This window comes from Streptomyces pimonensis (genome assembly GCF_041380215.1).
Classification (GTDB): domain Bacteria; phylum Actinomycetota; class Actinomycetes; order Streptomycetales; family Streptomycetaceae; genus Streptomyces; species Streptomyces pimonensis.
In genome coordinates, this window is sequence record NZ_JAHWZY010000004.1 from 1 (window position 1) to 57,671 (window position 57,671).

Sequence of the window (57,671 nt, forward strand, 5' to 3'; positions counted from 1 at the left end):
CAAGTGCGTAACTGGCTGACGGTGCGTCGTGACGTGGGAAAGGGCGCCTCGACCGGTCCTTCGGGCGTCAGGACTCCGCCTCCTTGACGGTGATGACGATGGCGTTGCCGCACTCGACCGCTCCCCCGCCGGAGCAGGTCTGCGACTGCACGCAGCGAATCGTGTCGCCGTCGTCGACGCACGCGCCGGCACCGTCGTCGGCGACGGCCTGCGCGGCACCGGAACCGAACAGAACGAAACCGCCCAGGAACGCGGCGGCCACTGCCGACGCGATCTTCCTCGAATTGAGCATCTACCCGTTCCTCCTGAGGATCCACCCCCGCACCACCGGACGGCGGAGTCGCCCGGAACGACCGGACCGACCGGACCGACCTGCAACCCGAAAGGCCTCGGGGCCCGAACAACCGGTTCGGGCCCCGAGACCTGCACGGATCACTGAGTCAGTGATCCTCAGCCGAGCGAAACGCTGGAGGGGCAGGTCACGGCCGTGTTGCCCGCGGCCGGGTTGCCGACGGCCAGCAGGAGGTTGGCGGCGACGTTGGTGTCCTGCAGGCCGACCAGCGCCTGCTGGAAGTTGGACTCGCCCGTGCACTCCTGGCTCTGCTCGGTGGCGACCGCGACACCCGGCTTGTCACCGGCGTGGCTGACACCGGCACCGAGGAAACCGGCGCTGCCGAGCATCGCCAGGACAACCGCAGCCTTCTGGTACTTGCGCATTACCTCTCCGTTCTCGAATGGTCACAACCCATAGCGGGTTGATCGCTTGCAGTAGTTAACTTAAGGGACGTTTGTGTTCATAGGTAGTCAAAACGCCCAAATGTGTGCGCTTCCCGTGAAGAGCCGTGTCGGGCTGCCGATCGGGCATGCCGGGCCGCCATGTTCCCGGGTGCGCGAGGACGTTGGCCGTCCGACAATCCCCTGCCTAACGGGTGACCTCGGGGCAAACACCGTGACCGGGGAGAGACCGTCACGTTGAGCGGGGAGTGCGGCCGCTCGTGACGCTGCCGCGTTTACCAGACCAGTAAGGAGAACGTGATGTCTCGCATCGCGAAGGCGGCCACCGTGGCCCTCGGTACGGGTGCCGTGGTGTTCAGCGGCGCCGGAATGGCCTCGGCGCACTCCGGCGCCGAGGGTACGGCGCTCCACTCGCCCGGTGTCGCGTCCGGCAATGTGATCCAGGCCCCCATCCACGTGCCGGTCAATGTGTGCGGCAACACCGTGAACGTCGTCGGCCTCCTCAACCCCGCCGCCGGCAACGTCTGCGTCAACAAGTAGCACCGGCAGGTCTACGGCCACGGACGTCCGTCGTAGCACCCGAGAGCCCCGGCGCCCCGCGCGCCGGGGCTCTCCCACGCCCGCACAGGACTCTCCTCGTCCCCGCGCAGGCTCCCCTCGTCCCCGCGCAGAACTTCCCCCGCCCCCACGCAGTGGTGTTGGCGCGCGTTGGCGGCGGGGAGCGCGGTCGCGTGCAGGACGGGAACACGATGCGGCCCCCGGTGGAAACCGGGGGCCGCAGGGCGCAGGGCGCGGGATCTCAGGCGTGCAGCCCCACGTCGCCGCGGACCGGCTTGACCTCGTTCACCGTGGCCGCCGCTTCCTTCGTCGTGCCGAGCAGCGATGCGTCATTGGTGTCGACGAGCGTCTCCGACTCCTGCGCCGGCATCAGCTCGAAGGGGACCGCGGTGCGCAGGCCGGTGTCGACGCCGGTCCGCGCCAGGTCAAGGGACTCCTGAGCGTACGCGGGCGCGGCGGCACCGGCCGCGATCAGGGTTCCGGCGAGGACAGCGGCAGCCTTCAGGGACTTCATCGTGTTCCTTTCTTCGGCAACGCGGGGAGCGGTCGCCGGAGGGGAATTCTGTCGCCGTGCCTAACGACCCCCGACCGGAGCGGAAACCGCGGAGCCAAAGATTGGCGAGTCCTCATATGAGAGCTTTTCGAGGACGGCGGGGTCTCACGAGGATGCCGGGGGCGGCAGCAGCACCGAGGTGAGCGCGGGGAACGTGACGCCCGGGAGCAACGGCGTCCGCGCCGGATCGGCCGGCGCGGGCAGGGTCGACGCCTGGGGGTCGGTGCCGAGCAGTGCGGCCACGAGGTCGCGCACCCCGGCCAGCAACTCGTCGACCAGCGAGGTCTCCTGAGCGGTGCCCGGTTCCGCGGCGGTGCTCCCGTCCGCCTCGGTGTCCGCGTCCGTGGTGGCGCCGGTGTCTGACCGGAGCAGGTCGAGGAGGTTGTCGAGGGCCTCCCGCAGGGCGGTCAGCTCCTCGTTCGTGAGGTCGCCCCCGGAGACGGTCAGCGCCACGTCGTCCGCCGCCGTGACCGACGGCGACGGCTCGGTCGTGGTGGTGGTCCCGGTGGTGGTGGACTCGGTCATGGCCACCGGGTCCTCGTCGGCCGCCTTCGCCAGGGCGTCCCTCGCCGCCTCACCCAGCTTCCTGGCCTCATCGGAGGGCACGTGGCCCTCGTCCGCCATGAGCAGGGTCTTCAGCAGGCCGACGACCGGGGTGAGTCCGTTCTCGTCCCCGTCGACGGTCCTGACCTGCGCGAGCAACGCCGCGCGGTCGCGCTCGGCGTCGGTGTCGGCCGCCACGGCGGCCGGGCCGGTGAGGCCGGTGAGAAGGGCGGCGCACAGTGCGCCGAGTGCGATGCGCCGGGCAGGCAGAGCGCGCATGGAGGTTCCTTTCGCGGACTTCGGATCTTGGAACCCACCGTGGGAGCGCCGGGGGACCCCCGCAACCGGACGTGCGCCATTCGGTTCCCGGCCCTCCCCCGCCGTGCGGTCAGCCCGACGGATCCCCGAACGGGGCAGTACGTCGGACCGCCCCCCTCGCGGAGCATTTCGGGGTTTCAACACACTCGCCACTCTTCATCGAATTTCGGCTACTTTGCCCGTTTGGTGACTAGAGTTGCGAACCTCCGAAGCACCCTTCACGGGCGGTCGCATCGCACTCGTCCCCGCTGCCTGCCACCGCCGCCTGTTCCGAAAGGCTCCGACGGTCATGCGTCAATCCCTGGGTCAGATGCTTCGCCATGCGGCAGTGGGCGTCTTCTCCCTCGCAGTAATGTGGGCATCCTGCGGCTCCGCGGCCGCCGCGCCGGTCGCGCCCTCCCCGGAGGCCGACGGCCTCGCCTTCTCCCAGCGGTACCGCGCGGTCCAGCACGGCGGCATCGTGCGGGCCGCCAACGTCTCCGCCACCTGCCGCGCCCAGGCGTCCTCGTGCCGGAACGTGCAGGCCGGCGCGCAGGGGGTGAACGGCGACTTCGACATGTTCTACGTCGACGTCGACAGCGACCCGAAGACGTACAACTCCTCCCGCGCGGAGATCCGGCTGCCCGCCGGCTCCCGGGTGACGTACGCCCGCCTGTACTGGGGCGGCAATCTGCTCGCCGGCGAGCAGAAGCCGTGGCAGGACAACGGGCGGGTGCTGATCGCCGAGCCCGGCGGAAAGTACAAGGAGCTGCTCGCCGACACGGTGGTGGGACACCGGGTGGCGGACGGCGCGGACGCCTTCCAGGCCTCGGCGGACGTGACGGAACTGGTACGGGACAGCGCGCCGGGCCTGTACACGGTGGCGCAGGTCAACGTGGCCATGGGCAGATCGGCGGCCGGGACCTGGGGCGGCTGGACTCTGGTGGTGGCGTACGAGAACCCGGCGGAACCGCTGCGGCACCTCGCGCTCTGGGACGGCTTCGCCCCGTTGGGCGGCCGCTCGGGGGCTGAGATGCCGCTGCGCGACCTGCCGTTCCCGGCGGGTGCCGGGGGCCGGGCGGGACTGGTGGCGTACAACGGCGACCGCCGCACCACCGGCGACTCGCTCGTCCTCACCTCCGGCCCCGCCCCCACCGCGTTCACCGACCGGGCCAACCCCTTCGACGACGTCCTGAACTCCACCATCGCCGACCCCGGCGGCGCGTCCCCCGCACGGGTACCGGCGTACGCCAACACCCTCGGCTACGACTCCGACGTGTTCGACCTCGAGGGGGGACTGCCGCGCGCCGGTGACCGGGCGGCCTTCCGGCTCACGTCCCAGCGGGACGCGGCATGGGCGGGCGTGCTCTTCGCCGCCGTCGACGCCCGGCGGTGAACGCGTCCGCGCCGAACTCTTTCAGGAACGAGGAGACCGTGCCCGCGGGCCCGGCGGCCGGCGGCCGCCGGCCGCGGGTCCTGCACCTCACCCAGCCGGTGGACGGCGGGGTGGCGCGTGTCGTGACGGACCTGGTCCGGGCCCAGCTCGCGGACGGCCTGGACGTCACTGCGGTCTGCCCCGACAGCGCGCTCACCGGCCGGCTCCGGTCGCTCGGCGCGCACGTACGGCACTGGAGGGCGACGCGTTCGCCGGGCGCCTCGCTGGCGCGGGAGGTGCGGCAGCTGGCCCGGCTGATCGATGAGGTGCGCCCCGATCTGGTGCACGCGCACAGCGCGAAGGCCGGGCTCGCCGGGCGGCTCGCGGTGCGCGGGCGCATTCCCACGGTGTTCCAGCCCCACGCCTGGTCGTTCGAGGCGGTGGGCGGGGGCACGGCGGCCCTCGCGCTGCGCTGGGAGCGGTGGGCGGCGCGCTGGGCCGCCCGGGTGGTGTGCGTGAGCGAGGCGGAACGCGCCACCGGCGTGCACGCCGGGATCACCGGTCGCTGGACCGTCGTGCCCAACGGCATCGACCCCGACCGTTTCCGTCCGGCGCCCGCCGGTCCCGTACGGGCCGGGCTCGCGCCGCTGGCAGGGCTGCACGAGGGGGTGCCGCTCGTCGTGTGCGTGGGCCGGCTGTGCCGGCAGAAGGGGCAGGACGTCCTGCTGCGGGCCTGGGACGCCGTACTGCGCCGGGTGCCCGACGCCCGTCTGGTCCTGGTCGGCGACGGGCCGGACCGTGACCGGCTGCGCGCGGCCGCCCCCGGCTCCGTGCTGTTCGCGGGGGACGTCGCGGACGCCTCCCCCTGGTACCAGGCCGCCGACCTCGTCGTCCTGCCGTCCCGCTGGGAGGGCATGGCACTCGCCCCGCTGGAGGCGATGGCCTGCGGGCGACCCGTGGTCGTCACGGACGTCGACGGCGCCCGCGAGAGCCTGCCGCCCTCCTTCGCCGCCGCGTGCATGGTGCCGCCGGAGGACCCCCGGGCCCTGGCGGGGGCGGTCGGCGAACTGCTGCTCGACCCGGTGCTGCGCGCGTCCCTCGGCGACCGGGGGCGCCGGCACGTGCTGTCCCTCCACGACGTGCGGCACACCGCGCGGGCGGTCACCGACGTCTACCACGACCTGCTCGGCACCCGGCCCGCCACGACGAGGACAGGCCCCGGTCGGGCGGCCGGGGGCGCCGAGGCCGACCGGACGACACCGCGCGTCGAGCACTCTGAGCACAGGGAGTCCATCCACTCGTGACCGTCGAACACACCATGGCCTCCCCCGGCGTACCGCCACGGGACCATGGATTCTTCTCTCCCCTCCCCGTCCCCGTCATGCCGTCGCGCGGCGCCGGCACCGGCCTCCGGCTGCCCGTCGCACCGCCCCGGACGGCCTCGCCGCTGCCGCTGCTCCTCTCGGACGGGGCCGCCGTCCTGCCGGCCGTGCTGGTGCTGCCCGGGGCCCAGCGCCATCCGCTGCTCGCCGCCCTGCTGATCGCGGTGACGCTGCTGCTGCGCCCGCGCGACACCCGGGCGCCGGTGCCGGGGCTGCTGGCGGAACTGCCCGCCGTGTGCGGCCGTGTCGCGGTGGCGTGGCCGGTCGGCGCGGCGCTGTGGGCCGCGTACCGGCCGGAGCAGTCGCTGTCCGCCGGCGCCGTGCTGACCGGGCCGGCCGTGCAGGCGGCGGCGGCCTGTGCGCTGCGCGCGGTCGTGCACGGGCGGCGGCGGACAGCGCTGCTGCGCCGCCCGCACGCCGCGCTCGTGGTCGGGCCGGCCGCGACCGCGCAGCGTGTGGCCGCCGCCGTGCTGCGCGATCCGCGGTGCGGGGTGCGGCCGGTGGGGATCGTCGCCGGGCAGCCGGACGGCGCCGAGGGCGTGCCGGTGCTGCGCACGGACGAGGAGGTCGAGCGGGCGGTCATCCAGAACGGGGTGCGGGCGGTGCTCACCGTCCATCCCTCGGTACGGGCCGAACAGGGCTCGCTGCTGCGTTCGCTGGCCGCGTCGGGCTGCGTGGTCTGGGAGGTGGACGCCGCTCCCGCGCCGTGCCCGGCGCGGGAGCGGCTGGCCGGGTTCCCCTGCCGGCGGCTGGACCTCGCCCCGGCGCGCGGCGGCGGCCTCGGCAAGCGGATGCTCGACGTCCTGGTCTCGGGGACGCTGTTGCTGCTGGTCAGTCCGCTGTTGCTGGTGTGCGCGGTGACGCTGCGGCTGGCCGACGGGCCGGGTGTGGTGTTCCGCCAGGAGCGCATCGGCCGGAACGGGGAGCCGTTCACGCTGCTGAAGTTCCGCACCCACCGCCCGGTCGACGAGCGCGAGTCGGCGACCCGGTGGAGCGTGGCCAACGAGCACGAGATGCGCTGGTTCTGCCGCATGCTGCGGCGTACCTCGCTGGATGAGCTGCTCCAGCTGTGGAACGTGCTGCGCGGCGACATGAGCCTGGTCGGTCCCCGGCCCGAACGGCCTTACTTCGTGGCGCAGTTCAGCCGGATGTACCCCGGATACGCGGCCCGGCACCGGATGCGCGCCGGCATCACCGGTCTGGCGCAGGTCCACGGGCTGCGCGGCGACACCTCGATCGAGGACCGCTGCCGGTTCGACAACGCCTACATCGACGACTGGTCGCTGTGGCGGGACGTCTGCATCCTGCTGCGCACCGCGACCACGCTGATCCGCCCGACGGGGAGCTGACGCCACGTGAGCCACGCCCTCGTCCCGCCGGGCCGGGCCGTCGCCGTCCTGATGCCGGTCCTGCCGCTGGTGGCGGTGGTCGCCCTGGCGGGCCTGCCGCCGACGGGGGACGGCGCGGGACCCGCCGACGTGGTGTCCGCGCTGGCGGTCGGGTACTGCGTGATCCGGCTGCTGCGGGAGCGGCGGCGTCCGCTGTCGCCCCGCGCGGCCGTGGTGCTGGGGCTGCCGGTCGTGGGGCTGGCGCTCGCCGCCATGGGGGCGGCCTCGCCCCAGGCGGCCTTCGGCGGCCTGGGGCGCTATCTGCAGATCTTCGTGCTCGTCCCGGCCACCGTCCTGGTGCTGCTCCGCGGCCGGTCCTGCTTCCGGGCGCTGGCCTGGTCGTTCGTGGGGCTCGCCCTGTGGCAGGGGTCCGTCGGGGTGTACCAGTACGTCACCGGGACCGGCGCCTCGTACCAGGGCGAGACCGTCCGGGCGGTCGGCACCTTCGGGGCCACGGACGTGATGGGCATGGCGACGGCGGTGTCGCTGGGCGTGGTGTGCGCGACGGGGATCGCGCTGGGGCGGGGTCCGGTGCGGCAGCGGACGGCCGCCGCCGGGTGCGTCCTGGTCCTGGTGCTGCCGCTGGCGCTGTCCTTCAGCCGGGGCGCCTGGATCGCGACCGCGCTGGCGTGCGCGGTGCAGCTGGCGCTGACGGGGCTGCGGCGCGCGTTGAAGGTGGCGGCGGCCGTGGTCGCTGCGGGCGCCGTCCTGGTGGGCGGGTTCGGGGTCGGCACGGCGATGCTGCAGGAGCGGTTCGACAGCATCGCGGAGGTCGCCGACACGCCCGACCAGTCCGTCGTCGACCGGTACACCCTGTGGGCTGCGGCGGCCGGCATGTGGCGCGAACACCCGCTGACCGGTGTGGGCCTGAAGGGCTTCCCCGAGTACCGCGACGGGCACGCCACCCTGGCGCTGTCCTCGGGCAGTGACGTCGGGGGCGCGGGCGAGGAGTACCACAAGCAGGCGCTGCTGTCGCCGCACAGCATGTACCTGCTGGTGCTGAGCGAGCAGGGCCTGATCGGGCTGACGACGCTCGCCGGGGGCTGGCTGGCGCTGCTGGTGTGCGCGCTGCGGCGCCTGCCGCGGGCCCGCCGCCGCGGCCCCGGTCTCGACTGCGCGCTCGTCGCCGTCGGTCTCCTGCTCTGGCTGCTCACCGACTTCTTCTACGGCGACATCGGCGGTCCCTCGACCGTCCTGACCGGCGTGGCCCTGGGCCTGACGGCGTGGTGGGCCCTGTCCCGCGGCGACCGGGCGGACGCCGCCCCGCGGGGCGGAGCGCCCACACGCCTCGAGGGGGCCGCGGCCCGATGACGGTGCTGCCTTCGCAGACTCCCGGTTCCGGCACCGGCGGGCCCGGACCCGCCGGGCTCAGGACCGGCGGCCCGCGGGTGGGCGGATCCCGGACCGACGGTCCCGCCCCCGACCGGCCCGCGCCGGGTGTCCCTGTGACGGGCGGGCCCCGGCCCGCGGGACCTCCGACCGGCACACGCACGACGACCGGCGCCCCCGGGACCGGGGGATCCGGGACCGGGGGATCCGGGACCGGGGGATCCGGGACCGGTGACGGTGCGGGCGTGCCGCCCGCGGCGCGGGCCGGCGGGACAGGCGGTGACGGCGGCGAGTCGGGCACGGCGTCCCGGAGGTTCCTCGCCCGGGCCGCGCTGGGGACGGCGCTGCTGTCCATCGCCGGGTCGCTGCTCGGGCTGGTACGGGACCAGTCGCTGGCGCGGCTGTTCGGGGCCGGGAGCGACACGGACGCCTTCCTGGTGGCGTGGACCGTGCCGGAGATCGCCGCGACGCTGCTGATCGAGGACGGGCTGGCGATCGCGCTGATCCCGGCGTTCAGCATGGCGCTGGCGCGACGGGCCCGGGGCGTGCCCGGCGACCCGGTGCGCGATCTGGTCAGGGCCACCCTGCCCCGGCTGTGCCTGGCCTTCGCCGCGGTGGCGGCGCTGGTCGCCGCCGGGGCCCCGTACCTGGTCCGCGTGCTGGCGCCCGGTCTGCCCGACCCCCGCCTCGCCGTCGACTGCACCCGGCTCACCGCGCTCAGCCTGCTGGCCTTCGGGCTCGCCGGGTACTGCAGCGCCGCGCTGCGGGCGCACTGCCGTTTCTTCGCGCCGGCGGCGATCTACGTCGCGTACAACGCCGGCATCGTGGCGACGATGTTCCTGCTCGGCGGGGAGTGGGGGGTCCGCTCGGCGGCCGTCGGGGTCGCGGTGGGCGGCTGTCTGATGGTGGCGGTGCAACTGCCGTCCCTGTGGCGGCGGCTCGCGTCGCCCGCGCCCGCGCCCGTCGCGACCGGGCCGGCGGACGGGGAGCGGCCGGTGCGCCTCGCCCTGATCACCGCCGTGCTGCTGTTCGCGCTGTGCCGCCAGTCGCAGGTCCTCGTCGAACGGTTCCTGGCGTCCTCCCTGCCCGCCGGGTCCATCTCGCACCTCAACTACGCGCAGAAGGTCGCCCAGATCCCGATGACGCTGTCGCTGATGGTGTGCACCGTCACCTTCCCCGTGGTGGCGCGGGCGCTCGCCGACGGCGACACCCGCCGGGCCCGCGCCCGGGTGGAGCGGGACCTGGTGCTGGCGTCCTGTGCGGTGCTGGCCGGCATGTGCGCGGTGATCGCCTGCGCCCCGCAGATGATCGAGCTGCTTTTCCAGCGGGGCGCGTTCACCGCGTCCGACACCGCCTCGACGGCGAACGTCATGCGCGTGTACGCCCTCGGTCTGCTCGGCCAGACCCTCGTGGGCGCCCTCGTCCGCTGCTACTTCTCGGCGGGCCGCCCCAGCTGGTACCCCCTCGGCGTGATGGCGGCCGGCGTGGTCGCCACGTCCCTGATCGGCGTAGCGACCGTGGGCCGCTGGGGGGTGGCGGGGATCGCCGCCGCCAACGCCTTCGGCATCACCGTCACGGCCGTGCTGCTGCTGACCGGCCTGCGCACGGCCCGCCCCGGCGAGACGGCCGGCGTCACGGTCGGCGTCCGCGGGGTCCTGGGCCGGCTGGGCCGGCCCGTGCTCGCCTCGGTCCTCGCCGTCGCCGCCGGGATGTTCGCCGCGAGCCTCTTCGATTCCCCGGTGGCCGCTCTCGCAGCCGGCTGTCCGGTCGTGGCCGCCGTCTTCGCGCCGCTCGCCCCGTCCGTCCTGGGCGCCCGGCGCTCCGCATCCGCACTGCGCTCCGTACGCACCGTCACACGAAGGCTCGCACATGGCCGCTCCCGCTGATTCCGTCGCCGTCGGCAGACCCTCCGCGCCCCGTCCGGGCCCCGTTCCCTGGGTGGCGATGTACCACTCGGTGGGCGACCGCTCGGACGATCCGTACCGCATCACCGTCACCCCCGAGCGGCTGGAGCGGCAGCTGGCCTGGCTGCGCCGGCGCGGGCTGCGCGGCGTGTCCGTCGCCGAACTCCTCGCCGCGCGCGCCCGCGGCGGGGGCCGGGACCTGGTCGGCCTCACCTTCGACGACGGCTACACCGACTTCCTCAGCGGTGCCCTGCCGCTGCTGCAGCGCTTCCACTGCGGTGCCACCCTCTTCGTCCTGCCCGGACGGCTCGGCGGCGACAACGCCTGGGACCCGCTCGGCCCGCGCAAGCCGCTGCTGACCGCGGACGGCATCCGGCGCGCCGCCGACGGGGGCGTGGAGATCGGCTCGCACGGCCTCACCCACATCGACCTGACCCGCGCGGACGACGTCACGCTCACCGCCGAGGTCGCCGAGAGCCGCGCCCGTGTCGAGGAGTTGGCCGGCGTCCCGGTCGCCGGGTTCTGCTACCCGTACGGCACGGTCGACGCGCGCGCCGTCGAGGCCGTGCGGAAGGCGGGCTACACCTACGCCTGCGCCATCGCCCCCGGCCCGCTGACCGGCCCGCACGCCCTGCCGCGCGCACACGTCGGGCAGAACGACACGGCGTGGCGCCTGCACCTCAAGCTCCGGCTGCACCGGCTGCGCCGGCGCCCGATGGAGGGGTTGTGATGCGGGCGCTGCACATCATCACCGGGCTCGGGGTCGGCGGCGCCGAGCAGCAGTTGCGGCTGCTGCTGCGTCACCTGCCGGTCGACTGCGACGTGGTGACGCTCACCAACCCCGGCGCGGTCGCCGACGGGCTCGGCGCCGACGGCGTGCGGGTCGTGCACCTGGGCATGGGCGGCAACCGCGACCTGGCCGCGCTGCCCCGTCTGGTCCGGGTGATCCGGGCCGGCGGCTACGACCTCGTGCACACGCACCTGTACCGGGCCTGCGTCTACGGCCGGCTCGCCGCCCGGGTCGCCGGGGTCCGCGCGGTCGTGGCGACCGAGCACTCCCTGGGCGACACCCAGATGGAGGGCCGCAGGCTGACGGCCGGCGTGCGCACGCTGTACCTGGCGAGCGAGCGGCTCGGGTCGGCGACGGTCGCCGTCTCCCCGACGGTGGCCGACCGGCTGAAGCGCTGGGGCGTACCCGCCCCCCGCATCGAGGTCGTCCCCAACGGCATCGACCTGGACCGCTTCCGCTTCGCCCCGGAGCGGCGGGAGCACACCCGTCGGCGCCTCGGTCTGCCGGAGGGGGCGTTCGTCGTCGGCGGCGTCGGCCGGCTCGCCCGGGGCAAGCGGTTCGACGTCCTCGTCCGCGCGCTCGCCCTGCTGCCGGAGGACCACTGGCTGCTGCTGGTGGGCGGCGGCCCCGAGGAGCACGTGCTGCGCCGCACCGCCCGCGAGGCCGGGGTGGCGGGGCGGGTGCTGTTCACCGGCGAGCGTCCCGTCGCCCCCGACGGCACCCCCGGCCCCGACCTGCCCTCGCTGGCCTCGGCGATGGACCTGTTCGCCTCCCCGTCCGCGGAGGAGGCCTTCGGCCTGGCGGCCGTGGAGGCGCTGGCGTCCGGCCTGCCCGTGCTCTACGCCTCCTGCCCGGCGATCGAGGACCTGCCGCCCGAGACCCGCGCCGGCGCCCGGCGGGTGCGCGGCGGCCCCGCCGCGTACGCCCGCGCGATCACCGAGGTCCGCAGGGCGGGCCCCGGACCGCGCACGGCCGGCCGGGCCGCACACCACTACAGCATCACCCGCAGCACAGCCCGTCTGATGGACGTGTACACGGCGGCCGTCGCCGGCTCATCGCCGTCCGCCGCACCGTGAGCCGTCCGCCGCACCTTCGAGGGAGCAAGCCCGTCATGACCGACACCCCGACCCGTCGGCGCCGTCCGTCCCTGGACCGTGTCAGAAAGCCGCCGGCCTGGTCCGCGCTGGTGGCAGGCACGTTCCTCGGCGGTCTGCTGGGCGGCGCGTACGGCCTGTTCACGCCCCCGGTGTACACGGCCACCAGTTACGTCGTCGCCGTGCCCACCGACGAGGCGACCCCGGACGCGGCCCGCGGTTTCGCGCAGGCGTACGGCCGGGTCGCCACCCAGCTCGCGGTACTCGGTGACGCGCAGGTGTGGGCCGGGGTGCCGGTGCGGACGCTGCGGGACAGCGTCCGCACGGCGACCTCGCCGGACGCGCCGATGGTCGCCGTCACGGCCACCTCCGCACGGCCCGGAGTGGCCGTCGACATGGCCAACGCGGTCTCGCGCGCGCTGACCCGGCACGCCGAGGACACCAAGGGCAGCACGCGGGTCCGGCTCGTGCAGTTCTCGCGCGCGGTGCAGCCGGGCAGGCCGTCGTCCGCGTCATCAAAGGTGACCGCGCTGGTGGGGGCGAGCGCGGGCGGCCTGCTGGGCGGCCTGGTGCTGCTCGTCCGGCCGAGGCGGACCGGCCGGGGCACCGACCCGGCCCCCGCCGCCTCGGTGCCCGGCCCGGCCGCCGCCGCCGATGCGCAGCGGTGACGCGGCCGGGCCGGCCCCGGGGCCTGTGGGGGAAGTCCCGTCCGCCGGGCGACACCCTGCACGCTCCCCCGGTCCCGGCCCCGCTCGAGCGGGAGGTGCCCCCGACGCCGCACCGGGCACCGGGCCTCGTACCGGACGTACTCGGCCCGGTGCCCGGCACGCCGGGAGCACGCACCTGACGCCGCCCGGCCCGCCCTTCGGGCGGGCGACGGGGCTGCCGCCACAGGCCCTAGCGGGTGCGCGACCACCAGTCGAAGCGGAAGCAGAGTTTCCCGCCGAGCCAGTACTCCACCCACCCGCCCAGGTCCAGCGGCGAGCAGTTCCCCGGCGGCAGCGGCACGTCGGGCACGGTCGGTACGGGAGTGGGCGCCGGGGTCTGCGGCGTGGTGCCCGGTTCCTCCTCGTGGGTGCGTCCGTGCAGCACGGACTTGTAGACGCGGGACGATTCCGGGTTGTCGTCGCACTGCCACACGCCGTGCGGGCAGTAGTCGGTCAGCGTGTTGTAGAGCGGCTTGTGCCGGTCGATCCACGCGAGCATGCGGTGCATGTACTCGGGATTGTCGCCGTTGCGGAACAGCCCCCATTCGGGATAGGAGATCGGTTTTCCGTGGGCCTTCGCGAAATCGACGTGGTCCTGGAGCCCGTACGGCTCCTCCACCTGTTCTCCGAAGGACTGCCCGGCCGGCTGGTCGTAGGAATCCATGCCGACGATGTCGACCGTGTCGTCGCCGGGGTAGCACTGCGTCCAGGGGACGGCGTCCCGGCCACGGCTCGGTGCGAAGTCGAAGCGGAATTCCTGGCCCGGCACCGCGCGCATGGTTCGCACGATCCGGTTCCAGTACTTCTTCCAGGATTCCGGATCGGGACCGCAGCGGTGGGTGTAGGTGACGCCGTTCATCTCCCAGCCGAGCACCAGGACCGTGTCCGGCACCTTCAGCTCGACCAGCCGCTCGGCGAGGGCACGGAAGTGGTGGTCGAACTCCCCGGCCGCGCCCCGCCGCAGCAGCTGCCGGACCTCGTGATCGGGGACGCCCTCCTCGTTGCGTTCCTGCAGGGGGACGTTGAGGACGAGCATCCGGTCGTCCTCGGCGTTGCGCCAGCGTGCCCACGCCTCGAGGAAGCCGATGTCCCCCTCGATGTCGCTCCAGTGGTTGCCGGGCAGGTAGGTGTGGCCTACGCGCAGTTCGGCGCCGCCCAGCCAGCGGCCGAACTGCTCCATGCGCGCCACGCCGCGGTCGTCGGAGGCGAGGAAGGCGCCGAAGGCCGGGACGTCACGGCGCGGCGCCGGCAGCACCGGCGCAGGGACCGACGGGATGTCGACGGCCGGGGCGGCGGGGGCCTCCGGGACCGCGGGGACGGTCACGGGCTCGTCCGGAGCCGGCGCCGCCGGACGGAAGTCGTCGGCCGGCGCCGGTTCCGTCATGGGTCCGGCCGCCAGGGCGGCGGCCACGACGACCGCCGCCGCGCCCACGGCCATCGTGCGGGCCCGGACCCGCCTGTGCTGTGGGGCCATCGACTGCTCCTCTTCTCACTCGCGTCCGCCTTCTTCCTGAATCATCCGCTTTTGACGGACAGTCATATGAATTCAGGCACAGGAGATACGGCGGTGCCAATGTCACTGCGGCTTTCGAGTGCCGAGCTCGCCCGTGCGGGTGAGCCTGCACCAGAGGAAAGTGAGTATGCGTGTCACTGCTCGACACCCGTGTCCCCGCCGTCCTGCTGCGGACCGACCGGAATCCCTTTCACCACGGAACGCTGGGGGCCGTGCGGACGCTCGGCAGGGCGGGAGTGGAGGTGCATGTCGTCGCCGATGCCACGGGAAGTCCCGTTCGGTGCTCGCGTTATGTCCACAGCGTGCATTCCCCGCCGCCACCGGGGGCATCCGCGCAGCAGATCCTCGCCGTGCTGCTCCGGGTGGCCGGCCGGGTGGGGCGCCCGGCCGTGCTGATCCCGCTGGACGACGCGACCGCGATCGCCTCTGGCCGGCTGCGAGGCGACCTCGTGCCCTCCTACCTGCTGCCCGAGATGCCGGCCGCACTGTCCGAACGCGTCGCCGACAAGGCGGAACTGGCCGCCGTGTGCGCCGCCTCGGACATCCCGCACCCGCGCACGCTCCTCCCGGACGGCCCCGGGCGGGCCGCCGCCGACGCCCACCGGCTCGGGCTGCCGCTGGTCGCGAAGTGGAGCCGGCCCTGGCTGCTGCCGGCCGGCGGCGGACTGCGCAGCACCCAGCTGGTGCGCTCCGCGCGGCAGGCCCGGGAGCTGTACGCGCGCACCGCGGAGGCGGGCAGCCCGCTGCTGCTCCAGGAGTATCTGCCGCCGGGCGAGGACCGGGACTGGTTCTTCCACGGCTACGCCGACCGCGCGGGCACCGTGCGCGCCGGCGGTCCGGGCCGCAAGCAGTTGTCCTGGCCGCGCGGCGCGGGGCTGACCGCGGTGGGCCGCTGGACGCCCAACCCCGAGGTCCGGGCGCTCGCCGAACGGCTCACCGGCGAACTCGGCTACCGCGGCGTCTTCGACCTGGACTTCCGCCGCTGCGGCACGACCGGCCGCTACCACCTCCTCGACTTCAACCCGCGCCCCGGCGCCCAGTTCCGGCTCTTCGCGGACAGCGCGGGAGTGGACGTCGTACGCGCCCTGCACCTGGATCTGACCGGCCGTCCGCTGCCGGACGGGGACCCGGTGGCCGGACGGTCGTTCGTGGTGGAGAACTACGCGCCGTTCGCCGCGCTGCGCACGGCGTCCGGCGGGCGCGAACTGGCCTGGTACGCCCGGGACGACCGCGCCCCCGGATGGGCGATGTGGGCCCTGTGGGCCCGCCACGTGTCCGGCCGGCTGCGGCGGCTGGGCGCGGCGGCCGCCGTGCCCGCGCCCCGCCCGGTGCCCCGGGCGGCCGCGCCCTCCCCGACCTCCCCGACCCTTCCGACCGACGACGAGAAAGTGAGCAGCTGATGACGTACGACCTCCTGGTGGTGGGCGCCGGTCCGTACGGCCTGTCGATCGCGTCCCACGCCGCGGCCGCCGGACTGAACCTGCGCGTGTTCGGCAGGCCCATGGCGTCCTGGCGGGACCACATGCCCGGTGGCATGTTCCTGAAGTCGGAACCGTGGGCGTCCAACCTGTCCGATCCCGGTGGGCGCTGGCGGCTGGACGCGTACTGCGCCGAGCAGGGCCTGACGGTGCGTCACGCACACCCGGTCCCGGTGGAGGCGTTCGCCTCGTACGGCCTGTGGTTCGCCCGCAACGCCGTGCCGGAGGTGGACGAGCGCACGGTCGCCCGGGTGTCGTCCGGTCCCGACGGCTTCACGGCGGTCACCGAGGACGGGCAGGCGCTGCACGCACGGACGGTGGCGCTGGCCGTCGGGGTGATGCCGTTCGTCGAGGTCCCGGCGACGCTGCGCGGACTGCACCCCACGCTGGTGACGCACAGCAGCCACCACAGCGACCTGGGCCACTTCCAGGGCAAGGACGTCACGGTGATCGGCGGCGGCCAGGCGGCCCTGGAGACGGCGGCGCTCCTCTCCGAACAGGGCACGCGGGTACGGGTGCTGGCGCGGGCGGAGCGGCTGCGGTGGAACGACGTGCCGCCGCCCTGGGAGCGTCCGTGGTGGCAGTCGGTCCGCTCGCCGCACAGCGGCCTCGGGCCCGGCTGGCGGAACTGGTTCTACGCCGAACGGCCCGGCCTGTTCCGGAGGCTGCCGCAGGCGTCCCGGGCGCGGATCGCGGCCACGGCGCTGGGTCCCGCGGGCGCGTGGTGGGTGCGGGACCGGGTGGAGCGGGCGGTGGACCTGCTGCCGGGCCAGGAGGTCACCGCGGCCGCCGCGGTGCCGGGCGGGCTGCGCCTGGACCTGACCGGCCGGGACGGCTCCCGGCGCTCCCTGGAGACCGAGCACGTCATCGCCGCCACGGGGTTCAAGGCACACCGAGACCGGCTCGGCCTGCTCTCCGCCGAGCTGCGCGGGACGCTGGCGGTGCTGCCGGACGGTTCCCCGGTCCTCGGCCGCAGCTTCGAGTCGTCGTACCCGGGGCTGTTCCTGGCGGGCCTGGTGACCGCGTCCGGCTTCGGTCCGGCGATGCGTTTCGTGCACGGCGCGACGTTCACGGCGTCGACCCTGGTCCAGGGAGTGCGCCGGCGGCTGAGGTCGGCGCCGGTGCGCGGGTCGGTCCCCGTCCCGGGCGGCGGCAGCCGCAGCGGGGCGCCGTCACCGGTGGGCGGCTGACCGGCGGGGACGACGACGCGTCCCCCGGACCGGGCCGGTCCGGGGGACGCGTCGTCCTACGGGTACGGCTGCCGGGCGGGGCGGGTCCGGCAGCCGACGGATCAGCGGCGGGAGGCGAGGCGGCTGCGGCGGTAGAGCATCGCGCCGCCGGTGATCAGGACGGCACCCGCCGCCGAGGCGGCGAACATGCCGTCGCTGCCGGTCTCGGCCAGGTGCGGCGGGTTGCCGGGCACCTCCGCCTCCTCGGCCGGGGGCTTCTCGACCTCGTGGGTGGGAGGCGTCTTGACCTCGGTGGGCGGAGGCGGCGTCTCCTTCTCGGGCTCCTCCTCCTTGCCGTCACCGTAGCCGCCGTCGTTGACGCAGGTGTTGCCGTGGACGCCGTTGAGCAACGAGATGACGCCGACGTTGTTGCCGCACGCGTTCACCGGCAGGTGGACCGGCACCTGCACGTTGTTCCCGGACAGCACACCGGGCGAGCCCTCGGCGGTGCCCGTCGCGTGCGCGCCGCCGGAGTCCCCGTGGGAGGAGCCGCCGTGCGAGGTCTCCCCGTGCGAGCCGTCCGCGGACTTCTCCGCGCGGTCGTGGGAGCCGTTGACGCACGTGTTGTCGGCCGTCTCGTTGAACGCCCCGACCACGTGGACGCCGTTGCCGCACGCGTTCACCGGTGCGTGGACCGGTGCCTGCACGTTGTTCCCGGACAGCACGCCGGGCGAGCCCTCGGCGGTGCCCGTCGCGTGCGCGCCGCCGGAGTCGCGCGAGCCGTGGTCGGACGTGTGGGAGCCGTTGACGCACGTGTTGTCGGCCGTCTCGTTGAACGCCCCGACCACGTGGACGCCGTTGCCGCACGCGTTCACCGGCACGTGGACCGGCACCTGCACGTTGTTCCCGGACAGCACGCCGGGAGAATCCTCGGCACCGCCCACCGCGTACGAGTCGGCGAGGGCGGGGGTTCCGTACAGGGACAGAATGCCGGTGGCGGCGGCGGCCGCCACGAACACTCCCCTGCTCAGGGTCTGTCGCAATGTGGTTGTCTTCCTGCTTGAAGAATGGGAGCGGCCACGCGTTCTGGCCCTCCGCTGCCGCATGGCCTACTTCTTCATCAACACGACTCGACGGGATCGGTTGCGCAGGTTCACCCGGTTGGCCCGCTCCGCACCCGGAAGGGGCCACCGGTCACGACACCACGTCCTTGCGGACGAACCCCCGGAACGCCAGCGCGAACAGCACCAGCGCGTACGTCACGGACACCGACGCGCCCTGGATCATGCCGGACCACTCCGGGGTCGGCTGGACGGCGTCCGCCCAGGCGAACTGCCAGTGCGCGGGCAGGAAGTGACGCCAGTCGCCGAGGGCGGTGACGGCGTCCAGGACGTTGCCGACGATGGTCAGGCCGACCGCGCCGCCGACCGCGCCCAGCGGGGCGTCGGTGCGGGTGGACAGCCAGAACGCGAGCCCGGCGGTGACCAGCTGCGACACGAACAGGTACGCCACGACCACCACGAGCCGCTGCGCCGCCGTGCCGGGACCGAGCGTGCCGCCGGTGGGGACGTGCAGCGGACCCCAGCCGTAGGCGGCCGTGCCGACGGCGAGCGCCACCACCGGCAGCAGCACCATCGCGGCCAGGCTCAGCCCCAGTCCGACGACCAGCTTGGACCACAGCAGCCGCATCCGGGGCACCGGCGCGGCGAGCAGGTAGCGCAGGGAGGACCAGCCGGCCTCCGAGGCGACCGTGTCCCCGCAGAACAGGGCGACGGGGATGACCAGCAGGAAGCCGGCGGACACGAACAGGTTCACGGCGGCGAAGTTGGCGCCGGACGCGGTGGCCGTGTCCATCAGGTTCACCCGGCCGCCCGGACGGTCCGGCTCACCGCCGATCGCGAAGGCGACCACCAGCACGAACGGCAGGACGGCGAGGATCGCGCCCATCACGAGGGTGCGGCGGCGCTTGAGCTGGCGGACCAGCTCCACCCGCAGGGGCAGGGTGCGGCCCGCGCGGTAGCCGGCGGCGACCTCCACGGGCTCGGCGCCCCCGGTGGGCTCGGCTCGCTCGGTGAGCGTGCTCATGCGGAACCTCCGATCAGGGTGAGGAAGGCGTCCTCGAGGCGTCGGTGCGGGCCCACCGACACCACGGGCACCTCCAGCCGGACCAGTTCGGCGACCAGGCGCGGGGCGGTGCCGTCGGCGTCGAGCCGGACCAGCAGCCCCTCGTCGGTGCGGACCGCGGAGGCGACGCCCGGCAGCGCGGCGATCTTCTCGGCGACCGGCTCGTCCACGGGCTCCCGCACCCCGACCAGCAGGGTGTCGCCGGAGCCGACGATCTCGTGCACCGGGCCCGCCTGGACCAGCTGCCCGCGGTCCATGACGACGAGGTGGGTGCAGGACTGCTCGACCTCCGACAGCAGATGGCTGGAGACGATCACCGTGCGCCCGGCGGCCGCGTACCGGATCATCACCTCGCGCATCTCGCGGATCTGCGGCGGGTCGAGTCCGTTGGTCGGCTCGTCCAGGATGAGCAGGTCCGGAAGGCCGAGCATGGCCTGGGCGATGGCGAGGCGCTGGCGCATGCCCTGGGAGTAGGTGCGCACCGCGCGGGCGAGCGCGTCACCGAGCCCGGCGATCTCCAGGGCCTCCTCCAGGCGGGCGTCCTCGGCCGGGCGCCCCGTGGCCCGCCAGTACAGCTCCAGGTTCTCCCGCCCGGACAGATGCGGCAGGAAGCCCGCGCCCTCCACGAAGGCGCCGACCCGGGAGAGCACGGGGGCGCCGGGGCGGACGGCGTGGCCGAAGACGCGGATCTCGCCGCCGTCGGGCCTGATGAGCCCCATCAGCATGCGCAGGGTGGTCGTCTTGCCCGCGCCGTTCGGCCCGAGCAGACCGAGCACCTGCCCCTTCTCCACCCGGAAGGACAGGTCCCGCACGGCGTACCGGTCCGAGGAGCGGGCGTACCGCTTGCTCAGGCCGGTGATCCGGAGCGGCACGTCGGCCAGTTCCGGGTCGGGCGCCGGGGCGGTGGTGCGGCGGCGGCCGGTGAGCAGCAGGGCGAGGGCGATCAGGGCGCCGACCGCCGGCAGCCACACCACCCAGGCCGGCAGCGGGGCCGCGGTGGTGGTCACGCCGGGGGCCGTGGGCACCGTGAGGTCGCTCCTCAGGGAGACGGTGTACGTCGCCGGGGCGGCCGGGGAGGCGTAGCCGAGGTCGGTGGAGGCGAGGACGAGGCGCAGGCGGTGGCCCTTTCGGACCTCGTGGTCGACGGCCGGGAGGGTGAGCGTCACGTCCTTGCCGGACCCGGCGTCCTCGACACGGACCGGGGCGACGAGCTGCGCGGGGAGCACCTGCTGCCGTCCGTCCGGGCCGACGTCGTACACCTTGCCGAAGAGGACGGCGTCGTCGCCGGTCGACTCGACGTGGACGGTGACGGTCGGCGATCCGGTGATCCGCAGGTCGTCGGCGACCGGGGCGGACTCGAAGCGGGCGTACTGGCCCGGGAAGTCCAGGGAGACGCCGACGCCGAGCGAGGAGAGCTGGGCGAGTCCGCCGGAGCCGCCGAGGCCGGGCAGGGAGGAGATGGCGGGCGGGTTGGCGCCGGCCGGGTTGGCGAAGCTCTGTTCGCGTCCGGTGAGAGGGAAGGACCGGCCGCCGTTCGTCAGTCCCGGGTAGGTGTCGGCGCTCGCGCCGTTGAGCACGGCCTGTCCGTCGGTGGAGTCGACGCCTCCGGTACGGGTGACGCGGAAGCCGGGGCCGGTGTCGGCGCTCCTGTCGTCCTTGAGGTACCGGTCGAACCAGGCCCGTACGCGCTGCTGTACGCGGTCCGTCTCCGGATCGCCGCCGTCGTGGCCGCCCGCGATCCAGTCGACCTGGACCGGGGCGCCGTTGGCGCGGATCGCCTGGGCGGCGGCGTCGGCCTGGCCGAGCGGGAAGAGGGAGTCGGTCTGGCCCTGCACCAGCAGCGTGGGCACGTCGATGCGGTCGGCGACGGCGGACGGCGAGCGCGCCTCGAGCAGCTCGCGCGCCTCGGCGTCCGGGACGCCGGACTCGGCGACCCGCTGGTACATCTCGCACAGGACGGGCTCGAACTTCTCGCAGCCGCCGCCGGAGTTGACGAAGACGCCCGCCCACAGCCTCTTGAAGACGCCGTTCGGGAAGAGCGCGTCGGCGAGGTCGAAGTAGGTGATCGCCGGGGCGATGGCGTCGACCCGGTCGTCGTGCCCGGCGCCGAGCAGGGCGATGGCGCCGCCGTACGAGCCGCCCGCCATGCCGACCCGCGGATCACCGTCCCCGTCGAGCTCGACCTCGGGCCGGTCCGCCAGCCAGTCGATCAGCCGGGAGACGTCGGCGACCTCGCCCTGAGGGTCGTTCAGCCCGATCCTCCCGGTGGACTCGCCGAAGCCGCGCGCGGACCAGGTGAGGACCGCGTACCCGTCGCGCGCGAGGTCCTCGGCCTGCTCCCGCACGTCGTCCTTGCTGCCGCCGAAGCCGTGCCCGAGCAGGACGGCGGGGCGGCGGCCGTCGGGCCCGGCGGTGAAGAACGAGGTGTCGATGCGCACCCCGTCGCCCGTGCTCACGGCCCGGTCGGCGCGGCGGACCGCGGGCGCGTCGTCGGAGGCGACGGCACTCCACGTACCGGCGCCGGCGGCCGCGACGACGGCGGCCGCGGCGGCGGCGACGGTCCGTCGTGGCCGCAGTGACCGCAGCCACCGCGATCCGGGCAGTCGAAGATCCATGTGTCAACGGTACGGGGCGAACCTGTCGGACAGATGTCGGCCGGGGACCGAACCCGGGGACCTCCCGCAGGTGTACGGGCCCGCCGCCGCGTACCGCGTCCGTGGTACGCGGCGGCGGTCGTCGTCAGGCGAGCGCTCCGGCCAGCAGCGCGGCGGTCTCGGCGATCAGCGGGTTGTCGGGCGCGGCGTCGGGCTCGCGCTTCGTCGTGAGGACCGCCATGACGAGGGGCGCGCGCCCCGGGGGCCAGACGACGCCCACATCGTGGTTGGTCCCGTACTTCCCGCCGGCGGTCTTCTCCGCGACGGTCCAGCCGGAGGGCAGACCGGCCCGGAGTTTCGCGTCGCCCGTGGTGCTGGCCAGCAGCCAGCCGGTGAGCCGTTCGCGGTCCTCGGGGGCGAGCGCGGCGCCGAGCGTCAGGCGCGCGTAGGTCCGTCCGACGGCGTCCGGCGTGGTGGTGTCCGTCACCCGCCACGGTTCGGCGGAGTTCAGCTCGGGCTCCCACCGGTCGAGCCGGGTCGTCCGGTCCCCTGCCGACCGGCAGAACCGGGTGACCGCGGTCGGCCCTCCCAGCTCCCGGAGCAGGAGGTTCCCGGCGGCGTTGTCGCTGTAGGACACCGCGGCGGCGCACAGCTCCGCGACGGTCATGCCCGAGGCCAGGTTCCCGGGCGTGCCGGTGACCGGCGCGTACCCCGAGTCCGTGACCTCCTTCTCGGTGTACCGGATGCGCCTGGCCAGGAACTCCCCGTCACGGTCGAGGTCGCGCAGCACGGCGGCGACGGCCGGCGTCTTGAAGAGCGAGCACATGGGGAAACGCTCGTCCGCGCGGTACCGCACGATCCTGCCGGTGGCGGTGTCGCGGGCGTGGACTCCCAGCCGGGCGGAGTGCCGCCGTTCGAGCTCCCTCAGCCGGCGCACGATCCCGCCGTCCGGCGCCGAGGCGTGGGCGCTCCCGCTCCCGGTCAGGGCGGCGGTCAGTGCCGCGCCGGTTCCCCATGCGAGCACGGTGCGCCGGGACGCGGGCCGCCGTGCGCTGTCCAAGGTCATCCTCTTCTCCGATCACGATCTCGAACAACAGGACCACCCGTCCGGATCATTCGGTTCCAGAGGACCCGGATCGTCCGTACCGGTCGTCCGGTCCGTGCTCTTCCACCCTCGGGGGTGTGGGGGCGGACCGTCCGGGCGGTGGCGGGGAAGCGGAGGCCGGGACCGTGGGCGGAGCACGGTCCCGGCCTGCCGGGGTGAGGCCCGCGCGGTCAGTGGTTGCGCGGGAAGCCCAGGTCGACGCCGGTGGGGGCGTCCGCCGGGTCGGGCCAGCGGGTGGTGACGACCTTGCCACGGGTGTAGAAGTGCGTGCCGTCGTTGCCGTAGACGTGGTGGTCGCCGAAGAGGGAGTCCTTCCAGCCGCCGAAGGAGTGGTAGCCGACGGGGACCGGGATCGGGACGTTCACGCCGACCATGCCGGCCTCGACCTCCAGCTGGAAGCGGCGGGCGGCGCCGCCGTCCCGGGTGAAGATCGCGGTGCCGTTGCCGAAGGGGGAGGAGTTGACGAGGTCCAGGGCCTCCTCGTAGGTGTCCGTGCGCAGGACGCACAGGACTGGGCCGAAGATCTCGTCCTGGTAGGCCTTCGCCGTGGTCGGCACCCTGTCGAGGAGGGAGACGCCGATCCAGTGGCCGTTCTCGTGGCCGTCGACGGTGTGGCCGGTGCCGTCCAGGACGACCTCGGCGCCCTCGTCCGCCGCGCCGGCCACGTAGGAGGCCACCTTGTCGCGGTGGGCCCTGGTGATCAGCGGGCCCATCTCGGAGGCGGGGTCGTCGCCGGGGCCGATCCTGATCTTCTCGGCGCGCTCGCGGATCTTCTCCACCAGGGTGTCGCCGATCGCGCCCACGGCGACGACCGCGGAGATCGCCATGCAGCGCTCGCCCGCCGAGCCGTAGGCCGCGGAGACGGCCGCGTCGGCCGCCGCGTCGAGGTCGGCGTCGGGGAGGACCAGCATGTGGTTCTTGGCGCCGCCGAGGGCCTGGACGCGCTTGCCGTTCGCGGAGGCGGTGGTGTGGACGTAGCGGGCGATCGGGGTGGAGCCGACGAAGGAGACCGCCTTGACGTCGGGGTGGGCCAGGAGGCGGTCGACGGCCACCTTGTCGCCGTGGACGACGTTGAACACGCCGTCGGGGAGACCGGCCTCCGACAGGAGTTCGGCGAGGCGGACCGAGGCGGACGGGTCCTTCTCGCTCGGCTTCAGCACGAACGTGTTGCCGCAGGCGATGGCGATGGGGAACATCCACATCGGCACCATCGCCGGGAAGTTGAACGGCGTGATGCCGGCGACCACACCCAGCGGCCGGCGGATGGACGACACGTCGACGCGGCCGGCGACCTGCGTGGACAGCTCTCCCTTGAGCTGCACGCTGATCCCGCAGGCCAGGTCGACGATCTCCAGGCCGCGCGCCACCTCGCCGAGCGCGTCGGAGTGCACCTTGCCGTGCTCTGCGGTGATCAGTCCGGCGATCTCGTCGCGGTGGGCGTCGAGCAGCGCGCGGAACCTGAAGAGGACGGTGGTGCGGGCGGCCAGGGAGGACTGGCCCCAGCTCAGGTACGCCTCCTTGGCGGCGGCGACCGCGGCGTCGACCTCCTCGACGGACGCGAACGCGACCTCCGTGGTGACCTCGCCGGTCGCCGGGTCCGTCACCGGACCGTAGGTACCCGAGGCGCCTTCGGCGGTCCTGCCGCCGATCCAGTGGTTGACGATCTTCGTCATGACCGAGAACTCCTTCACAGATGGCGGCGACGGGTGGTGACGTGCCGTTCGTGCAGCTCGCGCGCCCAGGCTGCGGGCGGACGCGCCGCGGCCTCGGCCACGGATCCATCCCACCAGGGCCGGGCAGGCGGACGGGCCCGACACAGTGTCGGCCGTTCGGGTCTCCGAGTGGACACATGGGACTCCGGCGGAACCTCCGGCGCGGGGCCGCGGCGGGCGGGGAGTCGTCGCCCGCACTTCGCTCCTGCCAAAGCGAAGCGGCCTCCCGCGCCGGAGGCGATCGGTGGGGTGGTGCCCGTGGCGTCCGTGGTGGCGCACCGGGGGACGTACGGGACGGTCATGTGACGGCTCCCGCGGCGAGCGCCGCGTCGATCTCGTCGGGGGTGGGCATCGCGGAGGAGCACTCCAGACGGGAGGCGACGATGGCCCCGGCGGCGTTGGCGTGCCGCATGGTCTTCTCCAGGTCCCAGCCGGCCAGCAGGCCGTGGCAGAGCGAGCCGCCGAAGGCGTCGCCGGCGCCCAGGCCGTTGAGGACGGTCACCGGGAGCGGCGGGACCTCGGCCGACCGGCCGTCGCGGTCCATGGCCAGGACGCCCTTCGGGCCCTGCTTGACCACCGCGACCTCGACCCCGGCGGCGAGCAGGGCGCGGGCGGCGGCGTGCGGTTCGCGCTCCCCGGTGGCGACCTCCACCTCGTCCAGGTTGCCGACGGCGACCGTGGTGTGGCGCAGTGCCTCGCGGTAGAAGGGGCGGGCGGCGTCGGGGTCGGTCCAGAACACGGGGCGCCAGTCGAGGTCGAACACGGTGGCGTGGGACCTGGCGCGGTGGGCGAGGGCGGCGAGGGTGGCGGTGCGGCTGGGTTCCTCGCTCAGCCCGGTGCCGGTGACCCAGAAGACGCGCGTGTCGCGGATCGTGTCCAGGTCGAGTTCACGGGCGTCGATCTCCAGGTCGGGGGCCTTGGGCCGGCGGTAGAAGTACAGCGGGAAGTCGTCCGGCGGGAAGACCTCGCAGAAGGTGACCGGGGTGGGCAGGCCGGGGACGGGGGTGACCCAGCGGTCGTCGACGCCGAAGTCGCGCAGCGCCTCGTGGAGATAGGTGCCGAAGGGGTCGTCGCCGGTGCGGGTGATCACGGCGGTACGGCGGCCGAGGCGGGCGGCGGCGACCGCGACGTTGGCCGCCGAGCCGCCGAGGAACTTGCCGAAGGACGTGACCTGCGGCAGTGGTACGCCCGTCTGGAGCGGGTAGAGGTCCACCCCGATCCGTCCCATGGTGATCACGTCGTACGGCATCGCGTCCCCTTCGTACGGCTGGAAGGCATCTACGGCTTCACGGCTCTCCCTGGTTCTAGCCCCGGCACGAAGCCCTGTCAACGTTTTGTCCGGACATTCGGACGAAACTTTTCCGGTGTCCTGTCCGGACCCGCTGCCGCGGGGGAAGTCAACGCGCCCCGCCGACGGACCGGCGTCCGCCTGTGTGGCGTTCCTGTCACAAACACTCCCGTGCCGTCACGGGCGTCACACGTGCGCGGGCCTTCCGTCACACCCGGCACACAACCCCTGTCCTGCCCCCGGTGGGCCTCGTTCACCGGGCACAACGCATGCCCGATCACCAGCGCGCGCCCGGCTCCCCCTGACGGCCGCCCCGGCCGTCGCCGCGGTGCGCGCGGGGAGGTGCCACCATGACCGACCGATCGCTGTGGTCCTACAAGGACATCGCGGCCCACATCAAGGTGCAGCCGGACACTGTCCGCTCCTACCGCAAGCACGGCCTGCTGCCCCCGCCCGACCACGTGGAGGCGGGCAAGCCCTACTGGTACGCCGACACCGTCCGGGCGTGGGTCGCCTCCCGCCCGGGCAACCGGGGCCGCAAGGGCGGCTGACCCTCGTCACCCCTCCGGGCGGGGCCCCGGTCAGCCCCACGGCTCGATGCCGGTCACGCCCGCCCCCGCCGCCACCGCCCCTCCCACGGCCGCGAGGGCGGGCGGGGCGGAGTCCGGGGCGACGGCGGAGGTCACCAGCAGATCCGGGCGGAGCACGTCGGCGCGGACCGGCTCCAGCACCGGGGACAGGGGCGCGCGGCCATGCCGTGGCCGCCGGGGAGTTCGAGTCCGGGGGCGACGGCGCGGGCCGTGGGGACGGGTGTGGTGCCCGTCGACCAGGGCAGCAGCCCGGCCCGGACGTGACGGCCCCGGCGGTGCGGGTAGCGGGTGCGCCGAGGGCGTCCAGGGAGAAGCGGGCGCCGCCGGTGAGGTCGCGGACCGCCTCGGCCGCCGTCCGTCGCGGCCGCCGCGGCCACGCACCGCACGGCGCCGAACTTCCGCGCCGGGCCGAGGGCCCCGGCGGCACGTCGGCGGCGACGACACGCGCACCGGCCGCCGCCGCGGTCACCACCGCCGACAGCCCCGCCCCGCCACAGCCGTGCACGGAGCCTCCGCCACCCTGGAAATCGCCGGCCGGCAGGGCTGGTGTGACGGTGCTCCGGGGTGCTCGTGCTGGTCGTGGGCGGGAGTCCACGGAGAGGATCGTCCGTCAGCGGTCGACTTCGAGGTTCGTCAGGACGAGCAGGGCGCGCAGGAGCCGGGCGGCGCGGGTGGGGTCGGTGCGGAGTTCCGCGAGGACCCGTCGGTTCTTGCGGCCATGTCGGCCAGGCGCCGGCCGTGGCGCAGTACGGCCGGGACGATCACCGCGATCCTCCGGGCGGCAGGGTCCGTCACCGGGGCCGGACGGCCTTCGGACGGCGCCGCAGCAGAGGAGCCCGATGGCGTGGTAGTGGCGGATGGCGCGGGGTGTGGTCCCGGCGAACGCGGCGGCATCGCCGATCCTGACCCGGCGGGGAATCGAAGGAAGGGGCATGCGCGGGAACCTCTCCATGTCGTGCTTGCCGCCTACTGGACCACATGCCGCTACGGCACATGCGAACCCCGCCGGTTCCGCACGCCGCGCGGTGATCCGCTCCAGCGGCCCGGGATCCATGCACCGGATCGCAGAAGGCCGTCCGCCCACCGCGAGCAGGAACCGGCAGGCCGCCCGCTGCCGGACGATCTGCAGCGCGGACTCCGGCCCCCGGCCCCCCGCACCTCGGCCGGCTCGCCGTACCGCTCGAACACCACCGGCCGCAGGTCCGGCCTCGCCCCGCGGTGACCGTCGCTCCCGGCGGAACGTCGCCCCCGGGTCCCGCCTTGTCGCGGGCGTTCCCGGCCCGCCTCGCTCCGTCCCGGCCGCCACACTTGGATTCATACCCCCTAGGGGTATAACCTGGAGTCGTGGCCCCGGCCGCACCGACCCCCTACGCCTCGACGAGGAGCAACGACATGACCTCCCGGACCGACACCCAGGGTTCCGTCACCACCGTCTACCAGGTGAGCGGGATGAGCTGCGGGCACTGCGAGGGCGCCGTCTCCGGCGAGATCTCCCGGCTCCCCGGCGTCAGCTCCGTGCGGGCGGTCGCCTCCTCCGGCGAGGTGACCGTCGTCTCCGCCGCCCCGCTCGACGAGGAGGCCGTCCGCACCGCCGTCGACGAGGCCGGCTTCGAACTGGCCGGCCGGGCCTGAACCGGCAGCACCCCGCTTCCGTACGGCGTGAACCGGGCCGCGACGGCCACCCGTCCCCCGCGGCCCGCCACCACCGCGGCCCGGCACGCCACCACCCCCGGAGCCCCTGACTCCCCCGGAGCCCCGGACGTCCCTGGAGCACGGACATGACCAGCACCACCGCCCCCGAGGCGCCGGCCGCCGGGCAGCCGGCCCTGTCGGAGGTCGAACTGCTCATCGGCGGGATGACCTGCGCCTCCTGCGCGGCCCGCGTCGAGAAGAAGCTCAACCGCATGGACGGCGTCACCGCCACGGTGAACTACGCGACGGAGAAGGCCCGGATCACCTACCCGCCGGGCACCGAGGTCGCCGACCTGATCAGCACGGTGGTGCGGACCGGCTACACCGCCGAGGAACCCGCACCCCCGCAGGACGAGAGCGACGGGACGCCCGCCGCGCAGGCCGGCCCCGAGTCGGCCGCCCTGCGCCGGCGCCTCACCGTCTCCGCGCTCCTCGCCCTCCCCGTCGTCCTCCTGGCGATGGTCCCGCCCCTGCAGTTCGACAACTGGCAGTGGCTCTCGCTCACCCTCGCCGCGCCCGTCGTGGTCTGGGGCGCCGCCCCCTTCCACCGGGCCGCCTGGACCAACCTCCGGCACGGCGCGGCCACCATGGACACGCTGGTCTCGGTCGGCACGCTCGCCGCGTTCGGCTGGTCCCTGTGGGCGCTGTTCCTCGGCCACGCGGGCATGCCCGGCATGCGGCACCCCTTCGAACTCACCGTCGCCCGCACCGACGGCGCCTCCGCGATCTACCTGGAGGTGGCCGCCGGCGTCACCGTGTTCATCCTGCTCGGCCGCTATCTGGAGACCCGCTCCAAGCGCCGCGCGGGAGCGGCCCTGCGGGCGCTGATGGAGCTGGGCGCCAAGGACGTGGCCGTGCTCCGTGACGGGCGCGAGGTGCGGGTCCCGGCGGAGCGGCTGGTGGTGGGCGACCGGTTCGTCGTACGGCCCGGGGAGAAGATCGCCACCGACGGCACGGTGGTCGAGGGCTCCTCCGCCGTGGACGCGTCCATGCTGACCGGCGAGTCCGTCCCGGTGGACGTCACCGTCGGCGACGCCGTCACCGGCGCCACGGTCAACGCGGGCGGTCGGCTCGTCGTCGAGGCCACCCGGATCGGCGCCGACACGCAGCTCGCGCGGATGGCGAAGCTGGTGGAGGAGGCGCAGAACGGCAAGGCGCAGGTGCAGCGCCTCGCCGACCGGATCTCCGGGGTCTTCGTGCCCGTGGTGCTGCTGATCGCGGTCGGCACCTTCGGGCTGTGGCTCGGCTCCACCGGTGACACGGTCGCCGCGTTCACCGCCGCCGTCGCCGTGCTGATCATCGCCTGCCCGTGCGCCCTCGGGCTCGCCACGCCGACCGCCCTGATGGTCGGCACCGGGCGCGGCGCCCAGCTCGGCATCCTCATCAAGGGCCCCGAGGTCCTGGAGTCCACCCGCCGCGTCGACACCGTCGTCCTGGACAAGACCGGCACCGTCACCACCGGACGGATGACCCTCCAGGAGGTGTACGTCGCCGAGGGCGCGGACGAGCGGCTGCTGCTACGGCTCGCGGGCGCCCTGGAGCACGCCTCCGAGCACCCCGTCGCGCGGGCGATCGCCGCGGGCGCCGAGGAGCGCGCCGGCGCGCTGCCCGGGGCCGAGCGCTTCGAGAACGTGCCCGGCCGGGGCGTACGCGGGCGCGTGGAGGGCCACGAGGTCGCCGTGGGGCGGCTCTCCGAGCTCTTCGGGGAACTGCCGCCGGAGCTGGCGCGGGCGAAGGACGAGGCCGAGCGGGACGGGCGCACGGCCGTCGTGGTCGGCTGGGACGGGGCGGCACGCGGTGTCCTGACGGTCGCCGACGCCGTGAAGGAGACCAGCGCCGAGGCGGTGCGCGAACTGCGGGCCCTGGGGCTCACGCCGGTGCTGCTGACCGGTGACAACCGCACCGTCGCCGAGGCGGTGGCGCGGAGCGTGGGCATCGACCGGGTGATCGCCGAGGTGCTGCCCGAGGACAAGGCCGACGTCGTACGACGGCTGCAGGAGGAGGGACGCAGCGTCGCCATGGTCGGCGACGGCGTCAACGACGCGGCCGCGCTGGCCGTCGCCGATCTGGGTCTCGCCCTGGGCACCGGCACGGACGCGGCGATCGAGGCGGGCGACCTGACCCTGGTCCGCGGCGACCTGCGGGTGGCCGCGGACGCGATACGGCTGTCCCGCAGGACACTCGGCACGATCAAGGGCAATCTGGTGTGGGCCTTCGGCTACAACGTGGCCGCGCTGCCGCTGGCCGCCGCCGGCCTGCTGAACCCGATGATCGCCGGTGCGGCGATGGCGTTCTCCTCTGTCTTCGTGGTGACGAACAGCCTGCGCCTGCGGGCGTTTCGCTGAGGTCTCGAGTTGGGGTGCACCCCTGTCGCCCGGTACGTCCCTCACATAAGCTCTTCACACGGCTAGCGCATCGTCCTTACGCTTGGGTCCCGTGAGCGGTCTGCGGACTCCTGCGCACCTTCGAGGGATGCGCGAGAGACGCATATCACAGTGATCCGAACGTAACCATCGAAGGGGTTCGAAGGTCTAAGTTGGCGATGTCAGGCAGCGTCTTGGGGGGCGTTTCCTGGCATCTGGGGATGTCTTGGGGGACTTTCCCAGAGATTGCGTTGCCGGGGCACGTACCCAGCGGGGAGCTTTGAGCGGCCCTCCCGCATGTGCGCTGTCCCGGCAGACCGCACCGACGAGTGCGGCGGATTCAGGTCCGCCCGTGCTCACACAGCGATTCAGGCGCTGTCCTCACAGACGCCCGGCCGGATCCCGTGGGGGGAATCCGCACCGGGACATGGGAAGGCGCCCTGGCTCGTCGGCCCGTGGGGGGACCGGCGGCCGGGGCGCCTTTTCCCTGTTCGTCCCCCTGTCCGCGTCCTGCGAGCCCGTACGGGCCGGGCCCCGCACACGACCGGCGTGTACGGGGCCCGGCGCGATCGCGGCCGGAAGCGGCGGTCAGCGCTCCTCGACCGGGACGAAGTCCCGCTCGACGACACCCGTGTAGATCTGGCGCGGGCGGCCGATGCGGGAGCCCGGCTCCTTGATCATCTCGTGCCACTGGGCGATCCAGCCCGGAAGGCGGCCGAGGGCGAACAGGACCGTGAACATCTCGGTCGGGAAGCCCATGGCCCGGTAGATCAGACCGGTGTAGAAGTCGACGTTCGGGTAGAGGCTGCGCGAGACGAAGTAGTCGTCGGAGAGCGCGTGCTCCTCCAGCTTCAGCGCGATGTCCAGCAGCTCGTCGGACTTGCCGAGGGCGGACAGCACATCGTGCGCGGCGGCCTTGATGATCTTGGCGCGCGGGTCGAAGTTCTTGTAGACCCGGTGGCCGAAGCCCATCAGGCGGACGCCGTCCTCCTTGTTCTTCACCTTGCGGATGAAGGAGTCGACGTCGCCGCCGGCGTCGCGGATGCCCTCCAGCATCTCCAGCACCGACTGATTGGCGCCGCCGTGCAGCGGGCCCCACAGCGCGTTGATGCCGGCGGAGACCGAGGCGAACATGTTCGCCTGCGAGGAACCGACCAGGCGGACCGTGGAGGTCGAGCAGTTCTGCTCGTGGTCCGCGTGCAGGATCAGCAGCTTGTCCAGGGCCGCGACGACCGTCGGGTCGAGCTCGTACTCCTGGGCCGGGACCGAGAACGTCATGCGCAGGAAGTTCTCGACGTAGCCGAGGTCGTTGCGCGGGTAGACGAACGGGTGGCCGACCGACTTCTTGTACGCGTACGCCGCGATCGTCGGGAGCTTGGCGAGCAGGCGGATGGTGGAGAGGTTGCGCTGCTGCTCGTCGAACGGGTTGTGGCTGTCCTGGTAGAACGTCGACAGCGCGGAGACCACCGAGGACAGCATGGCCATCGGGTGGGCGTCGCGCGGGAAGCCCTTGTAGAAGTTCTTGACGTCCTCGTGCAGCAGGGTGTGCTGCGTGATCTCGCCCTTGAACGCGGAGAGCTCGTCGACGGTCGGCAGCTCGCCGTTGATCAGCAGGTAGGCGACCTCCAGGAAGGTGGAACGCTCGGCCAGCTGCTCGATCGGGTAGCCGCGGTACCGGAGGATGCCGGCCTCGCCGTCCAGGTAGGTGATCCCGGATTTGTAGGCGGCGGTGTTGCCGTAGCCGCTGTCCAGCGTCACCAGACCGGTCTGGGCGCGGAGCTTTCCGATGTCGAAGCCCTTGTCGCCGACGGTGCTGTCGATCACCGGGTAGGTGTACTCGCTGCCGTCGTACCGCAGTACTACAGAGTTGTCGCTCACGTCTTCCCTCACCGACGTTGTGCCTCATCTTCGAGGTGCCCTGACTGTCTCTACCATCCCCCACTCGGCTCAGGAGAGTGCACTCGGGGTCGACCATCGGGCCTATCGGCGGCACTCAGTGCCGTCAACTTGCCCATCCTGCCCCTTGCGTTCACGATCCGGAAGCCCTCTGTGACCTTTGTGACTCATTTGATCGATCATTTTTTGGTGACGGGCCGCTCACAGCGGCGCATCACGCTCCTGAGAGGCGGGAGCCGGCGAGGCGGAAGTCCAGCGCCGTGCACCGACGGCCCGCCGAGACCGTGCGCACCGCCTGCCCGATCGCCTTGCGGGAACCGACGAGGACCACCAGCCGCTTGGCCCGGGTGACCGCCGTGTACAGCAGGTTGCGCTGGAGCATCATCCAGGCTCCCGTGGTCACCGGGATGACGACCGCCGGGTACTCGCTGCCCTGGGAACGGTGGATGGTCACGGCGTAGGCGTGCGCCAGCTCGTCCAGCTCGTCGAAGTCGTACGGCACCTCCTCGTCCTCGTCGGTCAGCACCGTCAGGCGCTGGTCGACGGTGTCGAGGGCGGTGACCACGCCCACGGTGCCGTTGAAGACCCCGTTCTCCCCCTTCTCGTAGTTGTTGCGGATCTGGGTGACCTTGTCGCCGACGCGGAAGACCCGGCCGCCGAACCGCTTCTCGGCGAGATCGGGGCGGCCGGGGGTGATGGCCTGCTGGAGCAGCCCGTTGAGCGTGCCCGCGCCGGCCGGCCCCCGGTGCATGGGCGCGAGGACCTGTACGTCACGACGGGGGTCGAGGCCGAACTTCGCCGGGATGCGCCGGGCCGCGACGTCGACGGTGAGCCGGCCGGCCTCCTCGGTGTCGTCCTCGACGAAGAGGAAGAAGTCCTTCATGCCGTCGGTGACCGGGTGCTGCCCCGCGTTGATCCGGTGCGCGTTGGTCACCACGCCCGACTGCTGGGCCTGGCGGAAGACACGGGTGAGCCGGACGGCGGGGACGGGACCGTCGGCGGCGAGGAGGTCCCGGAGCACCTCGCCGGCGCCGACGCTGGGGAGCTGGTCGACGTCGCCCACGAAGAGCAGGTGGGCGCCCGGGGGCACCGCCTTGACCAGCTTGTTCGCAAGGAGGAGGTCCAGCATGGACGCCTCGTCGACCACCACCAGATCGGCGTCGAGCGGGCGGTCCCGGTCGTAGGCCGCGTCACCGCCGGGCTTGAGCTCCAGCAGGCGGTGGACGGTGGAGGCCTCGGCGCCGGTCAGCTCGGCGAGCCGCTTGGCGGCGCGGCCGGTCGGGGCGGCGAGGACGACCTTGGCCTTCTTGGCGCGGGCCAGCTCCACGATGGACCGGACCGTGAAGGACTTGCCGCAGCCGGGCCCGCCGGTGAGGACGGCGACCTTCTCGCTCAGCGCCAGCTTGACGGCGGCCTCCTGCTCGGGGGCGAGGTCGGTGCCGGTACGGTCCTTCAGCCAGCCGAGCGCCTTGTCCCAGGCCACGTCCCGGAAGGCCGGCATCCGGTCCTCGTCGGTGCGCAGCAGGCGCTGCACCTGGGCGGAGAGGGCCAGCTCGGCACGGTGGAAGGGGACGAGGTAGACGGCGGTGACGGGGTCGCCGCCGTCGGGGGCGGGCACCTTCTCGCGTACGACACCGGGGTCCTCCCCCTCTTCGGGCTCGGCGGCGAGCTCGGCCAGGCACTCGATGACGAGGCCGGTGTCCACCTGGAGCAGCTTCACCGCGTCGGCGATCAGCCTCTCCTCGGGGAGGTAGCAGTGGCCCTGGTCGGTGGCCTGGGAGAGGGCGTACTGCAGGCCGGCCTTCACCCGCTCCGGGCTGTCGTGCGGGATGCCGACGGACTGGGCGATCCTGTCGGCGGTGAGGAAGCCGATGCCCCAGACGTCGGCGGCGAGGCGGTAGGGCTGGTTCTTCACGACGGAGATGGAGGCGTCGCCGTACTTCTTGTAGATGCGCACGGCGATGGAGGTGGAGACCTCGACGGTCTGGAGGAAGAGCATGACCTCCTTGATCGCCTTCTGCTCCTCCCAGGCGTCGGCGATCTTCTTGGTCCGCTTGGGCCCGAGCCCGGGGACCTCGATGAGGCGTTTCGGCTCCTCCTCGATGATCGTGAGGGTGTCGACGCCGAAGTGCTGCGTGATGCGGTCGGCGAAGACCGGGCCGATGCCCTTGACCAGACCGGAGCCGAGGTAGCGGCGGATGCCCTGGACGGTGGCGGGGAGGACGGTCGTGTAGTTCTCGACGTGGAACTGCTTCCCGTACTGCGGGTGCGACCCCCAACGGCCCTCCATCCGCAGGGACTCCCCCACCTGGGCGCCGAGCAGCGCGCCGACGACGGTGAGCAGATCACCGGCGCCTCTGCCGGTGTCGACCCGGGCGACCGTGTAACCGTTCTCCTCGTTGGCGTACGTGATCCGCTCCAGGACGCCTTCGAGGACGGCGAGCCGGCGTTCACCGGGGGCGGCGGCTGCGGACTGGGTGGTCTGGTGGGGCATGATCCGACGGTACCCGTGGGGTGTGACAGGGAGTATCCCGCCCGGGCGGCCCGGCTCCGACGACCGTGACGGTCACGGTCGCCCCTGCCGCATCGTGCCGCCCGGGCGCGGACGTCGATCCGTGGTGCGCGCGGGCCGCCGCCGGCGGGGCGCCGAGGGCGCCCCGGGACGGACCGGCCACCTCTAGCAGCCCGCCTCGGCGCCACTGCCCACGAACGAGTCGGCGTGGACCGAGTAGCCGGCCCCGGTGGTGAGGTCGGGGCGGCTTCCGTGGCCGTCCTCCGCGAGGCTCTCGGCGGTGAGGAAGACGATCCGCAGCGCCATGTCCTCCTTGACGAAGCACAGGTCACCGGAGGGGACTTCGGAGCCCGGATCCCATCCGCCCCGTGCCGCTGCCGTCCGGTAGTGTGCGGCGACCTCGGCCTTCGTGCCGGGGAAGGCGTAGGTCCGGCCGGCGTACACCGAGACGTCGCCGCTGTCCGCCCAGCAGCCGGCGTCGACCTCCTCGAAGCCCCGGGCGACGGTGGCCCCGGCGGGCCGGGAGCCGAGGATGCCGAGCGCGGCCATCTCCTTGACCCTGCCGTCGGTCCCGCCGCAGTCCCTGGTGAGCTCCCGCAGCGCGCAGCCGGTGAGCGCTCCGGCCGCGAGCACGGTCGACAGGAGCAGGAGTACGGGGCGGACGGTGCCTGTGCGCAAGGACAAAGCGGGCTCCGGGATGCGGGCGGGGCGGGAAGGACCCGCCGGGCAGGACGACTGTCCGTACGACTCCGGAACGGTGCGGCCCGGTTCCACGGGATCGCGCCGAGCAGCGGTGTCAGCCGGGTGACGTCATGCCGGTTCCCGCCGGCCCGGCCTCCTCCGGCACCTCGGGAAAGTGCGTGAAGGCGGCGGCCGGGAAGGCGAGGGGCTCGAGCGGGGGCCTTGGAGCCGCGTGTGGCCACGAGGGTGCGGGTGGACGCGGTCCCAGGGCACGAGGTGCCGTCACCGGGGCCCGGGCAGGAGGACTTCCGCCGGATGCGCGGGGTTCCCGCGGGATGCCTCACGACTCCTCCGCCGACCTGTGGACGAAGTCACGTGACCGCACCGGGCCGAGCGACACGGTCCCCACTTCACGGAAGGGAGTTCAAAACGAACCGAGTCGGGCCTCCGCGTCGACGAACGCGGTACCGGCAGGTGCGTCATGCACCACGGTGTCGAGTTTCGGCACCATGCCTCCGGCGTGCACCATGCCTCAGGCGTGCACCATGGCGCTTGCAGCACCCGCGGACCCTTCGAGGTCGAAGGGGATCACGCGCACGGTGATGCGGTCCTCCCCCGGCATCTCAGGAGGGCGAGAGAGCTGCGCTCGTGAGGCAGTGCGGTCTCCGACCGTGATCCGAAGCGCTGACTCATGAATGACCGCCTCGCACGGAGCGGGCTCGGGACCCTCATCCCCGCTCTCCCCGGTCACGATTCGATTTCGGCCACCCCGCACCCCCTTGCCAGTCGTTCGTGGAATCGATTCCAATCCTCCGTGTAATCGATTCCACGAGGAGGTGGAACGGCGATGGCGAGCATCAAGGACGTCGCCGCGCGGGCCGGGGTGTCCGTCGCCACGGTGTCGCGCGTCCTGAACGACCACCCGTCGGTCAGCGCGGACGCCCGCACCCGCGTGCTGGCCGCCGTCGGGGCGCTGGGCTACCGCCCGAACGCCGTCGCACGCTCCCTGCGCACCGACCAGACCCGCACTCTCGGGCTGGTCATCAGCGACGTGATGAACCCGTACTTCACCGAGCTGGCCCGCTCCGTCGAGGAGGAGGCCCGCGCGCTCGGGTACAGCGTGATCATCGGCAACGCCGACGAGCGGCCCGATCTCCAGGACCACCACGTCACCACCCTGCTGGACCGCCGCATCGACGGCCTGCTCGTCTCCCCCACCGACGGCGGCTCCCCGCGCATGCTGGACGCCGCCCGCACGGGCACGCCCATGGTCTTCGTCGACCGGTGGATCCCCGGTGTGGACGTGCCCGTCGTCAGGTCCGACGGACGCGGAGCCGTACGGGACCTGGTCGCGCACCTGCACGCCCTCGGGCACCGGCGGCTGGCGATCATCGCCGGACCGGCCGCCACCACCACCGGCCGCGAGCGCGTGGACGCCTTCCGTGAGGCGCTCGGTGCGTACGGTCTCGCCCTCCCCGACGCCTACATCGGCCAGGGCGACTTCCAGGCCGACAGCGGGCGCCGGGTCACCGAGGGCTTCCTCGACCTGACCGAGCCGCCCGAGGTCGTGTTCGCCGCCGACAACCTGATGGCGCTCGGCGCGCTGGACGCCGTACGCGCGCGCGGGCTGCGGGTGCCCGACGACATCGCACTGGCCGCGTTCGACGACATCCCGTGGTTCGTGCACACCGATCCGCCGGTCACCGCCATCGCCCAGCCCACCCGTGAACTGGGCCGGGCCGCCGTGCGCGCGCTGGTCGACCGCGTCGAGGGCGGCCCCGGCGAGTCCGTCTCCCTGCCCGCCCGGCTCGTCGTACGCCGCTCGTGCGGTGAGCCGGCACCTCCACAGTCCCCCTCCCCCGTACGAAGGAGTACGTCGTGAGCAACCCGGACGAGTTGCTGCGCATCGAGGGCATCCGCAAGACCTTCCCCGGTGTGGTCGCGCTCGACAGCGTCGACTTCGACCTGCGCCGGGGCGAGGTGCACGTGCTCCTCGGCGAGAACGGCGCCGGCAAGAGCACGCTGATCAAGATGCTCTCCGGCGCCTACACGCCCGACGCCGGCCGGATCACGGTCGGCGGCCAGGAGGTGCGCATCCACGGTGCGCAGGACTCCGAGCGGCTCGGGATCGCCACCATCTACCAGGAGTTCAACCTCGTTCCCGACCTGACGGTCGCCGAGAACATCTTCCTCGGGCGTCAGCCGCGCCGTCTCGGGATGATCGACCGGAAGACGATGGACGCGGACGCCGAGGTGCTGCTGAAGCGGGCCGGGGTGGACGTCTCCCCCCGTGCGCGGGTGCGCGAACTCGGCATCGCCCGGCTGCAGATGGTCGAGATCGCCAAGGCGCTCAGCCTGGACGCGCGCGTGCTCGTCATGGACGAGCCGACCGCCGTGCTGACCTCCGGGGAGGTCGAGAAGCTGTTCGCCATCGTGCGGCGGCTGCGCGAGGACGGCGTCGGGATCGTGTTCATCACGCACCACCTGGAGGAGATCGCCGCCCTCGGCGACCGGGTCACCGTCATCCGGGACGGCCGCAGCGTCGGTCAGGTGCCCGCCTCCACCCCCGAGGACGAGCTGGTACGGCTCATGGTCGGGCGGTCGATCGATCAGCAGTACCCGCGCGAGCGCGCCGGGGCCGGTGACGCGCTGCTCACGGTGGAGGGGCTCACCCGGGACGGCGTCTTCCACGACGTGAGCTTCGAGGTGCGGGCCGGTGAGGTCGTCGGCATCGCGGGGCTCGTCGGGGCCGGGCGGACCGAGGTGGTCCGGGCGGTGTTCGGGGCCGACCCGTACGACGCCGGGACCGTGCACGTCGCGGGGGCGCCGCTGCGCCGGCACGACGTGAACGCCGCCATGGCGGCCGGCATCGGGCTCGTGCCCGAGGACCGCAAGGGACAGGGGCTGGTGCTCGACGCCTCCGTCGAGGAGAACCTCGGCCTGGTCACCCTGCGGTCCTCCTCCCGCGCGGGGCTCGTCGACCTCAGGGGACAGCACGAGGCCGCCGAGCGGATCGCCGGGCAGCTCGGCGTGCGGATGGCCGGGCTCGGGCAGCACGTGCGCACGCTCTCCGGCGGCAACCAGCAGAAGGTCGTCATCGGCAAGTGGCTGCTGGCGAACACCAAGGTGCTGATCCTCGACGAGCCGACGCGCGGCATCGACGTCGGCGCCAAGGTCGAGATCTACCAGCTCATCAACGAACTGACGGCCGCCGGCGCCGCCGTGCTCATGATCTCCAGCGACCTGCCCGAGGTGCTCGGCATGAGCGACCGGGTGGTCGTCATGGCGCAGGGGCGCGTCGCCGGCGAGCTCACCGCCGAACAGGCCACCCAGGACGCCGTGATGGCCCTCGCCGTCAGCACCACCCCCCTCAGCAACGGAACGGAGGCCTCCCGTGGCCACTGACACGCTCAAGGGCGAGCCGGGCGCGCAGGGCGGCGCCACGGCCGGCCTGCGCCGCCTGCTCCTCGACAACGGCGCGCTGACCGCGCTGATCGTCCTCGTGATCGCCATGTCGGCGCTGTCCGGGGACTTCCTGACCGCCGACAACCTGCTCAACGTCGGTGTCCAGGCCGCCGTGACCGCGATCCTCGCCTTCGGCGTCACCTTCGTGATCGTCTCGGCGGGCATCGACCTGTCGGTCGGCTCGGTCGCCGCGCTGTCCGCCACCGTGCTGGCGTGGAGCGCGACCGAGGCCGGGGTCCCGGTCGCCCTCGCGGTGCTGCTGGCCGTCGCGACGGGCATCGCCTGCGGTCTGGTGAACGGTTTCCTCATCTCGTACGGGAAGCTGCCGCCGTTCATCGCGACGCTGGCCATGCTGTCGGTGGGGCGCGGTCTGTCGCTCGTCATCTCGCAGGGCTCGCCGATCGCCTTCCCGGACTCCGTCTCCCACCTGGGCGACACGCTGGGCGGCTGGCTGCCGGTGCCGGTGCTCGTGATGGTCGTCATGGGGCTGCTCACCGCCTTCGTGCTCGGACGGACGTACATCGGCCGTTCCATGTACGCCATCGGCGGCAACGAGGAGGCCGCGCGGCTGTCGGGCCTGCGGGTGAGGCGGCAGAAGCTCGCCATCTACGCGTTCTCCGGCCTGTTCGCCGCCGCCGCGGGCATCGTGCTCGCCTCCCGGCTGTCGTCCGCGCAGCCGCAGGCCGCGCAGGGCTACGAGCTGGACGCCATCGCCGCCGTCGTCATCGGCGGCGCCTCGCTGGCGGGCGGCACCGGCAAGGCGTCGGGCACGCTGATCGGCGCGCTGATCCTGGCGGTGCTGCGCAACGGGCTCAACCTGCTGTCCGTGTCCGCGTTCTGGCAGCAGGTCGTCATCGGTGTCGTGATCGCGCTGGCGGTGCTGTTCGACACGCTGCGCCGCAGGGCGGGCGCGACCGCCCCGGCGGCCGGGGCGTCCGGGGGCGGGAACCGGGGCAGGCAGGCGCTCACGTACGTGATCGCCGCCGTCGTCGCCGTCGCGGTGGTCGGCGCGACCTCGCTGCTGCACAACGGGGCGTCGGGCGCCGGGAAGCAGCGGATCGGCCTGTCGCTGTCGACGCTCAACAACCCGTTCTTCGTGCAGATCCGGGCCGGCGCCGAGGAGGAGGCGAAGAGGCTGGGCGTGGACCTGACGGTCACGGACGCGCAGAACGACGCCTCCCAGCAGGCCAACCAGCTGCAGAACTTCACCAGCGGCTCGCTCTCCGCGGTCGTCGTCAACCCGGTGGACTCCGACGCGGCCGGTCCCGCGGTGCGCGGCGCCAACAAGGCCGGCATCCCGGTCGTCGCCGTGGACCGCGGGGTCAACGAGGCGGACACGGCCGCGCTGGTCGCCTCCGACAACGTCGAGGGCGGCGCGCTGGGCGCCGAGGCGCTCGCCGAGAAGCTCGGCGGCAAGGGCACCATCGTCGTCCTGCAGGGCCAGGCCGGCACCTCCGCCAGCCGCGAGCGCGGCGCGGGCTTCGCCGAGGGGCTGAAGGACCACCCGGGCATCAAGGTCGTCGCCAAGCAGCCCGCGGACTTCGACCGCACCAAGGGCCTGGACGTGATGACGAACCTGCTCCAGGCGCACCCGGACATCGACGGCGTCTTCGCGGAGAACGACGAGATGGCGCTCGGCGCGATCAAGGCGCTCGGTTCGAGGGCCGGGAAGTCGGTCCAGGTCGTCGGCTTCGACGGCACGCCGGACGGGCTGAAGGCGGTCGAGGCCGGCACCTTGTACGCGTCCGTCGCGCAGCAGCCGTCGGAACTCGGCAGGATCGCGGTACGGAACGCGCTGCGGGCCGCCGGGGACGAGAAGGTCGAGAGCATGGTGAAGGTGCCGGTGAAGGTGGTCACCAAGGAGAACGTGGCCGGCTTCGAGGGCTGACACCGGACGCGGAGACACACGGGCGGGCGGTCACGACGACCGCCCGCCCATCGGATTCACTCGGATCGGGGAGCGACACATGTACGACTACGACCTCCTGGTCGTCGGATCGGCCAACGCCGACCTGGTGATCGGGGTCGAGCGCCGGCCGGGCGCCGGGGAGACGGTCCTCGGCTCCGACCTGGCCGTCCACCCGGGCGGCAAGGGCGCGAACCAGGCGGCCGCGGCCGCCCGGCTCGGCGCCCGTACGGCCCTGCTGGCGCGGGTCGGCGACGACGGGCACGGGCGGCTGCTGCTGGACTCGCAGCGGGCGGCCGGGGTGGACACGGTGGGCGCGCTGGTGGGCGGGGCGCCCACCGGGGTGGCGCTGATCACGGTGGACCCGTCGGGGGACAACAGCATCGTCGTCTCGCCCGGCGCCAACGGCCGGCTGACGCCGGCGGACGTACGGGCCGCCGGGAGTCTGTTCCACGCCTCCCGGGTGGTCTCCGCGCAGTTGGAGATCCCGCTGGAGACGGTGGTGGAGGTGGTGCGGAGCCTGGTGCCGGGCAGCCGGTTCGTGCTGAACCCGTCCCCGCCGCGCCCGCTTCCGGCGGAGGTGCTGGCGGCCTGCGACCCGCTGATCGTCAACGAGCACGAGGCGAAGGTGATCCTGGGGGACGCCGCCGGGGTGAGCGACGAGCCCGAGGACTGGGCGCGGCTGCTGCTGGCGAAGGGCCCGCGGTCGGTGGTGGTGACGCTGGGCGCCGAGGGCGCGCTGGCGGCCTCCGCCGACGGTGTCACCCGCGTCCCGTCCGTGAAGGTGCGCGCCGTGGACACCACCGGGGCGGGTGACGCGTTCACCGCCGCGCTGGCCTGGCGGCTGGGCGTGGGCGAACCGCTCGCCGGGGCGGCGGCGTACGCGGCCCGCGTGGGGGCTGCGACGGTCACCAAGGAGGGCGCGCAGGCGTCCTTCCCGACGGCGGAGGAGGTCGCGTCGCTGTGCTCCACCGTCCCGGGAAACGACCCGCGGATCCCCGGCCGGGGGTCGGACAGCGTGGCCGGGACGGACGCGGAAGGCGGGGTCCGGTGAAGAGGCACGGAATCCTGAACCGGCACCTCGCCGGCGCCCTGGCCGAACTCGGGCACCGGGACGGGGTGCTGGTGTGCGACGTGGGGATGCCGGTCCCCGACGGGCCGCGCGTGGTGGACCTGGCGTTCCGCGCGGGGGTGCCGTCGTTCGCGGAGGTGCTGGAGGGGCTGCTGGAGGAGCTGGTCGTCGAGGGCGCCACGGCCGCGTCCGAGGTGCGGGAGGCCAATCCGGCGGCGGCCGGGCTGCTGGCGGACCGCTTCCCCGGCCTCGGCCTGGTCCCGCACGAGCGGCTCAAGGAGCTGAGCGCCGGCGCGCGGCTCGTCGTCCGCACCGGCGAGGCACGGCCGTACGCCAACGTGCTGCTGCGCTGCGGGGTGTTCTTCTGAGACCGCCCGTACGGACTTCGAGGGGGCCCGGTCCGTCGACCGGGCCCCCTCGGCCCTCCCCCGTCAGAACCCCTCGAAGCCCCCCGGTCCCCTCCCAGAAGTCCTGACGCCGAGTACGACCCACGAGGTGCGGGGAGGGTTGCACGGTCTCCCCGGAATTCTTCCGGCCCCGGTTCCTTACGATGTCCGCCTGGACGGGATGCGGTAGCTGTTCGCGGCGGAGGGCGAGGCCCCGGCGGCCTGGACCGCCACCGCCGGCTGGAGCGGGGCCGCCGCGGTCCGGCCGGCCCCCGGCCGCGGGACCGCTCCCTCCACACGATCGCCGCGCGGTGGGGCTCCACCCACGCGGCCGACTTCAGCCGCGTCTCCCGCCGCGCGTACGGCATGACGCCGACGGGCCACCGCCGCACGAGCCAGTAGGGGCGGGTGTTCCGTCCTGCCGGAATCGACAAGCCCCCTGCACGGACGGTCAAGGATCCGGGCGTTCGGCGGACGCATGCCGGCGCCCGTGCGCAGTGGGGGCCGTGCACTGCGCGGGGGAACGGGGGAAGCAGCGTGCGGTGCCGGCGAACGTCGGCGTCCGGTCCGGCACCGCACGGCTTGCGCCCCGCGCGGGACGGCGGGGCACGGGACGACCTCTCCCCGGAGTTTCTCCCGTGCCCCGCGCCTCGGCAGGGCGTCCCGGGCCGTGTACGGGGCCCGGGACGCCACACGGGCAGAGCCCGGGCCCCGCACAGGACCCGGGACGCCGCGTGCGGCTCCTAACCCGCGTGCTCCACGAACCGTGCCGCCGTCTCGGCGAGCACCTCGCGGCCGTCGCGGGCCCAGAGGGCGTCGTTGAACAGTTCGACCTCGATGGGGCCGGTGTAGCCGGCCGCCTCCACGTAGCCCTTCCACTCCCGCATGTCGATCGCGCCGTCGCCGATCTGGCCGCGGCCGTTGAGGACGCCCTCGGGCAGCGGGGTGGTCCAGTCGGCGAGCTGGAAGGTGTGGATACGGCCCTGGGCGCCCGCGCGGGCGATCTGGACGGGTGCCTGGTCGTCCCACCAGATGTGGTAGGTGTCGACCGTGACGCCCACCTGGTGGGCGGGGAAGCGTTCCGCGAGGTCCAGGGCCTGGGTGAGCGTCGAGACCACGCACCGGTCGGAGGCGAACATGGGGTGCAGCGGCTCGATGGCCAGTCTCACCCCGTGCTCCTCGGCGTAGGGGCCGAGTTCGGCGAGCGCGTCCGCGATGCGTTCCCGGGCGCCGCGCAGGTCCCTGGAGCCGGCCGGCAGCCCGCCCGAGACCAGGACCAGGGTGTCGGTGCCGAGCGTGGCCGCCTCGTCGACCGCCCGCCGGTTGTCGGCCAGGGCCGCCGCCCGTTCGTCGGGGTCGATCGCGGTGAGGAAGCCGCCGCGGCACAGCGTCGTCACCGCCAGGCCCGCGTCGCGGACCAGTTTCGCGGCCGCCTCGACGCCGTACGCCTGGACGGGCTCGCGCCACAGGCCCACACCCGGTACGCCCAGCTCGCGGCAGGCGTCGACGAGGTCCGGCAGCGACAGTTGCTTGACCGTCATCTGGTTGATGCTGAAGCGCGCGAGGTCGGTCACGGGGTGACTCCGTACAGGTTCAGCAGGGTCCTCATGCGTTCCTCGGCGAGCCCCGGGTCGGGGAACAGGCCGAGGCCGTCGGCGAGTTCGTAGGCGCGGACGAAGTGCGGCAGGGAGCGCGCCGACTGCAGTCCGCCGACCATCGTGAAGTGGCTCTGGTGGCCCGCCAGCCAGGCCAGGAAGACCACGCCCGTCTTGTAGAAGCGGGTGGGCGCCTGGAAGAGGTGGCGGGAGAGTTCCACGGTCGGGTCGAGGAGGGCGCGGAAGCCCTGCGTGTTCCCCGTGTCGAGGACGCGGACCGCTTCCGCCGCCAGCGGGCCGAGCGGGTCGAAGATGCCGAGCAGGGCGTGGCTGAAGCCCTGCTCGTCGCCGGCGATCAGCTCGGGGTAGTTGAAGTCGTCGCCGGTGTAGCAGCGCACGCCCTGCGGCAGCCGGCGGCGCAGGTCGATCTCGCGCTGGGCGTCCAGGAGCGAGACCTTGATGCCGTCGACCTTGTCGGGGTGGGCGGCGATGACCTCCAGGAAGGTGCCGGTGGCCGCGTCGAGGTCGGACGAGCCCCAGTAGCCCTCCAGGGCCGGGTCGAACATGGGGCCCAGCCAGTGCAGGACCACCGGCTCGGCGGCCTGGCGGAGCAGGTGGCCGTAGACCTCCAGGTAGTCGTCCGGACTCTTCGCCGTCGCGGCCAGCGCGCGGGACGCCATCAGGATGGCCTGCGCGCCGGACTCCTCGACGACCGCGAGCTGTTCCTCGTAGGCCGCCCGGACCTCGGCGAGGGTGCCACCGGTGATCTGGTCGGTGCCGACGCCGCAGGCGATGCGGCCGCCGGCGGCCTTGGCCTCGGCGGCGGAGCGGCGGATAAGTTCCGCCGCTCCGGCCCAGTCCAGGCCCATGCCGCGCTGGGCGGTGTCCATGGCCTCTGCGACGCCCAGGCCGTGCGACCACAGGTGGCGGCGGAAGGCGAGGGTGGCGTCCCAGTCGACGGCCGCCGGGGAGTCGGGGGTGGTGTCGGCGTACGGGTCGGCGACGACGTGCGCGGCCGAGAAGACCGTACGGGAGGTGAGGGGGGCTCCGGTCGTCAGGGCGAGGGGCTCGGTGCGGGGCTCGTAGGCCCGCAGGGCGCCGTTCGCGTCGGGGAGGTGGAGGGTCACAGCGCGACCTCCGGCACGTCGAGGCGGCGGCCCTCGGCCGAGGACTTCAGGCCCAGCTCGGCGAGCTGGACGCCGCGGGCGCCGGCCAGCAGGTCCCAGTGGTAGGGGGCTCCGGCGTAGACGTGCTTGAGGAAGAGTTCCCACTGGGCCTTGAAGCCGTTGTCGAACTCGCCGTTGTCCGGGACCTCCTGCCACTGGTCGCGGAAGACCTCGGTGGCGGGGATGTCCGGGTTCCAGACCGGCTTGGGGGTGGCGGAGCGGTGCTGGACGCGGCAGTTGCGCAGTCCGGCGACGGCCGAGCCCTCGGTGCCGTCGACCTGGAACTCGACCAGTTCGTCGCGGTTGACGCGGACCGCCCAGGAGGAGTTGATCTGGGCGATGGCGCCGCCCTCGAGCTCGAAGACGCCGTAGGCGGCGTCGTCGGCGGTGGCGTCGTAGGGCTTGCCGTTCTCGTCCCAGCGCTGCGGGATGTGGGTGGCGGTGAGGGCCTGGACGGACTTCACGCGGCCGAACAGCTCGTGCAGCACGTACTCCCAGTGCGGGAACATGTCGACGACGATGCCGCCGCCGTCCTCGGAGCGGTAGTTCCAGGACGGGCGCTGGGCCTCCTGCCAGTCGCCCTCGAACACCCAGTAGCCGAACTCGCCGCGCACGGAGAGGATGCGGCCGAAGAAGCCTCCGTCGATGAGGCGCTTCAGCTTGAGCAGGCCGGGGAGGAACAGCTTGTCCTGGACGACGCCGTGCTTGACGCCGGCCGCGTTCGCCAGGCGGGCGAGTTCCAGGGCGCCGTCGAGGCCGGTGGCGGTCGGCTTCTCGGTGTAGACGTGCTTGCCCGCGGCGATCGCCTTCTTGATCGCCTCCTCGCGGGCCGAGGTCACCTGGGCGTCGAAGTAGATGTCGACGCTCCCGTCGGCGAGGACCGCGTCCACGTCCGTCGCGATGTGCTCCAGCCCGTGCCGTTCGGCCAGCGCCTTCAGCGCGTGCTCCCGCCGGCCGACCAGGATCGGCTCCGGCCACAGCACGGTGCCGTCGCCGAGGTCGAGGCCGCCCTGCTCGCGCAGGGCCAGGATGGAGCGGACGAGGTGCTGGCGGTAGCCCATGCGTCCGGTCACACCGTTCATGGCGATACGCACCGTCTTGCGTGTCACGTCATTCCCTTCGTACGCGGTTCGCGCGCCGCGTACGCCCCACTGACGAGCGTGACAGCAAGCGCTTTCTATGTACGTAGAAGCTAACCTCTGGACGGCAGTGCGGACAAGACCACGGCGGGTCCGAGTTGTTCGAGGAGGCGAACAGCCGCGCGGATGGCCGTAGGGTCTGCTCGGAACCACGGGTGTGGGCGTGGGTGTGTACGACGGCGTACGGCGAACGCGCGAGGCGGAGGACGAGACATGACGGTGACCCTGGCGGACGTGGCGGCTCGCGCCCAGGTCTCCCCCGCGACGGTGTCGCGCGTGCTCAACGGGAACTACCCCGTGGCCGCCACCACCCGTGAACGGGTGCTGAAGGCCGTCGACGAGCTGGACTACGTCCTCAACGGACCCGCCAGCGCCCTGGCCGCCGCCACCTCCGACCTGGTGGGCATCCTGGTGAACGACATCGCCGACCCGTTCTTCGGCATCATGGCGAGCGCGATCCAGGCGGAGATCGGGGGTCCGGGCGGGCGCGCGGGCGGGGAGAGACTCGCGGTCGTGTGCAACACGGGCGGCTCGCCCGAGCGCGAACTGACCTACCTCACGCTGCTCCAGCGGCAGCGGGCGGCGGCGGTGGTGCTGACCGGGGGCGCGATCGAGGACGCGCCGCACAAGGCGGCCATGAACGCGAAGCTGCGGAGACTGGCGGACGCCGGGACCCGGGTGGTGCTGTGCGGCCGGCCACAGGCGCCGGAGACCGGGGCGATCGCGCTGACCTTCGACAACCGGGGCGGCGGCCGGGAACTCACCGAGCACCTCATCCGGTCGGGGCACCGGCGGCTGGGCTACATCGCGGGCCCCCGGGAACGCACCACCACCCGCCACCGGCTCGAGGGCCACCGGGACGCGCTGGCCGCGCACGGCATCGAGGAGGATCCCCGGTGGACCGTGCACGGCCGGTACGACCGGCGGTCGGGGTACGAGGCGACGCTCGAACTCCTGCGGCGCGACCCGTCGCTGACGGCCGTCGTCGCGGCGAACGACTCCGTCGCGCTGGGGGCGTGCGCGGCGCTGCGGGACTCGGGGATGCGGATCCCGGACGAGGTGTCGGTGGCCGGGTTCGACGATCTCCCGTTCAGCATCGACGCGGTGCCGGCGCTGACGACGGTGCGGTTGCCGCTGGCGGAGGCGGGGGCCCGGGCGGGGCGGATCGCGATGGGGCGGGAGGAGGAGCCGCCCGGCGGGATCACCTCGGTGCGCGGGGAGTTGGTGGTGCGGGGGTCCACCGCGGGGCCGCGCGGCTGATCGGCCCTCGAGGTCCGGTGCCCGTACCGCGCCCGCGCGGCGGAGCCGCGCGACGAGACGGCCACACGCCCTTGAACGGCGCGTCGCCAGGTGCGGGCCGCTCGCGCCCCGGGCCGTGCGGACCGGTCACGCCCGCGCGGCGGAGCCGCACCTCGACGCGGGCCCGCGCCCCCGGGTGGCAGCGCCGAGGTTCACGGGGTGCCGATGAGTCCCGGTGATGCGGGAAGGCCGGCACGCACACGGGAGCCGCGACACCGAAGTGACGAGGGGGAGTGACACCGCAGGTCGCGGGTAGGGTCCGTTGACATGAAGCTGGCGTTCTCCACCCTCGGCGTCCCCGGGCTGCCGCTCACCGACGTGCTGGCCCTCGCGACCGCGCACGGCTACCACGGCGTCGAACTGCGCGCCCACCCCGAAGAGCCCGTCCACCCGGGCCTCGATCCCGCACGGCGCGCCGAGGTGGCCGCCGAGTTCGAGGCGGCCGGCATCGAGGTCCTGGGTCTCGCCGGGTACGCCCGCGCCGCCGCGCCCGGCGCGGACGAACCCGTCATCGACGAGATCCGCGCCCTCCTCGACCTCGCCCGGGACCTCGGCGCCCCCTTCGTCCGGGTCTTCCCCGGCGGCGGCACCGAACAGAGCCCCGAGGAGGCGGACGCGACGGCCGCCCGCCGGCTGGGCACGGCCGCCGAGTACGCCGCCGACCTGGGCGTGCGCATCCTGCTGGAGACCCACGACTCGCACCGCACCGGCGCCGACGCGATGCGGGTCCTCGGCCTGGTCGGCCACCGGCAGGTGGGCGCGCTGTGGGACGTGATGCACACCTGGCTCGGCGGTGAGCAGCCCGTGGAGAGCCATGCGGCCCTCTCCCCGCACCTGGGGTACGTGCAGGTCAAGGACGTCGCCTCCGCCGACGACACGACCCCGCTCCCGCTCGGCACCGGCGTCCTCCCGCTGGCCGACGTCGTGGAGGTCCTCTCCCGGCACGGCTGGGACGGCTGGCTCTGCTGGGAGTACGAGAAGCGCTGGTACGCCGGGGCCGCCCCGCTGCCCGGCCTCCTCGCCCCCGGCCGGGAACACCTGACCCGGCTGCTGAACGAGTCGGCCTGACCGGACGCGGAAATTCGCTTACGCCGGGGCCGCCCCGCTGCCCGGCCTCCTCGCCCCCGGCCGGAAACACCTGACCCGGCTGCTGAACGAGTCGGCCTGACCGGACGCGGAAATTCGCTGGCCGGGACACGGGGCGGCCGGATAGCGTCTCGCGCCGTGCCTCAGTACGTCCGCCGCTCCCCCGCCGCGTCCGCATGAGCCTGTCCCGCACCCTGATCGACGTGCGTCCCCTGCGTGCCTCGCCGGTCTTCCGCCGGCTGCTGATCGGGCGGACGGTGTCCGTGCTCGGCGGCTTCATGACCATGGTCACCGTCATGTACCAGGTCTGGGAGATGACGCACAGCGCGGCCTGGAGCGGCGCGGTGGGTCTCGCGCAGGCGCTGCCGCTGGTGTGCTTCGGCCTGTTCGCCGGGGCCTGGGTCGACCGGGGCGACCGGCGCCGGATCTTCCTGGCCGCGACGGTGGGCCAGGCGCTGTGCTCGCTGCTGCTGGCGGTCCAGGGGTTCACCGGGAACGTACCGGTGACCGGTGTGCTCGCCCTGGTCGCCGCCCAGTCCGCCTGCGCGGCGGTCGGCGGTCCGGCGGCCGGCGTGTTCGTCCCCCGGCTGCTGCCCAAGGAGCAGGTCGCCTCCGGTCTGGCGCTGTACCAGGTCACCGCCCAGTCGATGATGCTGGTCGGCCCGGCTCTCGGCGGGCTGGTGCTCGGCTGGTTCGGCATCGGCGTCTGCTACCTGCTGGACTCGCTGAGCTTCCTCCTCGCCTTCTACGGCGCGTTCGGACTGCCCGCGCTGCCGCCCGAGGGCGAGCCGTCCCGCGCGGGGCTGCACGGGGTGCTGGACGGGCTGCGCTTCCTGGCCGGCCACCGGGTGGTGCGCGGCGCGCTCGTCACCGACCTCGCCGCCACCGTCCTGTCGATGCCGGTCAGCCTGTTCCCGCTGATCAACGACGAACGGTTCGGCGGTGACCCGCGCACGCTGGGCCTGTTCCTGTCGGCGATCGCGATCGGCGGCGTGCTGGCGTCCGCGCTGTCCGGGGCGGTGACCCATCTGGGCCGTCCCGGCCTCGTGATGCTGTGCGGCGCCGGCGTGTGGGGGGCGGCGCTGACCGCGTTCGGTCTCATGAGCAGCCCCTGGATCGGTCTGGGGCTGCTGGTGGTGGCCGGCGGGGCCGACGCCCTGTCGGTGCTCTCCCGCACCACGATCGTGCAGACCCGTACGCCCGACGCCCTGCTGGGCCGGGTCACGGCCGCCGAGCAGATCGTCGGGCAGGCCGGACCGCACCTCGGCAACATGCGCGCGGGGCTGGTGGCCGGCGCGACCTCCGGGGCTGCGGCCCTGGTGACGGGTGGACTGCTGTGCCTGGTCGCGGTGGTGTACGTCGGCGCGAGTACGCCGGAACTGCGCGAGGGGTCCTCTCCGGCAAAAGCGCCCTGACCCTGCGGGGCCGGGCCGGAGGGCTCGGGGCGGTGGCGTCGCGGGGCGGGTGCGGGTGGATCGTGGTCGCTCGCGCCCACGCGGCGGAGCCGCACATGTCACGGCCCCCCGCCCTTGGGGTGCTTCACCCCTCGGTGTCCCGGCCCTCCGCCGCCGGGGCCGGCTCGGCGGCGTGCCGGCGGTTCCAGCCGCACCGGCGCGCCCTCGAGCACCGGTCCTTCCGGCGACGGGACCCCTGCGCGACCCCCTTCATCCGCCGGCCGGGGAGCCCTCCGTAGGCGCCTTCGCCCGTCGAGCGGGTTCCACGGCCGGTGCCGCCGCCGGCCGCCGTAGCGTCACCGAGGCCATCGCCACCCCGCCCACCAGCAGCGCCGCCGCGCACCACCGCAGCGGGGTGACCGACTCGCCCAGGAACAGCGCGGCCGACGACATCCCGAAGACCGGGACGAGCAGGGAGAACGGCGCGACCGTGGAGGCGGGGTGGCGGCGCAGCAGCCACCCCCAGACGCCGAAGCCGAACACCGTGGCGGCCCAGGCGACGAAGAGCACCGTGCCCGCGCCCTGCCGGTCCAGGCCGCGCAGCGCGTCCAGGTCCCGCGACGGGCCCTCCAGCAGCAGCGACAGGCCCAGCAGCGGCAGCACCGGCACCGTGCTCACCCAGATCATGAAGTTCAGGGCGTCCGGGGGCGCCGCCTTGCGGGTGAGGATGTTGGAGACGCCCCAGCAGGCCGCCGCCGCGACGACCAGGGCGAAACCGGACAGCGGACCCGAGGCGCCCTCGTCGACCGCGGCCACGCCGATGCCGGCCAGCGCCACCGCCATGCCCACCAGCCGTACCCGGGAAGGGCGTTCGCCGAGGAGCGCGAAGGCGAACAGGGCCGTGAACACCGCCTGGACCTGGAGGACCAGCGAGGACAGTCCGCCCGGCATCCCGGCGTCCATGCCGACGAACAGCAGCCCGAACTTGGCCACCCCCAGCGCGAGACCCACCCCCACGATCCACTTCCACGCCACCTTGGGCCGCCCCACGAGGAACACCGCGGGCAGCGCCGCGACCAGGAAGCGCAGGGCGGAGAAGAGCAGCGGCGGGAAGTGGCCGAGCCCGACCTCGATGACGGTGAAGTTCACCCCCCACACGGCGGTGACGAGGACGGCGAGGAAGAGGTGGGAAGGGCGCATACGTCGAGGATCACCGCCCACCACCCTTCAGCACCAGCGATGATTCCTGCATGGTTGGATGAAGCACCGCTAACCGATCGGGGAACCGCCATGCTCGACCTCCAGCGGCTGCGCGCCCTGCACGCCGTCTCCGTCCACGGCACCGTCGGCGCCGCCGCCGCGGCGCTCGGATACACCTCGTCCGCCGTCTCCCAGCAGATCGCCAAACTGGAGCGGGAGACGCGGACGGTGCTGCTGGAGCGGGAGGGCCGGGGCGTGCGGCTGACCGACGAGGCACATCAACTGGTGCGGGCGGCCCGGGAGCTGATCGCCATCGTGGAGCGGGCGGAGACGGAGCTGGAGGAGCGGCGCGGGGTGCCGGCCGGTCGGCTGACCATCGCCGCGTTCGCGTCGGCGGCCCGCGGGCTGATGCCGCCCGTGCTGGCCGACCTGGCACGCCGGCACCCCGCGCTCGACACCCGGCTCACCGAGATCGACCCGCATCTCTCCGTGGACCTGGTGGCCAAGGGCGCGGTCGATCTGGTCGTCGCGCACGACTGGGACGTCGCGCCGCTGCCGGCCCCCGCGGGCGTGGAGCAGTCGGTCATCGGTGACGACCTGTGCGACCTGCTGGTGCCGCGGGACCACCCCTTCGCGGGACGTACGGCGGTGCGGCGGGAGGAGCTGGGCGGCGAGCGCTGGATCTGCCAGCCGCCGGGGCGGGTCTGCCACGAGTGGCTGGTGCGCACCCTGCGCGCGGCCGGGCACGAGCCGGAGATCGTCCACCAGGCGGACGAGAACCCGACCCTGGTCGCCCTGGTCGCGGCCGGGCTCGGCATCGCGCTGATCCCCCGGCTGGGGCGCGGACCGCTGCCCGCCGCAGTGGTGGAGGTGCCGCTCGACCCCGTGCCCGTACGGCGGCTGTACGCGCTGTGGCGCACCGGGGCGGCCCGTCGCCCGGCGATCGCGGAGACCGTCCGCACGCTGTGCGGGCACTGGCCCGAGGTGTCGGCGCGCTCGCCCCGCTGAACCCGTCCGCATCACCGGCCCCGGCTCCGGTCCGGGCGGGTACCCGTCCCCGCCTCCGCCCGTCCCGGGGGCAGGCTTCCGCAGGAGTCCCCGTGGTGCGGTGCGGCCCTCTCCGCCGTGCCGCGGCCGGCAGCACGCCGTCGTCGGCGCGCACCCTCCTGCCGCGCCGGTGACGGCCCCTCCCCGGTTGCCGCGCACCCCCTTGACTGGCAGAAACTTCCCGGATATTGGTGACCTCCCGGCAGTTTCCTTCAGCGGATCCCCGGTCCCCGCGGATCACCTTCCAAAGGAGCGCACGTGCCCGACAGCAGCACCGGAAGCACGGGAAGCACCGCACGTCCGTCCAGACGCTCCGTCCTCACCGCGACGGCGGGCGTCACCACCGCCCTCGCGGCCGGCGGCGCCGTTCACGCGGCCACCGGCCCGTCCGCGCACGACGACAGGAGGCTGCGCGCCCTCGTCTCCCGCATGACGCTGGAGGAGAAGGTCGGCCAGCTGTTCGTGATGCGGGTCCACGGCCACTCCGCCACCGACCCCGACCGGGCCGACATCGACGCCAACCTCGAGGAGATCGGGGTGCGCACGGCCGCCGAACTGCTCGCCCGGTACCGGGTCGGCGGCATCATCTACTTCTCCTGGGCGCACAACACCCGCGACCCGCACCAGATCGCGGACCTGTCCAACGGCATCCAGAAGGCGTCCCTCGGGCTGGAGCGCGGGCTGCCCGTGCTCATCTCCACCGACCAGGAGCACGGCGTCGTGGCCCGCGTGGGCGCGCCCGCCACCCTCTTCCCCGGCGCGATGGCCGTCGGCGCGGGCCGCTCCCGCTCCGACGCCCGCGCCCTCGGCCGGATCGCGGGCCGTGAGCTGCGCGCGCTGGGCATCCGCCAGAACTACTCCCCGGTGGCCGACGTCAACGTCGACCCGGCCAACCCGGTCATCGGCGTCCGCTCCTTCGGTTCCGACCCGGAGGCGGTCGCGGGTCTCGTCGCGGCGGAGGTCAGGGGCTACGAGTCGTCCGGCGTCGCCTCGACGGCCAAGCACTTCCCGGGACACGGCGACACGATCACCGACAGCCACGCCGAGCTGCCGTACATCCACCACACCCGCGAGCAGTGGGGGGAGCTGGACGCGCCGCCGTTCCGGGCCGCGATCGACGCGGGTGTCGACTCCCTCATGACCGCGCACATCGTCGTCCCGGCCCTCGACGCCTCCGAGGACCCGGCCACCCTCTCGCGCCCCATCCTCACCGGCATCCTGCGCGAGGAGCTGGGCTACGACGGGGTCGTGGTGACCGACTCCCTCGGCATGGAGGGCGTCCGTACGAAGTACGGCGACGACCGGGTTCCGGTGCTGGCCCTCCGGGCGGGCGTCGACCAGTTGCTCAACCCGCCCTCCCTGGACGTCGCCTGGAACGCGGTCCTGAACGCCGTGCGCGACGGCGAGCTGACCGAGTCCCGGCTCGACGAGTCGATCCTGCGGGTGCTGCGGCTCAAAGCGCGACTGGGCCTGTTCGAGGACCCGTACGTCTCGCACGCCGGGGTCGACCGAGCCGTCGGCGCCCGCGCGCACCTGGCCGCCGCCGACCGGATCGCCGAGCGCACCACCACCCTGCTGGTCAACGAGGGCGGCCTGCTGCCGCTGTCCCGGCGCAGACACCCCGGGCTGCTGGTGGTCGGCGCGGACCCGGCCTCCCCGTCCGGTACGACGGGGCCGCCGACCGGGGTGCTCGCGGACACCCTGACCGAGCTGGGCTTCACCGCCACCGCCCTGTCCACCGGCACGGCGCCGTCCGCCGCCACCGTCGCCGAGGCGGTCGCGGCGGCCCGGGACGCGGACGCGGTGGTCGTCGGGACGTACAACGTCAGTGCGACCAGCAGTCAGAAGACGCTGGTCGAGCAGTTGCTGGCGACCGGGAAGCCGGTGGTCGCGGTGGCGATCCGCAACCCCTACGACGTCGCCCACCTGCCCGGCGTGGCGGCGTACGTGGCGACGTACTCCTGGACCGACGTCGAACTGCGTGCGGCGGCACGGGTGATCGCGGGCAGGGTGCACCCGCGCGGCACGCTCCCGGTGCCGGTGCAGCGGGCGGACGGCCCGGCGGCGGTGCTGTACCCCGTCGGACACGGGCTGAGGTACTAGACGCACACGGGCGCGTCCCCTGCCGGACGTAGCGCGCGTACGTCGCCCATCCGACGCGTTCTCCCCGATGTGGGTGAAAGCTCACCGGATGTCCGGCGTGCCCCGACGGATCGGGTCACGCTGGAAGGGAGTGTCCGGGGGATGACGATGCACGTGGGAAGCGGGTGGGGGACACGCGCCGCGTTCGTGGCCGCGGTCGCGGTCGCGGTGCTGCTCGCCGGCTGCCGGGGCGCGCCGGGCGGCGGCGCCGAGGAGGACGGCCGGCCGGGCGATCGGCGCGCAGGGGCGGCGTCGCCGGCTGCGGCCCCGCCGTCCGGACACGGGGCGGTGTTCCTCGCGGTCGACGAGTGCAGCTCCTTCGGCCGGACCGACTTCACCGAGGTGTCCTGCCGGAGCGAGCGGGCGGCGGCCCGGGTCGTCGCCCGCCACGACGGGACCGCGCGCGACGGGCCGCGCTGCCCGGCCACCACCGACTTCGTGCTGCACATCAGTGAGCAGCGCCCCTCCTTGGACGAGGACGGCGACGGCGCGGTGCCGCGCGGCTACGCCTGTATGCGCCACCTCCAGCCGCCGCACCCCGGCGACCCGGGCGGCGGGGGCGGGCCGCGCACCATCGTCGGCGACTGCGTCCACGACCTGGGCGACGGCAGGGTGCGCGAGACGGCGTGCGACGGCAGCGGCGAGCGGGAACCGGAGTTCGAGGTGGTGAAGGCCGTGGACGACCGGTCCGAGTGCCCGGCGTCCACGGCCCTCTACGTCCGGCTCGGCGGTTCGTCACCGGTGGGCTGCGCCCGCCCGGTGTAGCCCCCGCGCGGGCCTCACGGGCGCAGCGTGCGCTCCTGCCCGACGTCCCGCTTGTCCAGTCCGGCGTCGAACTTCGCCAGCGGCTTCGCCGTCGCCGGGTTCTCCCGGACCGTGCTCGGCGCGACGTCCGCCCAGTCGAGGATGCGGGCCGTGGCCAACGCCTTCTCCTCCGCGACCAGACCGGCCACGTTCGCGCCGTGGTTCATGCCGGGCGCGGTGAACACGTACGCGTCACGCGCGCCCTTGCCGACGCGGAACGGCTCGGCGCCCCACGGGTCGTTCTCGCCGTACACGAACAGCATGTGCCGCGCGTTGTGGCGGACCCAGGAGTCGACGTCCCGCATGACGTGGGGCTGGAACTCCATGTCGATCGAGCGGGGCACGAAGTTGCGCGGCGGCTGGTAGCCGTAGCGGATGTACTTCTTCTCGATGTGCGGGAAGCGGACGGTCGGCGCGCCCAGCTGCGTGCCGGCCTGGTAGTAGTACGGCGTGTACGGGCTCAGGCCCTGGTCCGTGTAGAACGAGAATCCGGAGATCGTGTCGATCGAGGTCCAGATCTCGTCGTCGGTGGCGTTCCTCGCGTCCGCCGGGATGTCCGCGCAGTCGGCGAGGGTGCTGTACTGCCAGAAGCCCCACACGTAGTCCAGGACGACGGCCTCGTACGCCCGGTCCAGGCTGCCGATGGTGTCGAAGGTGTAGCCGTTCTCACTGGCGTACGCCTCGTACTTCTCCTCCAGCGGCGCCCGGCGCACCAGCGCCTCGCGCTGCACCGCGTTCAGCCGGTCGCGGCACTCCCCGGTGCCGACGGTGCGGAAGAAGCGGTCGTAGGCCGAGTCCTCCCTGTTCACCACGTCGTTGGGGGCGACGTAGGCGACCACGCCGTCCATGTCGCGCGGGTAGAAGCGCTCGTAGTAGGTGGCGGTCATGCCGCCCTTGGAACCGCCGGTGGAGATCCAGTTCTCGGAGTAGATCTTCCTCAGCGCGGTGAAGATGCGGTGCTGGTCGCTGGCGGCCTGCCAGATGTCCAGCTTCGACCAGTCGGCCGGCTCGGGCCGGGACGGGGTGAAGAAGCGGTACTCCATGGAGACCTGGTTGCCGTCCACGATCTGGGTCGGCTCGGCGCGGCGGGGCGTCGTGGAGACGCCGTAACCGCTGGTGTAGAAGACGGTCGGCCGCGCGGTGTCCTTGTGCAGCACGGTGATCCGCTGCTGGAACGTGCCCCTGGAGGGCCTGCGGTGGTCGACCGGCTGGGTGTAGCCGAGGACGAAGAAGCGGTACCCGGTGTACGGCTTCTCCTCGATCAGGCTCATGCCCGGAACGGAGAGCAGTCTCTCCTTGATGTCAGTGGTGCCGGTGGCCTCCGGCTCGGCGGCGGTGGCCGCCCCGGCCGTACTCAGTGTGCCTATGAGCACCGTGAGCGCCAGCAGCCATCTGAGCGCCTTGCGCATGCGCACTCCCCTGTGAGACAGATGTGCGCCGGAAGCTACTGGACCAACTCCCCCCGGCACCAGGGGGCATAGGGACATCCCTCGGTCGGCCGCCGGTCAGCACAGGGTCCACCCCGAGCTGACGGACCCGCCGCCGACCCTGCCCTTCACCCATACGCAGCGGCGGCCGGCGTGCACGGTCACCGGTCCGGCGTGGTGCTTGTAGTCGCTCTCGTCGACGACCGGGCGGCCCCCGCGCGCCCGTACGCTCACCGACATCTTCCGTCGGGTGCCGGGGTTCTCGGCGAGGGTGACGGCACAGACGTAGCCGCCCCGCTTGTAGACGACCACCGAGCCGGTGGAGAACGGCAGCGTGCGCACCTTGCGCCCGGCGCAGTACGCGGCGGCGTGCGCGTCACCCGGCGCGGCGACGGCGAGCAGTCCCGAGGTGGTCAGCACCGCCAGGCCGAGCGCGAGTCGCCGGCGTATCGCTCCACTGCCCACAGTCGTCCTCCCGTACCGCGTCTGCCGCGCCAGGCGGCGTACGCGTGTACGGACGCATGACGTACCTCGGATGGTTGCGCGGCCCCGCCCCACGGGAGCACGCCCGCCCCGCGAGAGCACGCTCGCCCCACGGGAGCGGGGCCGCCCCACAAGAGCACGCCCGCCCCGCAGGAGCGGGGCCGCCCCTCACGCCGGCGCCGGCACGTCCTCCCCGACGAACGTCCGCCACAGCCGGGCGTACGTGCCGCCGAGCCGGAGCAGTTCCTCGTGCGTGCCGTCCTCCGCGACCCGGCCGTGGTCCATCACGATCACCCGGTCGGCGCGGGCGGCGGTGGTCAGGCGGTGGGCGACGACCAGGGTGGTACGGCGCCCCGCGAGCCGGTCCGTCGCCTGGTTGACCTGCGCCTCGGTCGCCAGGTCGAGCGCGGCCGTGGCCTCGTCGAGCAACAGCACGTCCGGGGCGACCAGTTCGGCGCGCGCCAGCGCGATCAGCTGGCGCTGCCCGGCGGACAGGTTGCGGCCGCGTTCGGCGACCTCGTGGAGGTAACCGCCGTCCAGCGTGGCGATCATCTCGTGCGCCCCGACCGCGCGGGCCGCCGCCTCCACCTCGGCGTCGGTGGCGTCCGGACGGCCGTAGGCGATGGCGTCGCGGACGGTGCCCGGGAAGAGGTACGCCTCCTGCGGTACGACCCCGAGCCGGTGCCGG

Annotated in this window: 46 protein-coding genes and 3 pseudogenes (1 of these 49 running past the window's edge); 25 read left to right on the plus strand and 24 right to left on the minus strand. The window is 73.7% G+C overall.

All coding sequences use genetic code 11. The features are described 5' to 3' along the window. Nucleotides 1–67: 67 nt before the first annotated feature. Nucleotides 68–292, minus strand: a complete 225-nt coding sequence (locus tag KYY02_RS05520) for a hypothetical protein (RefSeq protein WP_371236288.1) — start codon at nt 290–292, stop codon at nt 68–70. A 158-nt stretch (nt 293–450) separates the two neighbouring features. Further along, a complete protein-coding gene (locus KYY02_RS05525) occupies nt 451–717 on the minus strand; it encodes a hypothetical protein (RefSeq protein ID WP_371236289.1) in 267 nt (88 codons plus the stop codon). A gap of 318 nt (nt 718–1,035) precedes the next feature. Here KYY02_RS05525 and KYY02_RS05530 point away from each other — a divergent pair, with 318 nt between their 5' ends. Further along, complete coding sequence (locus KYY02_RS05530) at nt 1,036–1,275, plus strand: chaplin (protein ID WP_371236290.1); 240 nt, start codon at nt 1,036–1,038, stop codon at nt 1,273–1,275. A 259-nt stretch (nt 1,276–1,534) separates the two neighbouring features. Here KYY02_RS05530 and KYY02_RS05535 read toward each other — a convergent pair whose 3' ends face one another. Next, nucleotides 1,535–1,807 carry a hypothetical protein gene (locus tag KYY02_RS05535; RefSeq protein ID WP_371236291.1) on the minus strand — a complete coding sequence of 91 codons (273 nt, stop codon included), beginning with the start codon at nt 1,805–1,807 and terminating at the stop codon, nt 1,535–1,537. Between the two features lie 144 nt (nt 1,808–1,951). Beyond that, nucleotides 1,952–2,668 carry a hypothetical protein gene (locus KYY02_RS05540; RefSeq protein WP_371236292.1) on the minus strand — a complete coding sequence of 239 codons (717 nt, stop codon included), beginning with the start codon at nt 2,666–2,668 and terminating at the stop codon, nt 1,952–1,954. 328 nt (nt 2,669–2,996) lie between these two features. Between KYY02_RS05540 and KYY02_RS05545 the strand changes: the two genes are divergently transcribed. From KYY02_RS05545 to KYY02_RS05580, 8 genes are all read left to right on the plus strand, one after another. Further along, nucleotides 2,997–4,082 (plus strand): DUF3344 domain-containing protein, encoded by a 1,086-nt coding sequence (locus tag KYY02_RS05545; RefSeq protein WP_371236293.1) that lies wholly within the window; start codon nt 2,997–2,999, stop codon nt 4,080–4,082. A gap of 38 nt (nt 4,083–4,120) precedes the next feature. Next, nucleotides 4,121–5,365, plus strand: a complete 1,245-nt coding sequence (locus KYY02_RS05550; protein WP_371236294.1) for a glycosyltransferase family 4 protein — start codon at nt 4,121–4,123, stop codon at nt 5,363–5,365. Beyond that, nucleotides 5,362–6,792, plus strand: a complete 1,431-nt coding sequence (locus KYY02_RS05555; protein WP_371236295.1) for an exopolysaccharide biosynthesis polyprenyl glycosylphosphotransferase — start codon at nt 5,362–5,364, stop codon at nt 6,790–6,792. The genes KYY02_RS05550 and KYY02_RS05555 overlap by 4 nt, the downstream gene beginning before the upstream one ends. Before the next feature lie 6 nt (nt 6,793–6,798). Further along, the gene (locus KYY02_RS05560; RefSeq protein ID WP_371236296.1) at nt 6,799–8,142 is read left to right on the plus strand and encodes an O-antigen ligase family protein; all 1,344 of its coding nucleotides are present in this window, start codon (nt 6,799–6,801) and stop codon (nt 8,140–8,142) included. A gap of 362 nt (nt 8,143–8,504) precedes the next feature. Beyond that, a complete protein-coding gene (locus KYY02_RS05565; RefSeq protein WP_371236539.1) occupies nt 8,505–10,046 on the plus strand; it encodes a lipid II flippase MurJ in 1,542 nt (513 codons plus the stop codon). Beyond that, nucleotides 10,030–10,794 (plus strand): polysaccharide deacetylase family protein, encoded by a 765-nt coding sequence (locus KYY02_RS05570; RefSeq protein ID WP_371236297.1) that lies wholly within the window; start codon nt 10,030–10,032, stop codon nt 10,792–10,794. Before KYY02_RS05565 ends, KYY02_RS05570 begins: the two co-directional genes overlap by 17 nt. Further along, nucleotides 10,794–11,930, plus strand: a complete 1,137-nt coding sequence (locus KYY02_RS05575) for a glycosyltransferase (protein WP_371236298.1) — start codon at nt 10,794–10,796, stop codon at nt 11,928–11,930. The genes KYY02_RS05570 and KYY02_RS05575 overlap by 1 nt, the downstream gene beginning before the upstream one ends. 35 nt (nt 11,931–11,965) lie before the next feature. Further along, a complete protein-coding gene (locus tag KYY02_RS05580) occupies nt 11,966–12,616 on the plus strand; it encodes a YveK family protein (protein WP_371236299.1) in 651 nt (216 codons plus the stop codon). Nucleotides 12,617–12,845: 229 nt separating this feature from the next. On the opposite strand, the gene KYY02_RS05585 is transcribed toward KYY02_RS05580, so the two are convergent. Further along, nucleotides 12,846–14,129 carry a glycoside hydrolase family 26 protein gene (locus KYY02_RS05585; RefSeq protein WP_371236300.1) on the minus strand — a complete coding sequence of 428 codons (1,284 nt, stop codon included), beginning with the start codon at nt 14,127–14,129 and terminating at the stop codon, nt 12,846–12,848. Nucleotides 14,130–14,299: 170 nt separating this feature from the next. Between KYY02_RS05585 and KYY02_RS05590 the strand changes: the two genes are divergently transcribed. Continuing rightward, complete coding sequence (locus KYY02_RS05590) at nt 14,300–15,568, plus strand: carboxylate--amine ligase (protein WP_371236301.1); 1,269 nt, start codon at nt 14,300–14,302, stop codon at nt 15,566–15,568. Then, the gene (locus KYY02_RS05595; RefSeq protein WP_371236302.1) at nt 15,568–16,836 is read left to right on the plus strand and encodes an NAD(P)-binding domain-containing protein; all 1,269 of its coding nucleotides are present in this window, start codon (nt 15,568–15,570) and stop codon (nt 16,834–16,836) included. The genes KYY02_RS05590 and KYY02_RS05595 overlap by 1 nt, the downstream gene beginning before the upstream one ends. 101 nt (nt 16,837–16,937) lie before the next feature. Here KYY02_RS05595 and KYY02_RS05600 read toward each other — a convergent pair whose 3' ends face one another. The 6 genes from KYY02_RS05600 to iolC form a co-directional block, all read right to left on the minus strand. Beyond that, nucleotides 16,938–17,858, minus strand: coding sequence for a chaplin family protein (locus tag KYY02_RS05600; RefSeq protein ID WP_371236303.1), 921 nt, complete (start codon nt 17,856–17,858; stop codon nt 16,938–16,940). 151 nt (nt 17,859–18,009) lie between these two features. After that, nucleotides 18,010–18,900 (minus strand): ABC transporter permease, encoded by an 891-nt coding sequence (locus tag KYY02_RS05605; RefSeq protein ID WP_371236304.1) that lies wholly within the window; start codon nt 18,898–18,900, stop codon nt 18,010–18,012. After that, nucleotides 18,897–21,554 (minus strand): alpha/beta fold hydrolase, encoded by a 2,658-nt coding sequence (locus KYY02_RS05610; RefSeq protein ID WP_371236305.1) that lies wholly within the window; start codon nt 21,552–21,554, stop codon nt 18,897–18,899. The genes KYY02_RS05605 and KYY02_RS05610 overlap by 4 nt, the downstream gene beginning before the upstream one ends. A 124-nt stretch (nt 21,555–21,678) precedes the next feature. Then, nucleotides 21,679–22,599 (minus strand): class A beta-lactamase, encoded by a 921-nt coding sequence (bla, locus tag KYY02_RS05615; protein ID WP_371236306.1) that lies wholly within the window; start codon nt 22,597–22,599, stop codon nt 21,679–21,681. A gap of 209 nt (nt 22,600–22,808) precedes the next feature. Then, nucleotides 22,809–24,311, minus strand: a complete 1,503-nt coding sequence (mmsA, locus tag KYY02_RS05620; RefSeq protein WP_371236307.1) for a CoA-acylating methylmalonate-semialdehyde dehydrogenase — start codon at nt 24,309–24,311, stop codon at nt 22,809–22,811. A gap of 337 nt (nt 24,312–24,648) precedes the next feature. Beyond that, a complete protein-coding gene (gene iolC, locus KYY02_RS05625; protein ID WP_371236308.1) occupies nt 24,649–25,599 on the minus strand; it encodes a 5-dehydro-2-deoxygluconokinase in 951 nt (316 codons plus the stop codon). A gap of 389 nt (nt 25,600–25,988) precedes the next feature. Between iolC and KYY02_RS05630 the strand changes: the two genes are divergently transcribed. Continuing rightward, nucleotides 25,989–26,189 carry a helix-turn-helix transcriptional regulator gene (locus tag KYY02_RS05630; RefSeq protein WP_371236309.1) on the plus strand — a complete coding sequence of 67 codons (201 nt, stop codon included), beginning with the start codon at nt 25,989–25,991 and terminating at the stop codon, nt 26,187–26,189. A gap of 30 nt (nt 26,190–26,219) precedes the next feature. On the opposite strand, the pseudogene KYY02_RS05635 reads toward KYY02_RS05630, so the two are convergent. Then, nucleotides 26,220–26,736 (minus strand): annotated as a pseudogene (locus KYY02_RS05635) (zinc-binding dehydrogenase); the annotation flags it as partial. Between the two features lie 279 nt (nt 26,737–27,015). After that, nucleotides 27,016–27,162: pseudogene (locus tag KYY02_RS05640) on the minus strand (MerR family transcriptional regulator); the annotation flags it as partial. A gap of 458 nt (nt 27,163–27,620) precedes the next feature. Between KYY02_RS05640 and KYY02_RS05645 the strand changes: the two are divergent. Beyond that, complete coding sequence (locus tag KYY02_RS05645; RefSeq protein ID WP_371236310.1) at nt 27,621–27,860, plus strand: heavy-metal-associated domain-containing protein; 240 nt, start codon at nt 27,621–27,623, stop codon at nt 27,858–27,860. 146 nt (nt 27,861–28,006) lie between these two features. Further along, nucleotides 28,007–30,265: a heavy metal translocating P-type ATPase gene (locus KYY02_RS05650; protein WP_371236311.1), complete on the plus strand. Its 2,259-nt coding sequence runs from the start codon at nt 28,007–28,009 to the stop codon at nt 30,263–30,265. 606 nt (nt 30,266–30,871) lie between these two features. On the opposite strand, the gene KYY02_RS05655 is transcribed toward KYY02_RS05650, so the two are convergent. From KYY02_RS05655 to KYY02_RS05670, 4 genes and pseudogenes are all read right to left on the minus strand, one after another. Next, entirely contained in the window at nt 30,872–32,161 is a 1,290-nt protein-coding gene (locus KYY02_RS05655) for a citrate synthase (RefSeq protein ID WP_371236312.1), read from the minus strand. Nucleotides 32,162–32,393: 232 nt separating this feature from the next. Further along, nucleotides 32,394–34,673 (minus strand): SF1B family DNA helicase RecD2, encoded by a 2,280-nt coding sequence (recD2, locus tag KYY02_RS05660; RefSeq protein ID WP_371236313.1) that lies wholly within the window; start codon nt 34,671–34,673, stop codon nt 32,394–32,396. Nucleotides 34,674–34,856: 183 nt separating this feature from the next. Beyond that, complete coding sequence (locus tag KYY02_RS05665) at nt 34,857–35,369, minus strand: hypothetical protein (RefSeq protein ID WP_371236314.1); 513 nt, start codon at nt 35,367–35,369, stop codon at nt 34,857–34,859. A gap of 343 nt (nt 35,370–35,712) precedes the next feature. After that, a pseudogene (locus KYY02_RS05670) lies at nt 35,713–36,102 on the minus strand (Scr1 family TA system antitoxin-like transcriptional regulator); the annotation flags it as partial. A gap of 117 nt (nt 36,103–36,219) precedes the next feature. Here KYY02_RS05670 and KYY02_RS05675 point away from each other — a divergent pair. The 5 genes from KYY02_RS05675 to rbsD all read left to right on the plus strand — a co-directional run bounded on the left by KYY02_RS05675 (nt 36,220) and on the right by rbsD (nt 42,183). Continuing rightward, on the plus strand, nt 36,220–37,254 hold the full coding sequence (locus tag KYY02_RS05675) for a LacI family DNA-binding transcriptional regulator (RefSeq protein ID WP_371236315.1): 1,035 nt from the start codon (nt 36,220–36,222) through the stop codon (nt 37,252–37,254). Beyond that, entirely contained in the window at nt 37,251–38,777 is a 1,527-nt protein-coding gene (locus KYY02_RS05680; protein WP_371236316.1) for a sugar ABC transporter ATP-binding protein, read from the plus strand. Before KYY02_RS05675 ends, KYY02_RS05680 begins: the two co-directional genes overlap by 4 nt. Then, nucleotides 38,767–40,725, plus strand: a complete 1,959-nt coding sequence (locus tag KYY02_RS05685; RefSeq protein ID WP_371236317.1) for an ABC transporter permease/substrate-binding protein — start codon at nt 38,767–38,769, stop codon at nt 40,723–40,725. Before KYY02_RS05680 ends, KYY02_RS05685 begins: the two co-directional genes overlap by 11 nt. 79 nt (nt 40,726–40,804) lie before the next feature. After that, complete coding sequence (locus KYY02_RS05690) at nt 40,805–41,797, plus strand: ribokinase (RefSeq protein ID WP_371236318.1); 993 nt, start codon at nt 40,805–40,807, stop codon at nt 41,795–41,797. Next, nucleotides 41,794–42,183: a D-ribose pyranase gene (gene rbsD, locus KYY02_RS05695; RefSeq protein ID WP_371236319.1), complete on the plus strand. Its 390-nt coding sequence runs from the start codon at nt 41,794–41,796 to the stop codon at nt 42,181–42,183. The genes KYY02_RS05690 and rbsD overlap by 4 nt, the downstream gene beginning before the upstream one ends. 761 nt (nt 42,184–42,944) lie before the next feature. Here the strand turns inward: rbsD and KYY02_RS05700 are convergent. Genes KYY02_RS05700 through KYY02_RS05710 form a run of 3 tightly spaced genes read right to left on the minus strand, consistent with a single transcriptional unit; the run spans nt 42,945 to nt 46,071 of the window. Beyond that, nucleotides 42,945–43,775 carry a sugar phosphate isomerase/epimerase family protein gene (locus KYY02_RS05700; protein WP_371236320.1) on the minus strand — a complete coding sequence of 277 codons (831 nt, stop codon included), beginning with the start codon at nt 43,773–43,775 and terminating at the stop codon, nt 42,945–42,947. Continuing rightward, the gene (locus KYY02_RS05705) at nt 43,772–44,923 is read right to left on the minus strand and encodes a dihydrodipicolinate synthase family protein (protein ID WP_371236321.1); all 1,152 of its coding nucleotides are present in this window, start codon (nt 44,921–44,923) and stop codon (nt 43,772–43,774) included. Before KYY02_RS05705 ends, KYY02_RS05700 begins: the two co-directional genes overlap by 4 nt. Continuing rightward, the gene (locus tag KYY02_RS05710) at nt 44,920–46,071 is read right to left on the minus strand and encodes a Gfo/Idh/MocA family protein (protein ID WP_371236322.1); all 1,152 of its coding nucleotides are present in this window, start codon (nt 46,069–46,071) and stop codon (nt 44,920–44,922) included. The genes KYY02_RS05705 and KYY02_RS05710 overlap by 4 nt, the downstream gene beginning before the upstream one ends. A 243-nt stretch (nt 46,072–46,314) precedes the next feature. On the opposite strand from KYY02_RS05710, the gene KYY02_RS05715 reads away from it, so the two are divergent. The 3 genes from KYY02_RS05715 (at nt 46,315) to KYY02_RS05725 (ending at nt 49,901) form a co-directional block, all read left to right on the plus strand. Continuing rightward, on the plus strand, nt 46,315–47,361 hold the full coding sequence (locus tag KYY02_RS05715; RefSeq protein ID WP_371236323.1) for a LacI family DNA-binding transcriptional regulator: 1,047 nt from the start codon (nt 46,315–46,317) through the stop codon (nt 47,359–47,361). Between the two features lie 306 nt (nt 47,362–47,667). Continuing rightward, nucleotides 47,668–48,468, plus strand: coding sequence for a sugar phosphate isomerase/epimerase family protein (locus KYY02_RS05720; protein ID WP_371236324.1), 801 nt, complete (start codon nt 47,668–47,670; stop codon nt 48,466–48,468). A gap of 194 nt (nt 48,469–48,662) precedes the next feature. Continuing rightward, nucleotides 48,663–49,901, plus strand: coding sequence for an MFS transporter (locus KYY02_RS05725; RefSeq protein ID WP_371236325.1), 1,239 nt, complete (start codon nt 48,663–48,665; stop codon nt 49,899–49,901). Nucleotides 49,902–50,150: 249 nt separating this feature from the next. Here the strand turns inward: KYY02_RS05725 and KYY02_RS05730 are convergent, their stop codons facing one another. Beyond that, entirely contained in the window at nt 50,151–51,080 is a 930-nt protein-coding gene (locus KYY02_RS05730; protein ID WP_371236326.1) for an EamA family transporter, read from the minus strand. Nucleotides 51,081–51,170: 90 nt separating this feature from the next. Here KYY02_RS05730 and KYY02_RS05735 point away from each other — a divergent pair, with 90 nt between their 5' ends. The 3 genes from KYY02_RS05735 to KYY02_RS05745 all read left to right on the plus strand — a co-directional run bounded on the left by KYY02_RS05735 (nt 51,171) and on the right by KYY02_RS05745 (nt 55,034). After that, entirely contained in the window at nt 51,171–52,088 is a 918-nt protein-coding gene (locus KYY02_RS05735) for a LysR family transcriptional regulator (protein ID WP_371236328.1), read from the plus strand. A 297-nt stretch (nt 52,089–52,385) separates the two neighbouring features. Continuing rightward, the gene (locus KYY02_RS05740; RefSeq protein WP_371236329.1) at nt 52,386–54,230 is read left to right on the plus strand and encodes a glycoside hydrolase family 3 protein; all 1,845 of its coding nucleotides are present in this window, start codon (nt 52,386–52,388) and stop codon (nt 54,228–54,230) included. A 147-nt stretch (nt 54,231–54,377) separates the two neighbouring features. Then, nucleotides 54,378–55,034 carry a hypothetical protein gene (locus KYY02_RS05745; RefSeq protein WP_371236541.1) on the plus strand — a complete coding sequence of 219 codons (657 nt, stop codon included), beginning with the start codon at nt 54,378–54,380 and terminating at the stop codon, nt 55,032–55,034. A 14-nt stretch (nt 55,035–55,048) separates the two neighbouring features. On the opposite strand, the gene KYY02_RS05750 is transcribed toward KYY02_RS05745, so the two are convergent. The 3 genes from KYY02_RS05750 to KYY02_RS05760 all read right to left on the minus strand — a co-directional run. After that, complete coding sequence (locus tag KYY02_RS05750) at nt 55,049–56,482, minus strand: S28 family serine protease (RefSeq protein WP_371236331.1); 1,434 nt, start codon at nt 56,480–56,482, stop codon at nt 55,049–55,051. A 96-nt stretch (nt 56,483–56,578) separates the two neighbouring features. Then, nucleotides 56,579–56,965: a hypothetical protein gene (locus KYY02_RS05755; RefSeq protein WP_371236332.1), complete on the minus strand. Its 387-nt coding sequence runs from the start codon at nt 56,963–56,965 to the stop codon at nt 56,579–56,581. Between the two features lie 186 nt (nt 56,966–57,151). Next, a protein-coding gene (locus KYY02_RS05760; RefSeq protein ID WP_371236333.1) for an ABC transporter ATP-binding protein crosses the window boundary here: on the minus strand, nt 57,152–57,671 show its 3' portion. Its footprint extends 3,188 nt past the window's final position; only the last 520 of its 3,708 coding nucleotides appear in the window; its start codon lies beyond the right edge, outside the window; it ends in the stop codon at nt 57,152–57,154.

Coding starts and splice junctions, on each gene's coding strand:
- KYY02_RS05520 (WP_371236288.1), bottom strand. CDS start 292: ATGCTCAATTCGAGGAAGATCGCGTCGGCAGTGGCCGCCGCGTTCCTG.
- KYY02_RS05525 (WP_371236289.1), bottom strand. CDS start 717: ATGCGCAAGTACCAGAAGGCTGCGGTTGTCCTGGCGATGCTCGGCAGC.
- KYY02_RS05530 (WP_371236290.1), top strand. CDS start 1,036: ATGTCTCGCATCGCGAAGGCGGCCACCGTGGCCCTCGGTACGGGTGCC.
- KYY02_RS05535 (WP_371236291.1), bottom strand. CDS start 1,807: ATGAAGTCCCTGAAGGCTGCCGCTGTCCTCGCCGGAACCCTGATCGCG.
- KYY02_RS05540 (WP_371236292.1), bottom strand. CDS start 2,668: ATGCGCGCTCTGCCTGCCCGGCGCATCGCACTCGGCGCACTGTGCGCC.
- KYY02_RS05545 (WP_371236293.1), top strand. CDS start 2,997: ATGCGTCAATCCCTGGGTCAGATGCTTCGCCATGCGGCAGTGGGCGTC.
- KYY02_RS05570 (WP_371236297.1), top strand. CDS start 10,030: ATGGCCGCTCCCGCTGATTCCGTCGCCGTCGGCAGACCCTCCGCGCCC.
- KYY02_RS05575 (WP_371236298.1), top strand. CDS start 10,794: ATGCGGGCGCTGCACATCATCACCGGGCTCGGGGTCGGCGGCGCCGAG.
- KYY02_RS05580 (WP_371236299.1), top strand. CDS start 11,966: ATGACCGACACCCCGACCCGTCGGCGCCGTCCGTCCCTGGACCGTGTC.
- KYY02_RS05585 (WP_371236300.1), bottom strand. CDS start 14,129: ATGGCCCCACAGCACAGGCGGGTCCGGGCCCGCACGATGGCCGTGGGC.
- KYY02_RS05595 (WP_371236302.1), top strand. CDS start 15,568: ATGACGTACGACCTCCTGGTGGTGGGCGCCGGTCCGTACGGCCTGTCG.
- KYY02_RS05605 (WP_371236304.1), bottom strand. CDS start 18,900: ATGAGCACGCTCACCGAGCGAGCCGAGCCCACCGGGGGCGCCGAGCCC.
- KYY02_RS05610 (WP_371236305.1), bottom strand. CDS start 21,554: ATGGATCTTCGACTGCCCGGATCGCGGTGGCTGCGGTCACTGCGGCCA.
- bla (WP_371236306.1), bottom strand. CDS start 22,599: ATGACCTTGGACAGCGCACGGCGGCCCGCGTCCCGGCGCACCGTGCTC.
- mmsA (WP_371236307.1), bottom strand. CDS start 24,311: ATGACGAAGATCGTCAACCACTGGATCGGCGGCAGGACCGCCGAAGGC.
- iolC (WP_371236308.1), bottom strand. CDS start 25,599: ATGCCGTACGACGTGATCACCATGGGACGGATCGGGGTGGACCTCTAC.
- KYY02_RS05630 (WP_371236309.1), top strand. CDS start 25,989: ATGACCGACCGATCGCTGTGGTCCTACAAGGACATCGCGGCCCACATC.
- KYY02_RS05645 (WP_371236310.1), top strand. CDS start 27,621: ATGACCTCCCGGACCGACACCCAGGGTTCCGTCACCACCGTCTACCAG.
- KYY02_RS05650 (WP_371236311.1), top strand. CDS start 28,007: ATGACCAGCACCACCGCCCCCGAGGCGCCGGCCGCCGGGCAGCCGGCC.
- recD2 (WP_371236313.1), bottom strand. CDS start 34,673: ATGCCCCACCAGACCACCCAGTCCGCAGCCGCCGCCCCCGGTGAACGC.
- KYY02_RS05675 (WP_371236315.1), top strand. CDS start 36,220: ATGGCGAGCATCAAGGACGTCGCCGCGCGGGCCGGGGTGTCCGTCGCC.
- KYY02_RS05690 (WP_371236318.1), top strand. CDS start 40,805: ATGTACGACTACGACCTCCTGGTCGTCGGATCGGCCAACGCCGACCTG.
- KYY02_RS05715 (WP_371236323.1), top strand. CDS start 46,315: ATGACGGTGACCCTGGCGGACGTGGCGGCTCGCGCCCAGGTCTCCCCC.
- KYY02_RS05720 (WP_371236324.1), top strand. CDS start 47,668: ATGAAGCTGGCGTTCTCCACCCTCGGCGTCCCCGGGCTGCCGCTCACC.
- KYY02_RS05725 (WP_371236325.1), top strand. CDS start 48,663: ATGAGCCTGTCCCGCACCCTGATCGACGTGCGTCCCCTGCGTGCCTCG.
- KYY02_RS05730 (WP_371236326.1), bottom strand. CDS start 51,080: ATGCGCCCTTCCCACCTCTTCCTCGCCGTCCTCGTCACCGCCGTGTGG.
- KYY02_RS05735 (WP_371236328.1), top strand. CDS start 51,171: ATGCTCGACCTCCAGCGGCTGCGCGCCCTGCACGCCGTCTCCGTCCAC.
- KYY02_RS05745 (WP_371236541.1), top strand. CDS start 54,378: ATGCACGTGGGAAGCGGGTGGGGGACACGCGCCGCGTTCGTGGCCGCG.
- KYY02_RS05750 (WP_371236331.1), bottom strand. CDS start 56,482: ATGCGCAAGGCGCTCAGATGGCTGCTGGCGCTCACGGTGCTCATAGGC.